The 57,671-nt window shown below is 38.9% G+C and carries 63 protein-coding genes and 2 pseudogenes (1 of these 65 only partly in view); 38 read left to right on the forward strand and 27 right to left on the reverse strand.

Annotated features, from left to right (window positions below):
• The 9 genes from F777_RS15220 to F777_RS0101010 all read right to left on the reverse strand — a co-directional run.
• On the reverse strand, positions 1-313 hold a 313-nt coding region (locus tag F777_RS15220), incomplete at its 3' end, for a DUF4369 domain-containing protein (RefSeq protein WP_037368994.1).
• Positions 314-480: 167 nt separating this feature from the next.
• Positions 481-687, reverse strand: a complete 207-nt coding sequence (locus tag F777_RS0100980) for a hypothetical protein (RefSeq protein ID WP_026750409.1) — start codon at positions 685-687, stop codon at positions 481-483.
• 79 nt (positions 688-766) lie between these two features.
• Entirely contained in the window at positions 767-1,585 is an 819-nt protein-coding gene (locus F777_RS0100985) for a vitamin K epoxide reductase family protein (RefSeq protein ID WP_026750410.1), read from the reverse strand.
• Between the two features lie 65 nt (positions 1,586-1,650).
• Positions 1,651-1,932, reverse strand: coding sequence for a vitamin K epoxide reductase family protein (locus F777_RS18545; RefSeq protein WP_161631462.1), 282 nt, complete (start codon positions 1,930-1,932; stop codon positions 1,651-1,653).
• Positions 1,933-1,946: 14 nt separating this feature from the next.
• Complete coding sequence (locus F777_RS0100990; protein ID WP_026750411.1) at positions 1,947-2,387, reverse strand: cysteine peptidase family C39 domain-containing protein; 441 nt, start codon at positions 2,385-2,387, stop codon at positions 1,947-1,949.
• Between the two features lie 265 nt (positions 2,388-2,652).
• Positions 2,653-3,510, reverse strand: coding sequence for a cysteine peptidase family C39 domain-containing protein (locus F777_RS0100995; RefSeq protein WP_071790291.1), 858 nt, complete (start codon positions 3,508-3,510; stop codon positions 2,653-2,655).
• 186 nt (positions 3,511-3,696) lie between these two features.
• A complete protein-coding gene (locus tag F777_RS0101000; RefSeq protein ID WP_026750413.1) occupies positions 3,697-4,764 on the reverse strand; it encodes a TlpA disulfide reductase family protein in 1,068 nt (355 codons plus the stop codon).
• 83 nt (positions 4,765-4,847) lie between these two features.
• The gene (locus F777_RS0101005) at positions 4,848-5,027 is read right to left on the reverse strand and encodes a hypothetical protein (RefSeq protein WP_026750414.1); all 180 of its coding nucleotides are present in this window, start codon (positions 5,025-5,027) and stop codon (positions 4,848-4,850) included.
• 173 nt (positions 5,028-5,200) lie between these two features.
• Positions 5,201-6,805 (reverse strand): vitamin K epoxide reductase family protein, encoded by a 1,605-nt coding sequence (locus F777_RS0101010; protein WP_026750415.1) that lies wholly within the window; start codon positions 6,803-6,805, stop codon positions 5,201-5,203.
• A 266-nt stretch (positions 6,806-7,071) separates the two neighbouring features.
• Between F777_RS0101010 and F777_RS0101015 the strand changes: the two genes are divergently transcribed.
• Positions 7,072-7,707, forward strand: a complete 636-nt coding sequence (locus F777_RS0101015) for a response regulator transcription factor (RefSeq protein ID WP_081720433.1) — start codon at positions 7,072-7,074, stop codon at positions 7,705-7,707.
• 1 nt (position 7,708) lies between these two features.
• Here F777_RS0101015 and F777_RS0101020 read toward each other — a convergent pair whose 3' ends face one another.
• A complete protein-coding gene (locus tag F777_RS0101020) occupies positions 7,709-8,455 on the reverse strand; it encodes an LOG family protein (RefSeq protein ID WP_037368998.1) in 747 nt (248 codons plus the stop codon).
• A gap of 74 nt (positions 8,456-8,529) precedes the next feature.
• On the opposite strand from F777_RS0101020, the gene F777_RS0101025 reads away from it, so the two are divergent.
• The 5 genes from F777_RS0101025 (at position 8,530) to F777_RS17525 (ending at position 11,735) form a co-directional block, all read left to right on the forward strand.
• Positions 8,530-9,870, forward strand: coding sequence for a hypothetical protein (locus F777_RS0101025; protein WP_026750418.1), 1,341 nt, complete (start codon positions 8,530-8,532; stop codon positions 9,868-9,870).
• Positions 9,871-9,876: 6 nt separating this feature from the next.
• Positions 9,877-10,644, forward strand: a complete 768-nt coding sequence (locus F777_RS0101030; protein WP_026750419.1) for an exodeoxyribonuclease III — start codon at positions 9,877-9,879, stop codon at positions 10,642-10,644.
• Positions 10,645-10,646: 2 nt separating this feature from the next.
• Complete coding sequence (locus tag F777_RS0101035; RefSeq protein ID WP_026750420.1) at positions 10,647-10,952, forward strand: DUF4286 family protein; 306 nt, start codon at positions 10,647-10,649, stop codon at positions 10,950-10,952.
• A 195-nt stretch (positions 10,953-11,147) separates the two neighbouring features.
• The gene (locus F777_RS0101045; RefSeq protein WP_161631464.1) at positions 11,148-11,519 is read left to right on the forward strand and encodes an HU family DNA-binding protein; all 372 of its coding nucleotides are present in this window, start codon (positions 11,148-11,150) and stop codon (positions 11,517-11,519) included.
• An 81-nt stretch (positions 11,520-11,600) separates the two neighbouring features.
• Complete coding sequence (locus tag F777_RS17525; RefSeq protein ID WP_255326562.1) at positions 11,601-11,735, forward strand: 30S ribosomal protein THX; 135 nt, start codon at positions 11,601-11,603, stop codon at positions 11,733-11,735.
• A gap of 54 nt (positions 11,736-11,789) precedes the next feature.
• Here the strand turns inward: F777_RS17525 and F777_RS0101055 are convergent, their stop codons facing one another.
• Positions 11,790-13,082: an aminotransferase class V-fold PLP-dependent enzyme gene (locus F777_RS0101055; protein WP_026750422.1), complete on the reverse strand. Its 1,293-nt coding sequence runs from the start codon at positions 13,080-13,082 to the stop codon at positions 11,790-11,792.
• Between the two features lie 74 nt (positions 13,083-13,156).
• Between F777_RS0101055 and F777_RS0101060 the strand changes: the two genes are divergently transcribed.
• Positions 13,157-13,402, forward strand: a complete 246-nt coding sequence (locus F777_RS0101060; RefSeq protein ID WP_026750423.1) for a hypothetical protein — start codon at positions 13,157-13,159, stop codon at positions 13,400-13,402.
• Here F777_RS0101060 and F777_RS0101065 read toward each other — a convergent pair whose 3' ends face one another.
• Genes F777_RS0101065 through F777_RS17065 form a run of 3 tightly spaced genes read right to left on the reverse strand, consistent with a single transcriptional unit; the run spans position 13,403 to position 16,416 of the window.
• Complete coding sequence (locus tag F777_RS0101065; protein ID WP_026750424.1) at positions 13,403-14,683, reverse strand: TlpA family protein disulfide reductase; 1,281 nt, start codon at positions 14,681-14,683, stop codon at positions 13,403-13,405. It lies immediately after the preceding gene.
• A 51-nt stretch (positions 14,684-14,734) separates the two neighbouring features.
• Positions 14,735-15,475, reverse strand: a complete 741-nt coding sequence (locus F777_RS0101070; protein WP_026750425.1) for an FkbM family methyltransferase — start codon at positions 15,473-15,475, stop codon at positions 14,735-14,737.
• A 29-nt stretch (positions 15,476-15,504) separates the two neighbouring features.
• Positions 15,505-16,416 (reverse strand): glycosyltransferase, encoded by a 912-nt coding sequence (locus F777_RS17065; RefSeq protein ID WP_051408340.1) that lies wholly within the window; start codon positions 16,414-16,416, stop codon positions 15,505-15,507.
• 64 nt (positions 16,417-16,480) lie between these two features.
• On the opposite strand from F777_RS17065, the gene F777_RS15235 reads away from it, so the two are divergent.
• Complete coding sequence (locus F777_RS15235; protein WP_051408341.1) at positions 16,481-17,419, forward strand: glycosyltransferase family 2 protein; 939 nt, start codon at positions 16,481-16,483, stop codon at positions 17,417-17,419.
• Here the strand turns inward: F777_RS15235 and F777_RS0101085 are convergent.
• Together F777_RS0101085 and meaB are read right to left on the reverse strand one after the other, a co-directional pair.
• A complete protein-coding gene (locus F777_RS0101085; RefSeq protein ID WP_026750426.1) occupies positions 17,416-18,480 on the reverse strand; it encodes a glycosyltransferase family 4 protein in 1,065 nt (354 codons plus the stop codon). The two genes, F777_RS15235 and F777_RS0101085, sit on opposite strands and share 4 nt — an antisense overlap.
• Before the next feature lie 6 nt (positions 18,481-18,486).
• Complete coding sequence (gene meaB / locus F777_RS0101090; RefSeq protein WP_037369000.1) at positions 18,487-19,398, reverse strand: methylmalonyl Co-A mutase-associated GTPase MeaB; 912 nt, start codon at positions 19,396-19,398, stop codon at positions 18,487-18,489.
• 34 nt (positions 19,399-19,432) lie between these two features.
• Between meaB and F777_RS0101095 the strand changes: the two genes are divergently transcribed.
• Complete coding sequence (locus F777_RS0101095) at positions 19,433-20,605, forward strand: O-antigen ligase family protein (RefSeq protein ID WP_026750428.1); 1,173 nt, start codon at positions 19,433-19,435, stop codon at positions 20,603-20,605.
• Here the strand turns inward: F777_RS0101095 and F777_RS0101100 are convergent.
• Complete coding sequence (locus F777_RS0101100) at positions 20,587-21,459, reverse strand: glycosyltransferase family protein (protein ID WP_026750429.1); 873 nt, start codon at positions 21,457-21,459, stop codon at positions 20,587-20,589. The genes F777_RS0101095 and F777_RS0101100 overlap by 19 nt on opposite strands.
• Before the next feature lie 57 nt (positions 21,460-21,516).
• Between F777_RS0101100 and F777_RS0101105 the strand changes: the two genes are divergently transcribed.
• The 12 genes from F777_RS0101105 to F777_RS0101160 all read left to right on the forward strand — a co-directional run bounded on the left by F777_RS0101105 (position 21,517) and on the right by F777_RS0101160 (position 32,977).
• Positions 21,517-22,155: an LON peptidase substrate-binding domain-containing protein gene (locus tag F777_RS0101105; protein WP_026750430.1), complete on the forward strand. Its 639-nt coding sequence runs from the start codon at positions 21,517-21,519 to the stop codon at positions 22,153-22,155.
• A 4-nt stretch (positions 22,156-22,159) separates the two neighbouring features.
• Positions 22,160-22,888 carry a type III pantothenate kinase gene (locus F777_RS0101110; RefSeq protein WP_051408342.1) on the forward strand — a complete coding sequence of 243 codons (729 nt, stop codon included), beginning with the start codon at positions 22,160-22,162 and terminating at the stop codon, positions 22,886-22,888.
• Entirely contained in the window at positions 22,860-24,236 is a 1,377-nt protein-coding gene (locus F777_RS0101115) for a hypothetical protein (protein WP_026750432.1), read from the forward strand. The genes F777_RS0101110 and F777_RS0101115 overlap by 29 nt, the downstream gene beginning before the upstream one ends.
• Positions 24,229-24,816, forward strand: coding sequence for an LPS export ABC transporter periplasmic protein LptC (gene lptC, locus F777_RS0101120; protein WP_026750433.1), 588 nt, complete (start codon positions 24,229-24,231; stop codon positions 24,814-24,816). Before F777_RS0101115 ends, lptC begins: the two co-directional genes overlap by 8 nt.
• Positions 24,817-24,826: 10 nt before the next feature.
• Positions 24,827-25,816: a potassium channel beta subunit family protein gene (locus tag F777_RS0101125; protein ID WP_026750434.1), complete on the forward strand. Its 990-nt coding sequence runs from the start codon at positions 24,827-24,829 to the stop codon at positions 25,814-25,816.
• 63 nt (positions 25,817-25,879) lie between these two features.
• Positions 25,880-26,431 (forward strand): RNA polymerase sigma factor, encoded by a 552-nt coding sequence (locus F777_RS0101130; protein ID WP_026750435.1) that lies wholly within the window; start codon positions 25,880-25,882, stop codon positions 26,429-26,431.
• On the forward strand, positions 26,424-27,209 hold the full coding sequence (locus tag F777_RS0101135; protein ID WP_026750436.1) for a hypothetical protein: 786 nt from the start codon (positions 26,424-26,426) through the stop codon (positions 27,207-27,209). The genes F777_RS0101130 and F777_RS0101135 overlap by 8 nt, the downstream gene beginning before the upstream one ends.
• Before the next feature lie 24 nt (positions 27,210-27,233).
• Positions 27,234-28,712: a hypothetical protein gene (locus F777_RS0101140; protein WP_026750437.1), complete on the forward strand. Its 1,479-nt coding sequence runs from the start codon at positions 27,234-27,236 to the stop codon at positions 28,710-28,712.
• Between the two features lie 107 nt (positions 28,713-28,819).
• Positions 28,820-30,079, forward strand: a complete 1,260-nt coding sequence (locus F777_RS0101145) for a hemolysin family protein (RefSeq protein WP_026750438.1) — start codon at positions 28,820-28,822, stop codon at positions 30,077-30,079.
• A gap of 2 nt (positions 30,080-30,081) precedes the next feature.
• Positions 30,082-30,936 (forward strand): twin-arginine translocase subunit TatC, encoded by an 855-nt coding sequence (tatC, locus tag F777_RS0101150; protein WP_026750439.1) that lies wholly within the window; start codon positions 30,082-30,084, stop codon positions 30,934-30,936.
• Between the two features lie 24 nt (positions 30,937-30,960).
• Entirely contained in the window at positions 30,961-31,416 is a 456-nt protein-coding gene (rpiB, locus tag F777_RS0101155; protein ID WP_026750440.1) for a ribose 5-phosphate isomerase B, read from the forward strand.
• Between the two features lie 13 nt (positions 31,417-31,429).
• On the forward strand, positions 31,430-32,977 hold the full coding sequence (locus tag F777_RS0101160) for a M28 family peptidase (protein WP_026750441.1): 1,548 nt from the start codon (positions 31,430-31,432) through the stop codon (positions 32,975-32,977).
• A 115-nt stretch (positions 32,978-33,092) separates the two neighbouring features.
• Here the strand turns inward: F777_RS0101160 and F777_RS0101165 are convergent, their stop codons facing one another.
• The 3 genes from F777_RS0101165 to F777_RS0101175 form a co-directional block, all read right to left on the reverse strand.
• A complete protein-coding gene (locus F777_RS0101165; RefSeq protein ID WP_026750442.1) occupies positions 33,093-34,517 on the reverse strand; it encodes a SusD/RagB family nutrient-binding outer membrane lipoprotein in 1,425 nt (474 codons plus the stop codon).
• Between the two features lie 33 nt (positions 34,518-34,550).
• A complete protein-coding gene (locus F777_RS0101170; protein ID WP_026750443.1) occupies positions 34,551-37,763 on the reverse strand; it encodes a SusC/RagA family TonB-linked outer membrane protein in 3,213 nt (1,070 codons plus the stop codon).
• Between the two features lie 276 nt (positions 37,764-38,039).
• Positions 38,040-39,014 carry a deoxyhypusine synthase family protein gene (locus F777_RS0101175; protein WP_026750444.1) on the reverse strand — a complete coding sequence of 325 codons (975 nt, stop codon included), beginning with the start codon at positions 39,012-39,014 and terminating at the stop codon, positions 38,040-38,042.
• 101 nt (positions 39,015-39,115) lie between these two features.
• On the opposite strand from F777_RS0101175, the gene F777_RS0101180 reads away from it, so the two are divergent.
• The 14 genes and pseudogenes from F777_RS0101180 to F777_RS15255 all read left to right on the forward strand — a co-directional run bounded on the left by F777_RS0101180 (position 39,116) and on the right by F777_RS15255 (position 49,693).
• Positions 39,116-39,877, forward strand: a complete 762-nt coding sequence (locus F777_RS0101180) for a class I SAM-dependent methyltransferase (protein WP_026750445.1) — start codon at positions 39,116-39,118, stop codon at positions 39,875-39,877.
• Positions 39,878-40,306 (forward strand): annotated as a pseudogene (locus F777_RS18470) (glycosyltransferase family 87 protein); the annotation flags it as partial.
• Positions 40,299-41,081 (forward strand): glycosyltransferase family 87 protein, encoded by a 783-nt coding sequence (locus tag F777_RS18285; protein WP_255326221.1) that lies wholly within the window; start codon positions 40,299-40,301, stop codon positions 41,079-41,081. The pseudogene F777_RS18470 and the gene F777_RS18285, both read left to right, overlap by 8 nt.
• Positions 41,078-42,010, forward strand: a complete 933-nt coding sequence (locus tag F777_RS0101190; protein ID WP_026750446.1) for a glycosyltransferase family 2 protein — start codon at positions 41,078-41,080, stop codon at positions 42,008-42,010. Before F777_RS18285 ends, F777_RS0101190 begins: the two co-directional genes overlap by 4 nt.
• Positions 42,003-42,773 carry a polysaccharide deacetylase family protein gene (locus F777_RS0101195; RefSeq protein ID WP_026750447.1) on the forward strand — a complete coding sequence of 257 codons (771 nt, stop codon included), beginning with the start codon at positions 42,003-42,005 and terminating at the stop codon, positions 42,771-42,773. The genes F777_RS0101190 and F777_RS0101195 overlap by 8 nt, the downstream gene beginning before the upstream one ends.
• Before the next feature lie 91 nt (positions 42,774-42,864).
• Positions 42,865-43,143, forward strand: coding sequence for an autorepressor SdpR family transcription factor (locus F777_RS0101200; RefSeq protein WP_304412552.1), 279 nt, complete (start codon positions 42,865-42,867; stop codon positions 43,141-43,143).
• 5 nt (positions 43,144-43,148) lie between these two features.
• Entirely contained in the window at positions 43,149-43,811 is a 663-nt protein-coding gene (locus F777_RS0101205) for an SdpI family protein (RefSeq protein ID WP_026750449.1), read from the forward strand.
• Positions 43,801-45,231, forward strand: coding sequence for an alpha/beta hydrolase family protein (locus F777_RS0101210; protein ID WP_026750450.1), 1,431 nt, complete (start codon positions 43,801-43,803; stop codon positions 45,229-45,231). Before F777_RS0101205 ends, F777_RS0101210 begins: the two co-directional genes overlap by 11 nt.
• The gene (locus F777_RS0101215) at positions 45,228-45,821 is read left to right on the forward strand and encodes an acyl carrier protein phosphodiesterase (protein ID WP_026750451.1); all 594 of its coding nucleotides are present in this window, start codon (positions 45,228-45,230) and stop codon (positions 45,819-45,821) included. Before F777_RS0101210 ends, F777_RS0101215 begins: the two co-directional genes overlap by 4 nt.
• Positions 45,822-45,850: 29 nt before the next feature.
• Positions 45,851-46,423 (forward strand): DUF2911 domain-containing protein, encoded by a 573-nt coding sequence (locus tag F777_RS15245; protein WP_051408345.1) that lies wholly within the window; start codon positions 45,851-45,853, stop codon positions 46,421-46,423.
• Between the two features lie 4 nt (positions 46,424-46,427).
• Entirely contained in the window at positions 46,428-47,567 is a 1,140-nt protein-coding gene (locus tag F777_RS0101225; RefSeq protein ID WP_026750452.1) for a cystathionine gamma-synthase, read from the forward strand.
• On the forward strand, positions 47,568-48,623 hold the full coding sequence (locus tag F777_RS0101230) for a serine hydrolase domain-containing protein (RefSeq protein WP_026750453.1): 1,056 nt from the start codon (positions 47,568-47,570) through the stop codon (positions 48,621-48,623).
• Positions 48,624-48,627: 4 nt separating this feature from the next.
• A pseudogene (locus F777_RS15250) lies at positions 48,628-49,400 on the forward strand (TIGR02757 family protein).
• Positions 49,401-49,408: 8 nt separating this feature from the next.
• Positions 49,409-49,693 carry a hypothetical protein gene (locus F777_RS15255; RefSeq protein WP_037369005.1) on the forward strand — a complete coding sequence of 95 codons (285 nt, stop codon included), beginning with the start codon at positions 49,409-49,411 and terminating at the stop codon, positions 49,691-49,693.
• A 5-nt stretch (positions 49,694-49,698) separates the two neighbouring features.
• Here the strand turns inward: F777_RS15255 and F777_RS0101245 are convergent, their stop codons facing one another.
• Positions 49,699-52,269 carry a glycoside hydrolase family 9 protein gene (locus tag F777_RS0101245; RefSeq protein WP_037369008.1) on the reverse strand — a complete coding sequence of 857 codons (2,571 nt, stop codon included), beginning with the start codon at positions 52,267-52,269 and terminating at the stop codon, positions 49,699-49,701.
• A 74-nt stretch (positions 52,270-52,343) separates the two neighbouring features.
• Here F777_RS0101245 and F777_RS0101250 point away from each other — a divergent pair, with 74 nt between their 5' ends.
• Together F777_RS0101250 and F777_RS0101255 are read left to right on the forward strand one after the other, a co-directional pair.
• Positions 52,344-53,351 carry a fumarylacetoacetate hydrolase family protein gene (locus F777_RS0101250; RefSeq protein WP_026750455.1) on the forward strand — a complete coding sequence of 336 codons (1,008 nt, stop codon included), beginning with the start codon at positions 52,344-52,346 and terminating at the stop codon, positions 53,349-53,351.
• Between the two features lie 9 nt (positions 53,352-53,360).
• Positions 53,361-54,251: a flavin reductase family protein gene (locus F777_RS0101255; protein WP_026750456.1), complete on the forward strand. Its 891-nt coding sequence runs from the start codon at positions 53,361-53,363 to the stop codon at positions 54,249-54,251.
• Between the two features lie 16 nt (positions 54,252-54,267).
• On the opposite strand, the gene F777_RS17740 is transcribed toward F777_RS0101255, so the two are convergent.
• The 4 genes from F777_RS17740 to F777_RS0101270 form a co-directional block, all read right to left on the reverse strand.
• Complete coding sequence (locus F777_RS17740; protein WP_051408346.1) at positions 54,268-54,657, reverse strand: helix-turn-helix domain-containing protein; 390 nt, start codon at positions 54,655-54,657, stop codon at positions 54,268-54,270.
• On the reverse strand, positions 54,624-55,112 hold the full coding sequence (locus tag F777_RS17745) for a DUF6597 domain-containing transcriptional factor (RefSeq protein ID WP_051408347.1): 489 nt from the start codon (positions 55,110-55,112) through the stop codon (positions 54,624-54,626). The genes F777_RS17740 and F777_RS17745 overlap by 34 nt, the downstream gene beginning before the upstream one ends.
• A 22-nt stretch (positions 55,113-55,134) precedes the next feature.
• Entirely contained in the window at positions 55,135-55,692 is a 558-nt protein-coding gene (locus tag F777_RS0101265; RefSeq protein WP_026750457.1) for a cupin domain-containing protein, read from the reverse strand.
• A gap of 64 nt (positions 55,693-55,756) precedes the next feature.
• Positions 55,757-56,455, reverse strand: a complete 699-nt coding sequence (locus tag F777_RS0101270; protein ID WP_026750458.1) for an SDR family oxidoreductase — start codon at positions 56,453-56,455, stop codon at positions 55,757-55,759.
• 25 nt (positions 56,456-56,480) lie between these two features.
• On the opposite strand from F777_RS0101270, the gene F777_RS0101275 reads away from it, so the two are divergent.
• Positions 56,481-57,176: a YjjG family noncanonical pyrimidine nucleotidase gene (locus F777_RS0101275; protein WP_026750459.1), complete on the forward strand. Its 696-nt coding sequence runs from the start codon at positions 56,481-56,483 to the stop codon at positions 57,174-57,176.
• Positions 57,177-57,272: 96 nt separating this feature from the next.
• On the opposite strand, the gene F777_RS0101280 is transcribed toward F777_RS0101275, so the two are convergent.
• Complete coding sequence (locus F777_RS0101280) at positions 57,273-57,479, reverse strand: hypothetical protein (protein WP_026764736.1); 207 nt, start codon at positions 57,477-57,479, stop codon at positions 57,273-57,275.
• Positions 57,480-57,564: 85 nt separating this feature from the next.
• Positions 57,565-57,671 carry the end of a phosphatidylserine decarboxylase family protein gene (locus tag F777_RS0101285; protein WP_026750461.1) on the reverse strand. It continues 550 nt past the right edge of the window, so the window shows 107 of its 657 coding nt (coding positions 551-657); the start codon falls outside the window, past its right edge; its stop codon occupies positions 57,565-57,567.

Genomic DNA, 57,671 nt, shown 5'->3' on the forward strand with positions numbered 1-57,671 from the left:
GAAAAAAACTATCAATCTTTAATTCGATAGATTGTGTGTCAGGATCAATAAAGAAAAGGTCACTTCGTCTTTGCCCAATTAAATAAACATAAGCTGCAAATGGATATGGAGTTAACCCATTAAAAGTAAATTTTCCATTGTCTAAAATAACAGAATCTTCAAATACTTTAAAATTTGTATCATGCTGTGAATATAAGAGTTTAACAGACCCATTATTTAGCCCATGAATTACTCCATTTATTTTGAAAGGCTTTGTCTGTGATATAACTCTATTACACAAAAGAAAACAAAAAAAGTATAAAGCAATTTTCATAAATGATAGATTAAAAGGGAATATTAACTCTTTATTATTTTGATTAAAATAAATTGAGTCTACTATTCGTAATGAGTTTAAAAACTTATACTAGAAAATAAATTACTCGGTAAAAAATAATAGCTATTGAATCATTTCTGATACAATAGCCATATCATTATGTACTTTTAGCAAAGTGGGTGAGAGCAATCACTACAAAAATTGGCAGTACCTCCTTTTTCGCATTTACAATAACCTGTACCACAAGTATCCCCCACAGTAGTACAAACTGCTAAACTACAACCTCCTTCTTCTACACTACCCCCTTTTAATTTAAGCATTTGTTCTTTGCTAAGACTTTGGAAATTTTTTAAATTAATTTTACTTTGTTTCATTTTAAAAGTTTTATTTGATTTTAAATTTTACCTACTCTTTTAAAGGTTTTCGGTATTACCCTTCTTTGGCCAAAAGAAACTATAATATTTTTATTAAATCTTCGATAACATACCCTTCAGGGAGCCTATGCTGATTAAAGAAATAGGTCGGTGTATGCGTAACGTCAGCATCAATACACCAATTTTTCATTGCAATAATATTAGAATTTATAACCTCCAATGAATGTTCATTTCCCTGCAAATCATTTATTAATGGAAATTGGGCAATAAAATGTACAAGAGATTTTTTTGACATTCCATACCACACTCTTAATGCTTGTTCAGTTTTTAATTTATCACCTTCACTTGCGAGTGATAATAAATGAGTTATAATTGATCGTGATCTATCATCTGCATCATTAAACTTAAATAAAATTTTAACTTTTAAATTACTATTAGTTCTTAAAAGATTTTCAAGTTTATTGTGTGCTTTTGAACAGGGTCCGCAGTATGGGTTACAAACTTTAATAATCGTATTTGTCGCTTCTGAATTTCCCATTGTGATTCCAATATCTTGCCAATTATTAGGCACATTACTATTCTGCTTTAAAAGACTAAAAAAAACATCCTTATTAAAATGAATACGATTATATGCAGATTTATAAATGCCATAATTTTTCGAATTATATAAAATTGGTTTTAGTAAGCACCAAAAAAAGATTGAAAAAAGAATACAACTTAAAAATAAATTTATATCAGCTGAAGTTAAATTAGCAACTTGAAAATCACTCCAAAAATTAATTAAACCCCATATGAATTCCAAAATCAATACCAATTGAATCATTAAACATAAAGGGCACCATTGCCGAACAATTTTCCATTGATAATAAATACTAAAAACTGTATAAGGAACTACCATACTATTAAATATTGCTAAATATTGAATCTTTATATCAAAAGATATTTTTGGAAGAATTAAAAAAGCTAATGAAGAAAAAAATAAATTGCTCCAATTTCACTCCATGAGATACCAAATATTTTTGAGCCTTTACTATTTAAAACTGAATCACAATTAAATTGTTTTTCACCTAAACAAATATTTTTAATAAAATCATTGTTCTTATCTAAATCAAATAAGATAAGTAAGATTGAAACAAATAATCCTAGTGATTTTATTATAGCTATTGAACTAAATGAATAAATATTCTCAGTAGTAATTTGAAAAGAAAAAGATAATAACAACAATAAAAATCCTATTACTTGCAATAATCTTTTTCGATTTAATATTTTTTTTCTTCTTGTTTTTTTATTTCATAATTTATGTCTCCACTGTTACTATTTGGCCTTACAACTAAAATAATACCTAGATAATTCTGCAAAAACTCTTTCTGGGAGATAGTATAATTATTCTTGCTGTTATAAAAAATTGAAATCGCATCACTTGTTATTTTAGTAACTAAAACAAAATCCTTTCCGACTTTTGGTACTTTTACATAGGCTATAAATGGTGGATCTAATTCAGTAAACTTTTCTTTGGGTACCTCATAAGCATCATTCTCAATTTTAAGAGTTGAAAATGTATCACTTAAGCTGTATAAGGAGGGGAAATATGGATTATCTTGAATTGAATCAAAAAATGTGGTTTTTGTTACCTTTATGTTATACAATTCTATTAATTTAAATGCTACTTCTTTTAGTCTTGTATTGTATGATTGATACATATTTATTTTGTTTCAAAAATTAGTTTTAAATGACTTTCAAAGATTTTCTATTAATTGAGTATAACCTATTAAATATGAAAAGTCATTATAAACATCCCTATAAAATTTAACCTATCCAATTAATACCGGGGGGTAATTTTACCCCCCGCGCATTATTGAAAGCTATTTTCATACGTAAAAATCAACCAAGGGGGTAAAAATACCCCCCAGATCTATTGAATTATTTTCTTACAAAGTCATTACATACAATGGAAACGTATAAATCTTACCCACTAAAAGAAGGACTTCGTATTAATATAATGACATACAATTGTTGATTTTCAAAAGTTGATGTTTTTTTGCTATCAAAATAAGCCAATGGCAACTTCATCAGCTTTATCAAAAAACCCGTAAGAATAGAGATATTGATCCGACTACTGATATGGTATAGAATCCAACTGCGAATAAATTCTACACCCAAACGCCCAATAAACAAAGCCAGTTGAGCTAATAAAACAATATATACAAATTGAATATTTTGAGTGTTGATACCTACATCAACAACACTTTGTGTGAGAAAAGGAAATACCAATTGCAATAAACTACCCAGCATGACCCCTAAGAAAAGTTGGAATACCAGTTTTTTATGTGGCTTTATATAACCCCAAAGTTGGTTAGCATGGTTGTTTGTTAACTCTTTAAAATCATGCCCGTAATTGGCATTATAAAAGTTTTGACCAGGTTCTAGAATTAAGGCAATACCTGTAGAATCTCCATCCTCATTTTTATCACTTATCCATTTTTGTAAGAACAGCTCTTTGCTGATGGTAATAATCCCTTTTGCTGGATCAGCTATTGTGATGTTTTTTGGCTTTGAAAAAAAAGCCCTCTTTTGTGGTGGTAAAACAATGAAATGGTTTTGCCACCAATGCAGTATTGCGGGTTTTGGCGCTTCTTCAATTAATTTTTCAAAATTCAACTTTAACCCAGATGTTTGAAAACCAATCTTTTCAGCAGCATCACTAATACCTAATAAATTAACTCCCTCCTTACCTATCTCTGTTAACTCCCTTAACTTCTCTAAAGCAAATACACGACCATAGTACCTACTTATCATATACAAACAAGTAGGACCGCAGTCCATTTAGTCTTTTTGGAGTTGTAGAAGAAAAAGGGAGCGCAATAGTAATATGATTTAAAAAAAATTCAGCCTGATTAATACTAAATGAATTGACTAAGAAGGGAGAAATAAATGTGTCATTTAACCTAAGTATTAACCAAAAACTCTAGATTCTAACCAGAAGGACTTTGTTATTAATATTACTTCCTATTATTTAAGATTATTATCAATGATTTTTTTGATTTCCTTATATGTTAAATCAAAGCCCAAAATTTTCCCATCCCTATTAATAAGGATGTTTGATGGCACTGCAGTTATATCATAATAGGAAGAAAGCGTACCATTTTTATATTTCGTGTCAATTAACTGTAACCATTTTATCTTATCCTTTACTACAGCTGCTCTCCAATATTCTAGATTATCATCAAAGGAAATACCAATAATATCAAATTGAGATCTTTTATAAGAATTAAATAATTTGACCACTTCTGGATGCTTTTCCCTACATGGAGCGCACCAGGAAGCCCAGAAATTTATTAAAACAATTTTACCAGCATATATTGAAGTTTCAATCTTTTTTCCAAATTTATCTGGAAGACTAACATGGTGAAATTGCTCTCCTATCAATCTATTTTTTAAGCGCAATAGCGATATTATTGATCGATTTAGCTTTTGTCCTTCATAAGATGATAAAAGACTAGTATCAAAATTTGATTTTAGAAGGTTAATTTGATTTAAAGAAAGAATTTTATTTGTTGCCAAAAAGTATAGTGCAAGTTTGTTTTTAGGATTTTTTGTGATAAAACTATCTAATAAATTATAATGCAAATTTCTTTTTTCTATAGTAGAAATATTAAGTGTTTCTACTTTCGCTAAGGATTTTTCGAATAACTGCCTATTGACTTCGATAACTGATCCCTTAATACTGTCAAGTTCAAAATATGTACGTTTTGTTTTATTCTCACTATTGGTTTCAATTTTACTATTCAAGTAAATTAATGTAGTTGGATTATCGATATAAAATTCAACTATATTAGTATTTTCGCTAAAATGTAACCTACATAATATTGGAAGTTTTGTTTTTAGATTAAACTGGAAGTGCCCATTAGCAATTACTGAACTTAGACTATCTTTAGCATTTATATTTCCATCAAAAAATAAAAATATTTTATCAGGGTATGTGCCATTAATTTTACCACTTATCGAAATATCTGTGGTTTGTGAGTACAATGAAAAATTGGTAAACAAAACTATTAAAAAAGCAATAATGAAATTCATGAAATTTTATTTAAAATCAAAAATGATATAAGTATTCTTCACTTATATCATTTTTGATTATGAAAATTCTTATAAATCAACCCCTAACACTTCTCGCATTTACAATCAGACCTCAATGGACTAGGGCAACCGAATCCCCATTCTTTTGCTCCTGCAGTACATTCATAGCATTGTGTTGTTTCATCTTCAATATTCCCACCTAAAATTTTCTTCTGAGCATTCTTAGGTAAAAGGAAGCCTAAATTTTCGACTTTCTGTTTCATAAATTAAATTTTATGCTATTTTTATTTTATAAATAGCGGTTACATAAAGAGTTTCTGCAGCTTTAAGCATCAGCAGATTATTGGCTTGCCAAACCACTCATTCGCGATTAAGTGTAGTACCATTTGGCTTTTCTTTTCGGGTACTAATCGAAAAGAAATATGTTTATTCTTTCTCATGAAAGAAAATAATTAATGTCCTTTATTTGATATCCTTTTGGTAATAAAAAACCATCAATAAAAATAGTTGGAGTGTATTCAATTTTCACTTTTTCACACCAATCTTTCATTTGATTGATTTTGTCTGTCTGTTTATCTAGTTCTCCATTCATTGGGTATTTGTTGGCAAAAACATCATAATTCTTTTCTTTAGCCAAATACCAATCGTCAAGTGCTGTTTTAGTAAGATTTTCATCTCCTTTTTCAGATATAGCTAATAAATGTTTAACAGGTTTTGTACCTCTATCATTCTCCTGGTTAGTTGCTATAAAAATAATTCTTGCCTTTACATCTGAGTTATGTTCAATGATTTTCTCTATCTCGGGATGAGCTGTTGAACAAGGGCCACAATAAGGGTTGCAAACTTTGATAATCGTATGTTTTGCATTGGGGTTACCAATTGTTATACCTAATTCACTCGTAGAATGTTCTAAAATAGATGGCTGAGTTTTAAGCAACGACCAAAATACTTTATCGTTATACTTTAGCATTGAGTAACTTCTCTTTTCGTACTTTGCTAACTGCAAACTTTTCAACAAAGGCTTTAATAAAAACCAAGATATTGAAGGAATTAACAAAGAGTAGAATGCAAAAATGAGATTGTTTGCAAATACTGCTGTTGTTTCAGAAAAGGATAAACTATTATTTGCTATAACCAATATTCCTTCAGCCAATAAAACCGCCTGCACTATTAAGCAGAGTACACACCACTGCTTGGCTACATTCCATTGGTAATAAATAGAGAAAATGATATAGGGTAGGGCTAATAAGGAGAATAGACTTAAAACAGGCAATGCCGTATTAATATCAGCGGGCACTGAGAATAGTAATGACCCTGCAAAATATACAAAGCCAACTTCACTCCAGGTTACCTTGCCTCCTAGCGTTGCAGCTTTGGTATTTAAGACAGCACTACAATTGGCTTTCTGTATGCCTGAACAGATTTGTTTCAATAAAGGGTTGCCTTTATCTATATCATACCATAGTAATAAAACAGATGCAATTAATCCAATTAACTTAACTAATAAATATAACGTGGGTATAAGGGTTATCGAACCATACAAGTATGGAATGAATAAAGAAGCCAGAATTCCTATTGGTATTAAACCATAAATGGCTATTTTGATTTTAGCCTCTTTAATGTTTTTATGGTAATTGATCTCTCCAGATAATTCATTTGCTTCAGCTACTAAGATGTTTTCAGTCCACTGTGCCAAAAATACACTTGTTGCTATTGTTTCTTTTTTACCATGCTGATTAACAATAAGTAGCTCATTTTCTGCAACTTCAAATACAACTACAAAAACACCTTGTTTAAAGCTTGTAATAAATGGTGTTGGGATCTCTGTTAACTTTTCAGCTGAAGTTTGTATAACTAGGTTTTCAACCTTCCAATTATTCAATGAATCAGAAATGGATAGAAAACTTGGATAGTCGGGATGAGATTGTAATGATTCATTAATTGTTTGCATACTAACCTTTACTTTCATTTGCTTTAGTAAAGCAGCAACTATTAATGGTTGATTTTCAAATAAACTATTGAACAAAGTACCGAACAACATAATCTCTAATTATCCGGTAAACTTCAAGTATAATTTTCAAACTAAAAAAAATCACCGGGGGGTATTTTTACCCCTCGACAAGAACCAAAAGCTATTTTCAAATAGCAAAAAACAACTAGAATGTATATCATACCCCCCCCCCCATATAAAGTAAATTTAACATACTATTTTTTATTTATATTTCACTTTACTCTATCTTCATACCCCCAATTGTTTCACTATATGCTGACGTAACAAAACATGACATGAAGAAACAAAAAAGATAAATGAATAAAATAATGATGTGTGATGACCATGTTATGGTCATGGATACAATTGGGGATTTATTGAGAAAAGAGAATTTTGAAGTTATTGCTACTACATTATCAGGTGAAGCTTGTATCAAAGCCATTGATAGTGGACTAATTCCAGATGTATTAATTCTGGACATCAACATGCCAGAAATGCCGGGCTATAAAGTGGCACAACATTTTAAGAAACATTATCCAAATGTTAAGATATTGGTCTTTTCAATGATAACAGATGAAAATGCTGTTAAAGCAATGATTCGCATTGGAGTGAATGGTTTTGCCTTTAAAAACCTAACTGCTAGCGAACTTGCCGAAATTATTCGCAAAATTATAAGCGGTCAAGAATACTATCCACCTGAATTTATTTTTAGCACTGAAGAAATAGCATCCATCAAGCAACAAAAATTTCCCTGGGCTGAACAATTAACGAAAAAGGAAATTCAAGCTGCACAGTTACTCGCTAATGATTTATCAAGAAAACAAGTGGCATCTGATATGGGCATTTCCGCCTCTTCCATTAATAAAAAATTGGAGCGCATCTTTAAAAAAACCAACCAGAATACTACTATTGGTATTATTCGCTTTTTAAGAAAAGTGGGTATAATTAAATAACCTATCGTTTCTCAAAAAACCACCACAAACGCTTGCGGGGTTTTACTTTGTAATTCTTGCGAACATAGGTACTGATATGGTGACCTGCTTCGTGAACATCATCGGTTAGTAAAACCAGTTTCAAATCTTCTTTTGAAATAGTGCCTTGCTCTGCCATGTAGGCACAATAGTCCATCAAGGGCTGGTAATACTCCTTTCCAAATAGAACCATGGGGAAATCATTGATGGTTTTAGTTTGAATCAGGGTAAGGGCTTCAAAGTATTCATCCATGGTGCCAAAGCCACCAGGCATGCATACAAATGCATAGGAGTATTTTACCAACATTACTTTACGTACAAAAAAGTATTTCAAAGTGATAGACTTGTGTACATAGGGATTTTCATGTTGTTCAAACGGAAGTTTGATATTAATCCCAACCGACTGCCCACCGTTTTCAAATGCTCCTCTGTTGGCAGCTTCCATAATGCCCGGACCTCCCCCGGTTATGGTGGTAAATCCCAGTTCGGCAATATGTTTCCCAATATCCTGAGCGGCTTTATAATAAGGATGATCTTCTTTGAATCGGGCACTTCCAAAAACAGTTACACAGGGACCCAGAAAATGTAAGAATCGAAATGACTTAATAAACTCTGAAAATACGTCCCAGGCAAAGCGCAATTCATTGATCCTGGGTTTGGGCCCATCTAAATAAACGGGTTGTTCCGCCGGAATAATTCTCTTCAATGCCTCGCTCTTACTCTCCTTCATTTTTATTACATTTAAATTCCATTCAAATTAATACTTTCTGTTAAGTCTAGCCCGATATTTGTAACAACCTGATTATGATTAAATCCATTTTTAGCATTTTGCTAACCTGTTGTGCCTTCTTATCGCTTCAGGCACAAACCATGGCAAAGCCAGGCAACTTTCATTGCATTTCTATTGAAGGTCCCATGATGCAATATTGGAAAAACCCTATTGTTTTACAGCAATTCAAAGAAGCGCTGAATCAGCAATTAGGGGTACATAAAAATATGAGTCTGGGTAGTCAGAATTTTGAATTTACCCAATTGAACAATTTCAGGGAATTCACTAGCCAGCAAAACAGCCCAGCTACCGCTCCTGTGGTAAATTTTAAGATGGCAGAATATTCTGCCAAAGTGTTCTGGAACCAAATCAACAATAATCAACCCCTTGACTCAAATCTGTTTTCTATTCAATCTGTGGTGATGATGGAACTGAGCATACAACAGCCCGCTCCTGCACCCACTTACACCAAAAGTTTAGAAGTATATATCAAAAGAGCCAAAGCCAATGGCATTGGTGTCCCTTTTGGAAACCTGCATTTCAGTGCCAAAGGGTTCGCGGAGTTAATGAAGAAATCAGTTGAAATTCTGTTGGACAGCAGCATTGAAACAGAGCAGATTGAAATCAAAGCTTCCCCGCCTTTCATGGGAGATAATTTCATTATCGGCGCCATTGCCAATGCTCCAAAAATCAATATAGAAAGCAAAAATTTGTTTAGCAAATACCAGTTAAAAGGACAATCTGAACTGTTACGCTGGGATGAACAGCGTTTTCTGGAAATTATTCTTAAAGGAAAAAACAGAACCCAGTTATCAGCGGATATGGCCAAGGCGGTTGAGAATTCAGTACGGGAACATGGCAATGAAATTCATGTATTCTTGTTACAGGATGCCAGAAATATTATACTGAATAAAAATTATCAGTTAATTATTCCTGCCCGTGTATCATCCAATAATGCCATTGCTTCATCAGGAATGCCCCAGGTTGAACCGCTGGAGGGCTACAACAATTATTTGTTGAATGAAAAAGATACCATAGCCAAATTCAGTATCCTGATTGATAAAAAAGATTTTACCAAAAAGCTTTATCCGCATATTGCCACAAATGGTATTGACAGTAGTTCTGCAGTAGTAATTAGCGACAAGGAAACAGAAATGACTTATACCAGTAAGTATTCCATCACAGGAACTTTCCGTAACCAGCCCTTTGGAATTGAAATAGGACAGTATTTCAGAGAAGTCTTTTTAAATAATGAGCGAATCTTAATTATCAGCGGAACACAAGAACCAGAAAAAATGGTCGTGCTGAATCCGAGTATTCCCAGCGATTTACTGAATGAGCTAATTTTGCTGGGCTTTAATCGTTTCTTTCAATAATACCATATGCGCATTATTTCATACAACGTGAATGGCATCAGAGCTGCCATCAAAAAAGGATTTGTAGAATGGATTCAGACCAATCCTGCCGATATTATCTGTTTACAGGAAACCAAGGCTAATCAGGAAGATATTGATACTGAAGCATTTGAAAAAGCAGGCTATCATAGCTACTGCTTTTCTGCCCAGAAAAAAGGATACAGTGGCGTGATGATTATGAGCAGGAAAAAACCAGATGCAGTGCATTATGGGAGCAATATGGAGCAGAGTGATTTTGAGGGCAGAGTCATTCGGGCAGACTATGGAGATATCACTGTAATCAATGCCTATTATCCATCAGGCACCAGTGGCGATGAAAGACAAGACTATAAATATGTATGGCTGAATGAGTTTCAGGAATTTCTGAACACATTAAAAAAGGAAAGACCCAAACTAATAGTGGTTGGCGATTACAATATTGCACACGAAGCCATTGATATCCACGATCCTAAAGGAAATAAAAAGTCTTCCGGATTCTTACCTGAAGAAAGAGAATGGATGACACAATTTTTGGCCAGCGGCTGGATTGACAGTTTCAGACATTTGCATCCGGAAACAACCGGAGCCTACAGTTGGTGGAGTCAGCGTTTCCCATCCGTTCGTTTAAACAACAAAGGCTGGAGAATTGATTATATCTGCGTAACCAAAGCACTGGAGAAACAAATTAAAAGTGCCGCTATCTATCCGGACGTAAAGCACAGTGATCATTGCCCTATTTATGTCGAAATAAAATAACCATGTATATATATAATGTAACTACCAAAGTTGCCCACGAAATTCATACCGACTGGTTTCACTGGATGAAACAGGAACATATTCCTGCTGTAATGCAAACCGGATGCTTTACCCATTTTCAGTTTGTACGCATATTGGAAACCGATGAAGAAGACGGAATCACCTACGCAGTGCAGTACCAGGCAGCAGCCAAGGCGGATTACAACCGCTACATAGAATTGCACGCCCCCGCGCTGCGCAACGATTCTATACAGAAATGGGGCAATCAAATGATTGCTTTTAGAACATTAATGCAGGTTGTGAATTGAGTGTGGATAGTTTTTGAAAACAAATTTGGAATTTGAAAATCTTCCTTATATTCCTTTGAAAGCCTTGCAGGGATTGAATTGTAGAAGAAAAAGCCTGAAACCCTTTACTGATAAGGATTTCATTGAATAGAGGTGTTGTTTTTACACGATAATTAAAAGAAGAAATTTCGCTCCAACCCTTTATTTATAAGGGTTTTGAGCCAAAAAAATCAAAAAAGAAAAAAGAATAAAAATTTTGTTGGTAATGAAAAGCCAATAAATTTGTCCCGTTATCAAAAATTATTAAAAATCACATCTATGAACAAAGCTGAATTAATCGCGCACCTTGCTGATGATGCAGGTATCACCAAAACACAAGCAAACGCTGCATTGGATTCTTTTATTGATGCAGTTACAAAAACCTTAAAGAAAGGTGATAAAGTAACCCTAGTAGGTTTCGGTACTTTCTCTGTATCTAAGCGTGCTGCACGTACTGGTCGTAACCCTCAAACTGGTGAGACTATCAAGATTAAAGCTAAGAAAGTTGCTCGCTTTAAAGCTGGTAAAGAATTAAGCGGTAAGTTATAATTCTGACCCCAAAAAAGAATTGAACCCCGCTTTCGCGGGGTTTTTCTATTTTTACACTTTATTAAACAACTTATTCAAATTATTACCATGGGTAGAGGTGACAAAAAAACAGCTAAAGGAAAACGTTTCCAAGGGTCTTTCGGTAAGTCCAGACCAGCTAATCCTGCAACAGCTAAGAAAGCAGCCGCTAAAAAAGCAGCTACCAAAGCTTCTTAATTACATTCAATAGCAAGTGGATCACTTCCTTTATTCAGGTTGCTGATCCACTTATTATTTTACCCCCGCCGCTATTTGCTGAATGGCTTTGACCAAAGTATCCAAATCGGATAAGCGCGTATACACATGGGGCGTAATTCTTACACAACTGATATTTTCCCAGACAATTCCTACCGTATGAATTTTATACTGATTGTATAATTGCTGATCCAATTGGGTAGGAGTTAATCCTTTTACACTTACCCCGCAAATAGCACAGGAATAGGCCGATTGCAAAGAAGTATGCAGCTGTACGCCCGGAATATCTTTTACCCTGCTGGCCCAGTAATTTTTCAGATAGCGTATGCGTTCTTCTTTTCTTTTTGCTCCTATGGCATTGTGAAAAGCCAATGCTTCCCCAATTCCCTGTTCAATAGGAAAGCTTCTGGTACCAAGGGTTTCAAACTTTCTGATATCGGGGCTTTGTGGTTTGTCGTTACAGACCAGTGTCCATACTTTTGAAATTTTTTCTTTCTTAATCCACAGCATCCCTGAACCAATCGGCGCACTTAAAAACTTGTGCAGACTGGTTCCAAAATAATCGCACTCCAGATCGGGTATGGCAAAATCAAGTAAACCAAATGAGTGTGCTCCATCCACAATCACTTCCAACCCACGCTGATGCGCCATTTGACAAATCTTTTTAACCGGCAATATCTGTCCAACCCAGTTAACAATATGGGTTACATGCAATATTTTGGTTTTAGGCGTAATGGCTTTTTCAAAAGCTTTCACAATGGTATCATCGTCTTCAATGGGAAAATCAAAACTGATTTGCTTGTACACAATACCATCTCTTAAAGCCCTTTGACGCCAGGCCTGTATCATATTGGGATAATCCTGTTTGGTGCCAATGACTTCATCACCCCTTTGTAAGTCCAGACCAAAAATGACACTGTTCAGCGCTTCGGTTGCATTGCGGTTTACCGCAATCTCATCCGGTGAACAACCGGCCAGCAATGCTAGATTTCTTCTTAATGGCTCTCTTCCCTGGTCTAAAATCCGCCACATGAAATAAGAAGGGCCCTGGTTAGAAAGTTGATTGTAGCGCTCTACTGCCTGCTGCACCACTATCGGAGAAGGACTCACGCCCCCATTATTCAGGTTGATAAAATTGGCAGGGACTGAATAGGCCTGTTGAATGATCTGCCAGTAATCTTCATCTGAGGCCGCTACAAAGGGATCTGCAGAGGTTTGGGCATTGGCAGCCGAAAATTGAGCCGCCTGCAATTGATTAAAAATGCCATATCCGGCAAAAACTCCTGCTAATGCACCTGCTTTTTTAATGAAATTCCTTCTGGGCTCCATGATTCAATTTTAACGCTTAAGTTAAACAATATCATGGTAAATCGGTTATATCTTTGTGCTTTAAATCAATGGGTATGAAGAAGAAAGGGCTTTATTTGTTTTTGGTGATTTTCTTAGTGTTGGCTGTGCAGTCTTTGAATGCCCAATGTTCTATCTGTACCAAAACCGCCTCTCAATTAGGGGAAGGCCCTGCCAAAGCCCTGAACTCTGCCATTGTTTACCTGGCATTTGCCCCCATCGCCATTATTGGTTTCATTGGTTTCCGCTGGTGGAAAAAAGAGCAAACCATTATTGCTGCAGAAGAAGGTCGCAATTCATAATCATTCCAGCGTTTTAACCAGCAACTCTTCCAATTCGCTGGCTTTGGGATCAATGGCTACAATCTTGCCCTGCTGGTCCACTACCACCATCATTCCTACTCCATTGTTGATACCGTATTTATTCCAGACATTTAATTTATCGTCTATATCAAATAGGTTTTGCCATACATAATTTTCAATGGCAATACGATTTTTTACTGCAGCTAAACTTTGAAACTCCCTGGCAATACCTACAATTACAAATCCTTTATTTTTAAATCTTTCATAAAGGGGTTTTACCAATCGCATTTTAGCAATACAAGGGCCGCACCAGGAACCCCAAAAATCAATCAATGTTATTTTACCAGTTATTACTTTTGACAATTGCATAGTGTCACCATTCAATGTAAATGCTTTTACATCTAGAAAGGAATTTCCAACAGCAACTTTCTGAAGCCCATTTAATTGTTGTTCAATTGACTTCGTATAAATATGTCCCGGAAATTTTTTCTTATAAACTGGAAATAATTCTCTGATATACTGGGCAACAATCCGATTGTCTTTTGCAATTCTCATTACATCAGTCCAAAGTGAATAGTAGCTAGAAAGAGAAATATGCTGAGTTAAGTATTGGTATTTCCAATGATACTCTTCCCGCATTAATGAATCAAAAGGGTTCACATATAGCTGCTTTGCTAAATCGGTATAGCGTGCCCCTGTTTTTTCCATTTCATCGCTTTTTTGATACAGCGGAACTCTTCCATCCTGGTCATCAGGCTTTAGCTGACGTAAGTCTTTAAAAATTTGCTGATAGGCCGCTGTTTCAAACGCATTTATACGAATTAGTGAATCTCTAGTTTGATATAAATTATTTTTTGCTGCTTGGAACTTACGTTGATTGTCCGACCTGAATGTTACATAACTTTTATTCAATATTCCGCCTTCAACCCGATTGTTAAGCCAATCTTTCTGCGGGTATAATTCGAATGAAACCCTTCCCAAATAAGGGAAAAAGTGAATGGGGCTCCAACTTCCCTTTTCTAATTCATCCTGAAAAATCAATTCGAAAGCCTCAGTTTCAGTAAAGGGAAGCTGATAAGTAAATGCACCGTTTTTAACAGGGATTTTAATTGGATTTTCTAAAAATGCACGTAAATCCTGTGTAGATTTTCGAATGTAGATAGTATCGCTTGTTCTGTTTTTTACTACTCCTTGTAGAATACAAACAGAATGGTTCTTTTGTGCAATCACAACCTGACCATATAGGAAAATGGTACACAGCAGAATACAATAATTACGCATTTCTGATTGAATTTATTATGGAGTTTTATTACTTCAATAAATTTACAAAAGCTAAACCAAATCCTGGTTGATAAACACCAGGTTCTCATCAGAAAAAGAAAAAGAGAAATTGTATTTACTGATAGCAGCAAAAACAGATTTGGAACAGCCTTTCTTCATTTGATCGTGCAACTCCAGATAAATGACTTTCGTCTTTGGCAACCAATATTCATAATTGGCTTCAAACACTTCTTTCTCCGAACCTTCAATATCAATTTTCAGTAAATCAATGGTATCCCAGTTTTCGCCTCGCATAATGGTTTCCACCGATTCTGCCGGAATGGCTTCGGGGTTGTCCGGACTGGTTTCGGTAAGCATAAAAGAACTACTTGGACCATCGGGATTTGTAATCAACAAGTAAACATCTTTGTTCCACAAGCCCATGCAATTGGCTTTGATATTCGGATGACCCGCAATGTTTTTCAGCAAGGCCTGAAAATTATCCCTGCTGGGTTCTACCGCAACAATTTTACTATTGGGGTATCGGTGCGAAAAGTATACAGCAGCCAATCCAATATTGGCTCCGGCATCAATGATTCTTTCGGGTGTAAATGGCAAATCCACATTGTACTGATCATCTAAAAAAACCTGTTTAAACGTGTACTTATCCGTTGTCTTGCTTCTTAAATGAAAAGTAGTATTGTATCGGGAAGAAGTAAAAGAGCCGTATTTCTTAAACAAGAGATGTATATAAAACTTCAGTCCGTCTACGGGGCCAAAGGCTTTGATCAATGGTTTAAACCGGGATGCCATACGTGATGCGATTGAAAACCGAAAATAACCTAATCCCACCTAAAACAAAACAAAAAGCTCACTTTAAAGGCCGAGATAACAGGGATTCGCCTGACTTTGTAAAAAAATAGTTTTCGGTGATGGCGCAACAGGAAACAAAACAAGCGCAGATTCCATTTATGTTGCAATGAGCGCTGCCATAGTTGTTGAAACTGCAGAAAAAAAGCCCTGTTGGCCTCGCTTAAAAATGGAATTTGTGCAAATTCTTCCAAATGACGACTCAGCATTTCCCTGTAGCGTCTGCGATGTTCGCGCTCCGATAATCCCGCTTGTATGGTAATATTCTGATTGTGCATTCGCTGATACACACCAATGAAAGGAAGAAACTGAATTCCACCCGATATGGTTGCATTGATGGCCAACCACCAGTCGTAGTATACTTTTTCAGGGAAGGGCAATACTGACTTTACAAATGAAGTTTTGGCAATACTGGCATGCCCGCTGACCGTATTGAACATGGCAAAGAACTCGGGATCTTTGCCTTCAATCCTTCTGTTCTTTTTGTTGGGCATAGGATTCTCGGGAAGAGTATTAGAAAACCTTACGGAATCGCAATAGATCAGTGCAGTGTCTGGTTGAAGCGCGTCCATCATTTTACTGATTTTCTCCGGCTCCCAGATATCATCCTGGTCGGCAATGGCAATGTAATCAGCACTCGCCATTCGAATGCCTTTTTCAAAATTGGCATTGTAGCCTATATTTTTTTCATTCCGATGGAGCTGTATTCTCGCATCCAACACGCCTAAGTCTTGCAACAATGCATAGGTATTATCCGTTGAAGCATCATCCAGAATAATGATCTCATGCAAAGGATAGGTCTGTGCCAGAATAGACTGCACCTGTGCTGCTACATAAGCTTCTCCCTGATAGGTACACATCACTATGGACACCGATGCCTGCATATTTGTTTGCTTTAACGCGAAGTTGTAAATATAATATTTAATTTAGTCGCCTCAGATCCTTCGCATGCATACGCAACAAGACTCTTTTCCGCTTATTTCAGTTGTAATAGCCACGTATAATGGAGCAAAATTTCTTGCAACCCAGTTAGACTCTGTATTGGCACAGGATTACCCGAATCTGGAAATCATTATCAGTGATGATAACAGCAAAGATGAAACCCTTGCTATTTTGGAAAACTATCAGCCACAATATCCTGCTATTCGGATTATCCGCAGCGAACAAAACCAGGGCTATATTAAAAACTTTGAACAGGGCTGCAAACAGGCAAAGGGAGTATTCGTTGCACTTTGTGATCAGGACGACCGCTGGCATCCGGAAAAAGTGAGCAAACTCTATGCGGCCATCGGAGACAAAGCATTGGTCTATGCCGACTCAGTGCTTTGCAATGAAAATATGGAACCGATTGGCGTTAATATTTCGGACCGCGTTACCTGCAAAGACTTCAGCAGTCCATTGGAGCAAGCGATTTTCTGCAGAATCTATGGTCATGCCATGCTGATCAGAAACGAATTTCTTCAGCAGATTTTTCCATTCCCTTCCATCATTCCGCACGACTGGTGGATTTCGTATACGGCTACATTGCATGGTGGAATCAAATACATTCCGGATGCATTGGCCTGGTATCGTCAGCACAGCAACAATGTATTTGGTGCCGTTGGAGGAAAAAGAAACAAAACACAAAAATCTCAGATAGCGCAGCAAGAAAAAAGAATTGCCATTGAACGCATGCAATTGTTTTATGCGCAATGCCCCGAGAATAGAACAAAAGAAAAACAGGTATTAAAATCCTTATTGGAAACCTATCAGGGTGCCGGCATTTTCAATGGCATTCGCAGAATGATTATCTTCTTCCAATACAATGAATTATTACTGGCATCCAAGAAAAGATCCAAAATCAGAAAATGGCTTTTCTGTTTTAAAATGCTGGTAAAGTTTGTTTAAAGCAAGCTTTTGTACAAGTCCCAATACGCTGCTGCGGCTGCCTCCCAGCTAAATATTGCTGCCCGTTTTTTTACCTGTTCACTTCGCTGATTCGTAGCAAAATGGGCCATGCCTGCTGCAAAATCTGCCTGCATTTGTGCCGGACTAAAGTCTTTGAAAATATAAGCAGCATCTCCGCCGATCTCGGGTAGCGAAGTAGCATTTGAAATAAAAACAGGTTTGCCAAAATGCATGGCTTCCACCAGCGGCAGTCCAAATCCCTCAGACAAAGAAGGAAATACAAATGCTTCACAATGGGCATAATACCATTGCTTATCATTATCTGAAACGGGTCCGGTAAAAATCAACCGATCGGCTACACCCAGTTCTTCTGCGCTTTTCTGAATTTTTCTCAAGTAATCGGGTTGCTGGGTTATACCTGCAATGACCAATTGATAGGAATTGTTCAACAGCAATGCAGGCAGTACATGAAAATTCTTTTTGAGCGCAATAGTGCCAATGGAGAAAATAAAAGGTGCAGTGGGTTGATACGCCGGATCAACAATGCGTTCCGTGTTTGAAATAGTACATCCGTTGTAAATGATTCTATAAGGTTTCCCTTTAAAATCAATATGCGCCTGCACATCTTTGGCTGTGTACTCCGAAATAAAAACCAATGCTGCACTGGCATCTACTTTTCTTTGCAAGGTTTGCAACCAGGCTTTTCTTTTGGCTAGCGGTTTTCTTTCATCATGATAATAATTTAAATCATGAATAGTAAAGACAATTGATTTTCTACAATGAAAAGGAAAATAGGCGCTGTCTTGACTGGTTGTATGCCATACATCAATAGATGCATCATTCGGTTTCCATAATTTATGCCAGAAACGAATGGGCTTGATGGCTGTCCCTTCGGGAAATTCACCGGAACAGGAAGCAGGCAATAAGAACTGTAATTCTGCCTGATGCTTTGAAGCACTGGCCAGTAAAGCATTCCCCAGCTGTTTACAGAAATAGTATAAACCCGTATGCGGATATTTCATCCGCTCTGCATCAAATAAAATGGTAGTAGGTTTATTCATGCCGCATCAGGCATTGCCTGTATTTGAAAAATCATGAACAAATGCAAACAGATTAAACTGTTCTGTTTGGGCCTTCTCCTGCAGTAGCTGATAAATCTTCTTTTTATCGTAGGGCTTCATGCGGTTCTTGGCAATCAACTGATAAACTCTTTCGGTAAGCAACCATATTTTTCTTTCTGTCAGTGAAATATGTTGCTGGTTTTGACCAATAGCAAGTGCCAATTCATCAATCCCCTCTTTTTTTGAAGCCACTGTTTTAATGACTTCAATGGGTTTATCCTGTTGAAAAGCAGGTGCCATCATCAATCGAAGATTCCGCACAAATGCATCGGCATCCGGGCGATCACTTTTATTCACCACAAATACATCTGCAATTTCCATGAGTCCTGCTTTCATGGTCTGCACTTCATCACCGGCTTCCGGCACCACCACCACAACGGTAGTATCTGCCAGTCCTGCAATTTCAATTTCACTTTGTCCAACCCCCACGGTTTCAATGATGATTTCATCGAATCCGCCGGCTTGCAGTATAGCAGTAATTTCTATGATATAAGGATGTAGTCCGCCCAGAGAGCCACGGGTTGCAAGGGATCGGATATACACACCCGGATGATTGTACCAATCACTCATTCTGATTCTGTCTCCTAACAAAGCCCCCATATTAAAAGGAGAAGAAGGATCCACGCATAGAACCGCCACTTTTTTTCCCTGCAATGTCCAGTAGCCAATCAATGCATCAGTCAAGGTGCTCTTACCAGCACCCGGAGGGCCGGTAATACCCGTTACAGGCGTATGACCATTGGGCAGGCTTTGTAAAAAAGCTTCGTGTCCTTCCACTTCATTTTCTACCAATGAAATGGCACGGGCGATTGCCTGAAAATTACCTGCCTGTATCCTTTCTAATAATTGATGCCACATATATGCTTACGGAATGTAAATTTATGCTATTGCCATGCAAGATATCAGAAAAAATATACCACTGCTGTTGATGATCATTAGCCTCGCAGGACTTTACTTTAGTCGTGCGGTATTGTCCATTGCAACTGGTTTGTGGTTGGTATTTGGTATCATTGAGTGGATCAGGCAAAAAGAAAAAATACACAAACAGCCCTTACTGCTCTGGTCATTTGCATTCCCCTTGCTCTGTCTCCTGGGTTCCTGGCAAAGTTCCTGGTCGCATCCTCAGAACCAGCAAATCTTACTGACTGCATTGGGGTATCCTGCCTGGGCTTTGGGATTGCTGGCCATCAAAGACAAACAGCAGTGGAAACGCATTCAAATTGCCTGGGTTATTACAGCCATTATTGGTTTATGCTACCCGCTCATTGCCTTCGTTGGCGATATGCAGGGAAATATTCAGGCACTGGGATCCGGTAAAGCCTTGCCTGTTTTTATGGATACAGACCATGTTCGCTTTGGTATTTTGTTGGTGAGTGCCGTTGCGGTGAATTGGATTTTATTGAAAGAAGATCCAGCGAATAAGTGGTTAAAAATATCCTTGTTCTTTTTAATCGCAGGTATTTTGTTTACCGCCATCAGAACTGCATGGGCCTTGTTGTTTATTCTTTTTATGGGATGGTTCCTACTGGAAACCAAGAAAAAAATGGTTGTGCTTTTTTTACTGATTGCAATGGGTGCAATAATCTATCAGATTCCAACGGTGAAAAATAAAATTCATTATACCCTCTACGATTTTGAGCAATACAATCAAAAAGGTTATGATCCGAATTATTCAGACGGCGTAAGAAGGGCCATCAACCAGGTGAGCTGGAAAGCCATACAGGAAAAGGGTTTCAGCAATATGGGATGGGCCGCTATTCCAGATCATTTAAAAGCGGAATTTAAAACCGTTACAAAGGGAAGTGAAACCAATTTTGGCTGGCCATTTAACCAATGGTTATTTTGGTGGATGGGTGTGGGATTCGGAGGAACGCTTTTATTCACGCTCTGGTTGTGCTATCCCATACTTTATGCCTGGCGAAAAACAAATGCTTCCATTGCCATCTGGACTTTAGCCATTGCAGCATCCTGCTTGGTAGAATGTACCATCAATTATCAGTACGGAACCTTGTTGCATATTGTTCCGCTTTTCTTGTTGCGGAAAAATTATTTGACCAGTACGTAGTTGCGAAATTCAAACAATCGGATTCCGGTTGCTTTTTCAAACTGGTATAATAGCTTGTCTTTAAGGCTGAATTTTTTCCGGGTGGGATCAAAACTAACTTTCCAGTTGGCTCTTGCTACTCTTTCCTGCATCACTTTGGGATGCGTACCGGTAAAGGGAACCAGCGAATCGAATTGACTATAATCAAAAAAATCAGGTTGCTCCATCATGGGCTTTAATGCTTCATCGGGATGCCAGAGCTTGCTAAACTCTTTCTGCTTCTTCATCATCTGTACCGGAGACTTTACCCAGCCATAGTGATATACATAAGCATCAATGGGCTTCACTTTAATTTTATTTCCCTGCTTTCTGAATCCCTGTGCGTCTTTATAGGCCTGAATGGACTTGTCGTTTCTAATCACCCTTACTTCATTTCTGTACCAGGTTCTGCTATCACCTACATAATCGTATGTGCCATAAAAATGCAGGTATTTAAACAAGAGCCCTTCCACACGCTGATCATCCTTATATGCTTCACAACCTGCTCTGATGGCGGCATGGTATTGCTCGTGCACCACTTCATCACCCTGTATATAAAAAGCCCAGTCAAATTCAGCGGGAATGAGTAGCAGGGCTTTATTCGTCTCCACCGCCAGTACCGATCCCCCCGATCTTAATTGAGGATCCCATACGGAATGATGAATTTTTATTTTAGGGCTCTGTATAGATTCTATTAGCTCAATGGTTCCATCAGTGCAATCGCCAACTAAAACATACATTTCATCCACAACAGGCAAAATAGATTGAATGGCTTCCACAATTGGATAATCATTTAACACTGCATTTTTAATAATTGTGAAGCCCGCAATTTTCATTTTAGCTAAATTGTGCTGTAAAGAACTGAAATATTTTGCAGGGGCAAGCCTAAGTGTATGATAAATTTTATCCCGATTTTCCCGTTGGAATTAGTTGTGTATCCTGGTGAAGAATTAAACTTACACATATTTGAACCCAGATATAAAGAGCTGATTACCGAATGTTTTGCAGAAGCTAAGCCCTTTGGTATTCCAACCGTGTTGGGCGACAGAGTGGCTGAAACCGGTACTATGGTTGAGATTACAGAGATTGTACAGGTATATGATGACGGGAGAATGGATATTAAAACAAAGGGTACCAAAGTTTTCCAGGTACTCGAAATGATTGAAGAGATTCCGGATAAATTGTATAGCGGTGCCATTGTGAGCTATCCCAACAATGATACCCATGCAAAGCCTTTTCTTTCTTTTAAAATTCTGGATTCGGTGTACATTCTTCATCGTTTACTGAATGTTACCAAAAAGTTTACAAAGAAAGTGGCTGAAATGCTAAGCTACGATATGGCGCATCATGCCGGACTCTCCATTAAAGAAGAATATGAATTGCTTTGTTTGTTGCAGGAAGACCAGCGATTGGAATATTTAAGAAGACACCTGGAAAAAGTAATACCAGTAATAGAGGGGATGGAGCAATTAAAAGAAAGAATTGCCATCAACGGATCCTTTAAAAAAATAACAGGCTATAACCTTAATTAATACCATGGGCATATCATTGTGTTTAGACTTCGGGAATACCAGACAAAAAGTAGGGGTATTTAAAGGCCGTGATTTTCTGAAAGAAATCAATTTGCCCGATACTTCCTTGCAAAGCATCGAGGCTTTACTGAATGAATGGAGTCCTGAAAAGATTATTCTTTCTTCTGTTATTAATCACGACCCGGCCATTGAAACCTTTATGGTGGAAAAAACCAGGTTTCATCGCCTGAACCATACCAGCCAGTTGCCTTTGACCACTCCAGTGGGCAAACCGGAGACCATTGGTGCCGACCGGCTTGCGCTTGTGGCTGCCGCGGTGGATTTGTTCCCGGGGAGCCATAACCTGGTGATTGGCCTGGGCACTTGTATAACTTATAATTTCATCAATAACCATCACGAGTTTCTGGGAGGAAGCATTTCTCCTGGGATGAATATGCGATTCAGGGCCATGCACGAGCAAACAGCCCTGTTGCCCTATATCAAGGCAGAAACCCAGTTTCCCCTGATTGGCTACGACACCAAGACCAACCTGCTTAGCGGGGTAATCTGGGGAATGTCTAAGGAAATTGACGGAATAATTGACGAATATGCCCTGAAATACAGCAACTTTAACGTGCTATTAACCGGGGGGGATATGCCTTTTTTTGTACCGCACCTAAAAAACAAGATATTTGCCGACCCAAACCTAATTTTTAAAGGCTTATATGCAATCAGTGAATTCAACAACAGGTAGGCTGGCTTTTGTGGTTAGTTTCCTTTTTTTATACGCTATCCAATCAACTGCTCAGGTTAATTCACCTTTTTCCCGTTATGGATTGGGCAATTTAGTAGGTTCCCAACATGCCATCAGTCGTTCGATGGGCGGTATTTCTGCAGCTTATGCCGATGGCAATAGCTACAATGTGGGGCAATCTGTCAATTTCAACAATCCGGCCACTTACGGTGCCAATTACATGGTGACTTACGATTTAGGCCTGTCTCTTGACTCCAGAAAACTAAAAAGCCAGAATCCAAATGGCGCTTTCAGTTCTATTTACCTGATTCCAAGTTATTTATCGGTAGGTATTCCTGTGAAGAAAGCGAAGGGATTGGGAATGGCTTTTGGATTAAGACCGATCACACGGATCAATTATGGCGTAGAATCCAGAGCCAGAGTGGCTGGTGATAGCGTGGGCTCAATCTATGAAGGGTCTGGCGGTACTTATCAGGCTTTTGTGGGTTTGGGAAAAAAATGGAAAAATTTAAGTGCCGGATTCAACACGGGTTACACTTTCGGCAGACAGGAGTTGAGCACAACCAAAACTTTTTACAACGATACCCTGCAATATTTTGAATCGAGAAGCGCTACACAAACCAATTTTGGTAAAATGTTTTTGCAGGCGGGTGTTCAATATGAGTTTACCCTTAACAAAAAAGAAAATGTTGCAGAGAAATCTTCCAGAAATCTCTTAATGCGAATTGGTGCTACTGCTAGTTTTCAGCAGAACATGAATGCAACACAAAGACTTACCAAACAAACTTATGTATTGACTGCCGCTGGTGGTTTAATTGAAGTTGACAGTATTGCCAAACAGGATAATATCAAGGGAACCATTGTAATGCCTGCTACTTACGAAGCAGGATTCATGTTGGTAAAAACTTTAAGCAACACAAGGGGTAATTTTCAATTGTGGACTGCGGGTATGGAATTCACAACCACCCAATGGACCAAATACAGATCTTATGGCCAGGCCGACATGCTAAACAATAGCTGGGCATTGAAATTTGGAGGTCAGATCAACCCAAGTGCAGAAGGTGCTACCAGCTATTTAAGCAGCGTGAACTATCGTTTCGGATTCCAGTTTGGGAAAGACTATATTAATGCAGACGGAAATGGATTAAAACACAGCTCATTCACCATTGGTGCTGGTTTCCCCATTAGAAAATGGAGAAACTATGAAACACAATACACCGTAGTGCAGGCTGCTGTTCAGTTTGGTAAAAGAGGTTCATCTGTAAACAATCTTACAGAAAGCTATACCCAACTTACCTTAGGATTCAGCTTAAGCGATGTTTGGTTTATTAAACGCAGATATGACTAATCGTTCTACAATATTTTCATTAGCAGCCTTTTTAACAGGCTGCTTTTTTATGCTCGCTTGCGAGAACGATGTAAATGAAGTAAAAAAGCTGGGCAAAAAAAATCCTGGTATTGAAGAAGGAAAAAATATCACCAGCTTTTTGAGCATGGGTGGCAAAATGAAAGCCAAACTAACGGCTCCTGTTTTGTTGCGCTACCAGGGAGACAGTGCTTTAAAATCTGAATTCCCAAAAACCCTTTTTGTTGAATTTTATAATGACAGCACCAAACTAGAAAGCACCCTTAGTGCCAAATATGGGCGCTACATGGAAAACGAAAATAAAATTTACCTGCGCGACAGTGTAGTGATTATCCGGATTAACGGAGACACATTGGAAACTTCTGAATTATACTGGGATCAAACCCTCGGTCGTTTTCATACCGACAAACCCGTTACCACCAGTCAGCGCAATCCGCGCCAGAAACTGTATGCCCGCAAAGGCTTCAGTTCCAATCAATCCTTAACAGATATTACTTATTACGAGTTAGATTTGGGATCCTTTTTAATTTTGCCGGATAGCAGTTCCAATCAAAAACAATAAAATCATTTTTATGGATTACAGAAGAATGGGGAGAACCGGGCTTCAGTTAAGTGTACTAAGTTTTGGTAGCTGGGTCTCTTTTCACAAGCAGATCAACGACAATAGTGCAGATGAGTTAATGGGCATTGCTTATGACCATGGTGTAAACTTTTTTGACAATGCAGAAGTATATGCACTGGGTGAGAGTGAGAAAATGATGGGACGCGTGTTGAAAGCAAAAAACTGGGATCGTACTTCCTATACCCTTTCTTCTAAAGCTTTCTTTGGCTGGAGAGGCAAAGACAACAAACCCAATCAAACCGGCCTTAGTAGAAAACATTTAACAGAAGCCTGTAATGAGGCCCTGCAAAGACTTCAGACCGATTACCTCGATTTATATTTCTGTCACAGACCCGATAAAAACACCCCTATTGAAGAAGTGGTACTTACCATGAATACCCTGATTCAGCAAGGAAAAATTTTATACTGGGGTACCAGTGAATGGAGCGGAGTTGAATTGATGGAAGCCAATCGGGTTGCCCGCGATTATCGCCTGATTGGGCCTGCTATGGAACAACCACAGTACAATTTATTTGAAAGAGAGAAATTAGAAAAAGACTATCTGGAAGTATTTAAAAATGTAGGCCTGGGCACTACCATCTGGAGCCCACTGGCATCTGGATTACTAACCGGCAAATACAACAACGGCATTCCGGAAGGAAGCAGACTGGCCATTGAAGGCTTCGACTGGCTGAAGGAACGCCTGATCATGGAAGAAAAAATAGAAAAAGTAAAACAACTACAGGAACTGGCCAATGAACTGGGCTGTAGTCTTCCTGCCTTAAGCATTGCCTGGTGCATTAAAAACCCGAATGTAACTACGGCAATTTTAGGCGCTACGAGAAAAGAACAACTGCTGGATAACTTAACCGCCTTACAAGCCGTTGAACTGCTCAACACGGAGGTTTTACAGAAAATAGAGTCGATAATGCAGAACAAACCCGTTTTAGCAGAATATTAAACGGAATTTTTACCACCCCTTTCCAACTTTTCATCAAATACCACTCTTACTCATGAAAACTGCTTGGAACAGGTAATAGACATACAAAAAGCTGCTGTAAAAAAGGCTTGCACCGGAGATGCAAAAGCCCAGGCTTGGTTATACGAGCAATACAGCAAAGCCATGTTTACTATCTGTACCAGGATGACGGGTAACACCTCAGACGCAGAAGACATACTACAAGACTGTTTTGTAATTGCATTTAAGAACCTGCATCAGCTAAAAGTAGCTGAGCAGTTTGGAGGATGGCTAAAAAGAATTGTAGTAAACGAATGCATTCGTTTTTGTAAAAAAAATATGCATTGGGAAACCTGGGACAACGAGAAGCAGGGGAACCTGGTGGAAGAAGAGACTGAATGGTGGAAGACCATTGATTTCAAAATCATTCACCGGACCATCAAAGAATTGCCCGAAGGATGCAGACAGGTTTTTACGCTGTATGTATTCGAAGACTATTCGCACAAACAAATTGCTGAAAGCATGGGCATTTCAGAATCAACCAGCAAAAGCCAGTACCAGCGGGCCAGGGCATTATTGCAACAAAGAATTCAAAAACAAATTCAGATTCATGGATGAGTTAAAAAAATATCTGAAGGAAAACCGATCTGCGCTGGATCTGGACGAACCTGGACCTCAGGGCTGGGAAAAAGTACAGGCCAGACTACAGCAAGAGCGCCCCGCTGCTAAAGTGGTGCCCATTAAAAAATATTTTCAATGGTCGGTGGCCGCCTGTGTATTTGTGCTGGCTGGAATTGGGTTATGGTCTTTATTGGAAACAAAACCTGAAAAACTTCAGCAACAGGTTCTTAGAACACCAAATGAAAGTGTGCCAAATAAAAATGCAATGGTGGGGGTAGAGAATAAATCAGAGAGCCCCGCAAATGTTGCTACTGAAAAGGATGGCTTGAAAAGCGATCGTAACATAGTAAACACGGCAAACCATTCATCTAACGGAATCAATAAACCCTTGGCCAACAAACAAAACAACAGCGGCTCACAAGGTTTGTCAAAAGATGTTCTTGCTTCTTTAGCCAGTGTAGAAAACGGATTCACACAGGTAATCAATTTGCAGAGAGGAAAAATCAGTACTACGCCTATGTATGCAGAATCGGCAGCATACTTTAATGAATTCAAAATGCAGATTCAGCAAATTGAAGCCGATGAAAGACAATTGAAAAAAGAAATCAGCAAGAAAGGACTTACTGCCAATCAGCTTGATCAACTGATTGACTTGTATCAATATAAATTAACTGTTCTGAAACAGCTGCAGCTGGAAATGAACAAAACAAACAATCGTTTTAAACAAAACCGAGGACCCGTAGATTCTACCCGCGCCTATTTTATCAATATCTAAAAATTTGATTGTAAAAACAGTATTATGAAAAATAAAATTCAACAATCGCTACTGGTAGCTGCCTGCTTACTGAGCTTTGCGTCTGCGTTTGCTCAAGAGAGTACTACTACTGAAAAACAAGCAGAAAAGGAAAAGCAGAAAGCCGAAAAAGAAATGCTAAAGGCTGATAAAGAAATAAAAAATGCCAGCAAAGAAATAAAAGCTGCGAATATTGAAGTTCGCAAAGCAGTAAAAGAAAGTATGGCAAAAGCCCTGGAACCTATTGTAGTAGAAGGTTTCCCTATGAGATCCCCAGGTGCCATTACCGTTACAGGATTCCCAATGGAACGATTTTTCCATGAAGAATATAGTTTCAAAGATTTAAAAGACGTAAAGTCCAAAGAAATCAGTCAGGAAATCAGTGTTGCTAAATCAGCTGAAATTTTCATTGACAATACTTCCAGGAATCTTCAAATAAAAACCTGGGACCAGTCAAAAGTGAAAGTGGTTACCACCGTATATTTTGAAGGCGAAGGAAAATTAAGTGATGAGGAATGGTTCGAAAAAATGAACCTGTCTTTGAAAACAGTTGGCAACATCGTTCGTATTAAATCGGGAACTATTTCTGGTGGAAGTTATACCATCAATGGGAATACTTTTGGATGGAGTGGTAATCCAGCGGTTGCCGTATTTAATGATAAAGGAGAAAATATTGGCAGCAAATCGAACATAAAAAGAGTGGTAACCATTTATTTGCCGGCAACTGCCAAACTGGATGTGGACACGAAATATGCCGATGTACAGGTTACGGGCAATATTGCAACAGCTACCATTAGTATTACCAACGGTAATGTGGAAGCAGAAAGCTTCTCCAAATTGTTTCTTCGTTCCAAATATTCCAATGTAAATATTGAAAACGCAGGAGTAGCGGAAATTGAATTCATGAATGGCCGCTTCAGCGCCAGAAGTATTTCAGATGCAGACCTGGATACCAAATATGCAACGGTAGAAATTGGCAGTACCAAAAAAGCAGTATTCAGAAGCACCAATGATGAATATGAAATTGATGAAGTCGACGAACTAAGAGGCAGAAAGAACTATGGCAATCTAAGAATAACCCAATTAAATGGTTCACTTGAAATGGATGGCACCAATGCTGATGTAAAAATCAGAAACGTAGGAGCCAATCTGAATCTGATCAAGATTGACAACAAATATGCTGATATCCGCATTCCGTTAAGAAGCATTAAGAACTATACAGTAAACTTCAACGGCGCCTACAGCACCGTTTACGGCAACTTTGAAAAGCAGCCGGTTGAGGTTGAAGAAACAAAAAAACCTGTTGCAAAAGAAAAGGAAAAAGAAACCGATGCTTTGTCCAGACAGTTGATCGAAATCAATCGTTCCATAACCAGGTATTCACAAGCAGGGGGCAATGAATCCCGCTTCATGGCAAAAGTTGGAGAAGGCAAAGGACTTAAAATTGATATGAGTTGTCAGAACTGCACAGTAGACTTTAAATAAAATAGCTATATAAACTTTACAGCACCGATTCTCATGTGTTAAATCGGTCACGTACCCCGTTTCTACGGGGTACTTTGTTTGGGTATATCCCTTAACTTTGGCTTATTATGGCGCATATCTATACCATTCTTAGTATAGTGGGTACTTTATTGTTTATCGGCTTCTTTGCCGGATATGAAATTGCGTTCGTTACCGCCAACAGACTTAGCATTGAGTTGAAGAAAAAACAGGGTAAAAGAAGCGGCATCATTCTGGCTCAATTCATTGAATCTCCTGCAAGATTTATTGGCACTTGTTTAATTGGGGTGAATTTATTCCTGGTAATTTATGGTTTGCTTTTCGATGAACTGTTGAAAGCAGGCATCTGGTTGCCGTTGAAGATTGAAAATGATTTTTTAAAACTGGCTTTTGACACATTGCTCTCTACAATAGTTGTGCTGGTGATTGGTAAGTTTTTGCCCAAAGCCATTTTCAGAGCCAAGAGCGATAGCCTGCTTTTTGTATTTGCCCCTGTTGCCAACTTTTTTCACAACTTATTTTTACCCCTGACCAATCTCTTTGTTAATATTTCTCAATGGATATTAAAGTACTTATTCAACGTTAGGGTAAAAGATAAAAACGAGGCATTTACCAAAATAGACCTGGAGCATTTTTTTCAGCAAACCAAAGACCAGGACGAAGAAAATCAGGAACTGAATACGGAGCTTTTTGAAAACGCATTGAGTTTGCCTACGGTTAAAATAAGACAGTGCCTGGTTCCCAGAACTGAAATTGTAGCATTGGAGGTAAACGACAGTATTGCAGAAGCAAGGGCATTGTTCATTCAGACCAAACTCAGCAAATTACTGGTGTACGAAAACAGCATTGACAATATTGTAGGATATATTCATCAGTTAGACTTGTTTAACCGACCCGAAAATATCAAAGCCATGCTACACCCGATTGTAGCGGTTCCTGAAAGCATGAGTGCCACTGACCTGATTAACAAGTTTACCAAAGAGAGAAAAAGCATTGCCTGGGTGGTTGATGAATTTGGTGGCACATCGGGTATTGTTACCATGGAAGATTTACTGGAAGAAATATTCGGCGAGATTCAGGACGAATACGACACAGAAGAATTTGTTGAGAAACAATTGGCAGAAGATGAATTTATTTTCAGCGGTAGATTGGAACTGGATTATTTGAATGAGAAATACAACCTTGATTTTCCTACCAGTGATTCAGAAACCCTTAGCGGATATATCATTAGCGAACACGAAACCATTCCCAAACAAAAAGAAACCATTATCATCAATAATTTCAAGTTTGATATTTTAACTGTATCTGAAAGAAGAATTGAAATGGTTAAGATGAAAGTACTTCAATAAACATGGCACTATTTAATAGAAAAGCGGCGGCAGATCAGGAAGAAATGTCTTTTATAGACCATCTGGAAGAATTAAGAGGGCATATCATTCGCTCGATTATTTCCATACTCGTAATGGCGATAGTCATTTTTATTTATCGCAACTGGATTTTCGACAATATCATTGTAGGGCCCATCAATAAAGACTTCGTTAGCTACAAAGCCCTTTGTGATTTTAGCCACTGGCTTAGAATAGGTGATGCACTTTGTATGCCGCCGGTTGAAGTAACCATGCAGAGTACCACTTTCGGAGGGCAGTTCCTAAGCACAATCAGCATGGCCATTGTTGGCGGTATCATTATGGCTTTCCCTTATATTTTCTGGGAGTTCTGGCGTTTTGTAAAACCGGCCTTAAAAGAAAAGGAAATTAAAAACACTCGTTTCATCATTTTCTGGGTTTCCTTTTTCTTCTTTTGTGGCGCAGCTTTTGGTTACTTTTTATTAGGCCCTTTTACCTTCAACTTCCTGGCAGGATTTCAATTGGGTACTGAAAATATGATTGTTACCCGACCCACTTTTTCTGATTATTTAGACAACCTGACCAATATTATTTTAGGATGCGGGCTGGCATTTGAACTGCCTGTTTTAGCGCATGTATTAACACAGATTGGGATTGTTACGCCGGGTTTCCTGAGAGCAACCCGTAAATACGCAGTGGTGATTATTCTGATTGTAGCTGCCTTTATTACACCAAGTCCGGACTGGATGAGTCAGTTGATTGTATTTATCCCATTATTCCTTTTATATGAATTAAGCATTTTAGTTTCTGCTAAAGTGTACAGAAAACTGGAGAAAGAAGAAGATAAGGAGTGGGATTAGTAAGCCTTAGTAAAAACCCTTAGTATGCCATATGTATTTGACGCTTCCAAACCCATATCTATTGGAAGCGACCACGCCGGATTTAGCTATAAATCTGCCTTGATTTCCTGGTTAACCGAAAAAGGTTACAAAGTTACCGACCATGGAACTTATTCCCTGGATTCAGTAGATTATCCCGACTTTGCACATCCCACAGCGAGTGCTGTAGAAAACGGAGAATCCAGTTTTGGTATTTTAATCTGTGGCAGTGCAAATGGTGTAGCCATTACAGCTAATAAACACCAGGGCATCCGAGCGGCTTTGTGCTGGCAGAATGATGTTGCAGAACTGTCCAGATTACACAACAATGCAAATATTATTTGTATTCCGGCCAGATTTGTAGCACTCCCTTTGGCAGAACAAATGATAGATCTTTTTATGAATACTCCTTTTGAAGGTGGAAGACACGCGAATAGAGTAAATAAAATAAGCTGTAACTAAAAAAATAAAAGCCATGATGAAACAAATCCTGTTCGGTGCAATGTTCCTTTCGAGTGGAATTGCATATGGACAAAAAGAAGATGCATCAGCAAAATTTGCTGCATTGATTACCCCCGCTTCCATGAAGCAGAAATTAACGATTCTCGCTGGTCCGGAAATGGAAGGCAGAGAAACTGCTATGCCAGGCGAAAGAAAAGCGGCAGCCTATATTGAATCTGAGTTTAAAAGAATGGGACTAAAGCCCGGCAATGGCAATAGTTATCAGCAATACTTTAATGTTTACCAGGACGAACTGGCCAGTATTGAATTAAGAGTTAATGGTAAATTATACAACTGGGACAAAGACTATATGATGTCTTTACAATCCATCGCCAACGGAGCTACCAGTTCTAAGGAATTGGTATTTGTGGGATACGGTCTTGTAGACAAAGCAGCTGGCATAGACGATTATGCAGGTTTGGATGTAAAAGGTAAAATAGTAATGATGCTGGATGGTGCACCCGCCGGATACAAAGCTCCGACTCCTGCCCCAGGTACCAGAACGCCAAGTCCAATTTCAGGTGCTGCCAAAGCTACAGCTGCCAGAACAGCTGGCGCAACAGGCATCATTTTAGTGTCCAAGGATTTCCCTCGTAAAAACCCAACTCCTACCAAGGGAAATATGTACATGAACAAGCCTGCTGGTGCTCCTTTTATGATGGTAACTGTTTCTGAAGAAATTGCTTCTGCATTAGCAGGAAGAACAGCAAAGTTGAGCAGTGAAGCATTGGCCAGCCTAAACAAAGGCAAGTACACAGCAGAACTAAGTATCAATGCCGATAAAAAATCAATAGCATTGGAAACCAGCAATGTTATTGGAATCATTGAAGGAACTGATAAAAAAGATGAGTACGTTTTCATGACCGGACACCATGATCACTTGGGTAAAAGAGGCGATGTAATTTATTACGGAGCTGATGACGACGGATCAGGCACGGTTGGTGTAATGCAAATGGCTGAAGCTTTTGCAGCAGCTGCAAAAAAAGGAAACAAGCCTCGCAGAACGCTGGTATTTATGACTGTAAGCGGTGAAGAGAAAGGCCTTTGGGGTTCTCAGTACTATTCAGACAATCCCATTTTCCCAATGGAAAAAACCACAGTTGATTTAAATACCGATATGATTGGTCGTGTGGATACAGAAAGAAAAACAGCGGATACTTTAAATTATATTTATGTAATTGGTCATGATAAGTTAAGCTCTGATTTGGCAAAAATTAATGAAGGCGTTAATGCCAAATACTTAAACATGACTTTGGATTATAAATACGATGATCCAAAAGACGTGAACAGAATTTATTACAGAAGCGACCACTACAATTTTGCACGCAAGGGTGTTCCGATTTTATTCTTCTACGATGGTATGTTGAAAGCAGAATATCACCAACCAGGCGATACCGTTGACAAAATCAACTTCGAATTAATGGAAAAAAGAGCGAAGCTGGTATTTCATACCGCATGGGAAATGGCCAACAGAGATGAAATGCTAAAGCGTGATATTCCATTGACTATGCCAGCCAGATAAAACAGACAAGAGATTTAAAAGTCTCCTGAATAAATACTTCAATTAAAAAGCCCCGGTCTCAGATGAGGCGGGGCTTTTTGTTGGCAGCAATCCTTAAACTTAAACTATCGAGAACTTATTTTACCAACCACATCAAACCATAGTTCTCATCTTTTCCTCCCAATGCAGTTACTGCAGCTGCATAGTTAACTGGATTTAAAGATGCTTCGGTTGGTGAATAACCTAAACGCATTGGAATTCCTCTTGAATCAACTGCATCTACTGCAGGAGTTAATACAGGGAAACCTGTTCTACGCCAGTCTTTCCAGGCTTCATAGCTGGCCAAATAATTGTGCACCCACTTCTCAGTCATGATTTTCTTATGACCATCTACAGAACTGTATGCAACTTCAGGTAGTGCCACATAGGTATCATACTTTGCCTGATTAAATACACCATACATTTCCCATGATGCTTTGATAGCAGCCTTATATTTGGCTTCTGCTTCAACATCACCGCCCGCAACATAGCCTAGCTTAGCAGCTTCAGCCTGCATAAACAATACCTGTGCATAGTTGTGTAAAGTAAGCGGAGAATCCTGGCTTCTGAAAGCAGTACCAATTCTGCTGTATGCAGCAGGAATATTAACTGCTACGTTTCTTCCGTAAGGCAATCCTTTGATTACACCACCTGCTAATGTTTCAGCAAAAACTGGCAACCTTGGATCTGCTTTAGGATCCATATAGTCTGTCATGGTTTTACTGATAGCATAATCGTTTCTGTTACTGATGGTATAGTTGTTATACCAGGGATTGTAGTTATTGGGATCACCTGCAATATACTTGTAGTTGATATTCTGTGCATTGCTGGTAATTACACCTGCAGCTAGCGCAGCAGCATATTCGGTTTTACCTTTTGCAAGATCAGCCTTAGAAATTCTCAATGCCATTACCATACGGGTAGTATTGGCAAAACGCTTCCATGCAGCCATATTACCATTCAAAAGAATATCACCCACAACTGCGGCTTCTGATTCATTAATCTGGGCAACTGCTTCAGTAAGCTCTTTAAATAAGGCAGTATAGATATCCTGCTGCTTATCGTATTTAGGTGAATAGTTCTTATCTCCCTGCAATGCTTCCGTATAAGGAATATCACCCCAGATATCGGTCATTTGCAAGAAATAATAGGCTTTTAGAATACGGGCAACTGCAATCTGGTTATTCTTGGAACCATTTCCATTTGCAGAAGAAGAACCAGCATTATTATAATTGATGATGGTTTGTAAGTCATACAAAGGACCCGTATACCATCCTGCAAAACTTGAGTTTCTGTCACTGTACAAGGAAGAACCCGGATAAGGACCTTCAGATATATGCTGCACGTACATGGAACCCAATCTGGCACTGGTAACATAGGTGCTCAAAGCCTGCTGGGCATTGGTTAAAAGCGCTTTGGTAGAAGCCGTTGTTAGCTGCGCTGGTGAAATATTGGTATCACCAAACTTGTTACAACTCTGTAACGTAGCCAGCAAACCAAAAAATATTAAAATCTTTTTCATAAAATGTCTTTTTGTTTTTACTGAATTCGTTTACTAAAATGAAGCCCTTAAGTTGAAACCAAATTGTCTGGTAGAAGATAGCTGACCACCTTCACGATAAAACAATTCCAACTCGGAAGGATCAACACCCCATTTCTTGGTTGTAGCCCAGATTAACCATGCATTCTGAACCATGAATCCGATATTGGCAGACTTAACAAAAGGTACCGCCTTTAAAAGAGAAGCGGGTAGTGTGTAACCGAATCTGATCTCTCTTAATTTGATATAAGAGGCATCTAACAATACATTGCTTGCATCTCTCTGACGAGCAGTATACCAGTAGGCTCTTGCAGAAATGTAACGATTGTTTTCTTTTCCTGCCAAAGCGCCGTTGGCAAAAATGCCCGGAATTCTGATACCACCATTACCGGTATTACCGCCTGCAGTAGTATATGAACCTGGATAATCTCTCCAATCATATCCCTTGTCGTTTTTACCAACTGTTTCCTGAGAAAGACCAGCACCTGTATTAAAGTTTCTGGTTTCAGAGTAGAATAAACCACCGCTTTGGAAATCAATTCCGAAAGTAAGATCAAAAGACTTATACTTTAAAGAGTTAAACATACCTCCGGTAAACTTCGGTAGTACATTCCCGATTGGCACGTTAATATCATACAAAGGCTGACCTGTTGCATCAATTAAAGTTTGACCAGTTGTTGGATCTGTTCTCCATTTTCTTCCATAATATGTACCCCATTCGCCACCAACTCTATGCTCTAAACGAGTATCATAACGGTTGGTTGCATACAGGTAAGTATTGATGCCAGGAGCCAGTTCCTTAATACTGTTCTGATTCTTAGCCCAGTTAAGGGTAACATCCCAGCTAAAGTTTCTGGTTTCAATGGGCTTACCGCTAAGGGTAATTTCAATACCCTTACTTTGAATATTACCTGCATTAATTTGAGCAGTAGAGAAACCGCTGGCAGGTGTTACATCAATACCTAAGATCTGATCGGTATTGTTGTTCTGGTAGTAAGTAACATCTAAGCCAATTTTCTTGAATAAACGCAATTCAACACCAAACTCATAGGCCTTGGTTAAAGCAGGACGAATGCCGCCGCCTTTAAACTGATTGCCAATGGTTGCTGAAGGATTGGTTCCGTAAAAAGATCCGTTGCCAATAGCCAAATTCAGTGCATGAGCACCTAAGTCTGAACCTACACTGGCATAAGAAGCTCTTAGTTTACCATAAGTAAGCCAGCTAGACTTCAATAATTCTGTGAAGATGAAACTGGTGCTTAAAGATGGATATAAATAAGAGTTGCTTTGTGTTGGTAATGCAGAAGACCAGTCATTGCGCAATGTTCCTTCTACAAACAACATGTCTCTCCAACCTACTGAAGCTTTACCTAAAACAGAATTCACTGTTTTCTTTTCATAAGAACGGCTAACGCTTGGTCTGGAAATAGAAGCAGCAATATCAAAATAGTTAGGAGAACTTAATCCACCCTGAGTACTCATGGATAAAGCACTGTAGCTGTTCTTACGAACGTTACCACCCACCATTGCATCTACAGAAAAATCACCGAATTTATTCTTGTACATGATATTGGTTTCGTAGTTCATTTCAGAATAACGATCCTGTGAAATATCAAAGTAATCCAATGTTAAAGCACCCGTTGGCATTCTGCCTGTATTTTCATTATTGTAAGTATTTGCTCTTACATAAGAAACGATGTTCAGGTGTTTGTTGATTTTAATATTCATTCCAATATTACCAATCAATCTGTTTTGCGCCTGAGTAGAGAAAGCTTCGTTAGCTATAAAATACGGGTTATCCCAGTATTGTGGTCTTCCGTAAACTTTAATATCTGCACTCGCATTCGGGTCTCCGATATTCCAGGAGTTCAAACTACCATCTGGTTCTCTGTAATTAACCATGCGCTTCATGTCTAACTGACGCTGAAACCATTGGTTAAAGTTTTGTGTGATATTCAAACCATCTAAACGATATCCTTCAGCAGGCTTACCTTTTGTACTATTGGTTGTGTAAGTAAGATCAGTAGAGATAGTGATATATTTACCAATATCAAATGAACCATTCAAAGCCAGCTGATGTTGATCTCTGTTGGCATTTGGAATCATTAAGCTTCTGTTCTGATTGGCATAAGTCATTCTGAAATTATATCCTTCACCACCAGAAGAAAATGCAATAGAGTTATTTTTATTAACTCCTGTTTTAAAGAAATCTCTAACGTTATTAGGTTGTGCAACCAACGGTGTTAACTGACCAAATTCAGCACCAGGATACCAGCTCCAGTATGCACGGTAATTGTCTCCGTTCATTTTAGGACCCCAGCTTTCATCGGCACCATACTCCAACATTCTTTGACCATTGAATGCTGCCCAAGATGCAGGATGGATAGCAGGATTGTATTTAAACAAATAAAAACCCTGTGCATCAAATGCAGTTCCGGCAGAAGTTAGAGAAGAGGAATAACCACCTGCATATTCATTTTGATATGGAGGCAATAAAGCCAGCTTTTCAAAAGTTAAACCCAGGTTTACATCTACACTGGTGTATTTTTTACGAGAACCTTTTTTCGTAGTGATTACAACCGCTCCATTGGCAGCACGCTGACCATATAAAGCAGTTGAAGCAGGTCCTTTCAACACTGAAACAGTTTCAATATTGTCCAGAATCACTGCGGATTGATTCGTAATAGTTCCATCTACCACAAAAATGGGTGCTTGAGGTCCAAGACCAGTAACACCACGTATTAAGATATCGGCATTGTCAAATGAAGAACTAGGTGAACCTACCAATTGAACACCGGCTACCTTACCTGCTAATGAGGTACTGATGTCCAGTGATTTGGCAACGGTTAGGTTTTCACCCTTAACCTCCTGCACCGCATAACCCAATGCTTTCTTTTCTCTTTTAACACCCAGTGCCGTTACCACAACTTCACTCAGGTTATCTACTGCTTCTTTCATTCTAACCGAAGAAGCTTTGTCGGCCGGTAATTCTACCATTCCAAAACCTGTGGCAGTAAACTGCAGCACAGCGTTGGGAGATACAGAAATGGTAAAATTGCCTTCCCCATCAGCACTTACTGCATTTTTAGTGCCCTTTTCTTTAACAGTTGCAGAAGGTACACCCACTCCATTGGTGTCTGTAACCTTTCCTTTCACTGTTGTTTTTTGTGCATAGGTAGTATTCATAAAAAGAATAAAACCCAGCATTAACAACAAAATTTTTCTCATTTGTTTAGGTTTTTGTGATAGAAATTAGGCTTTCAATGTACATAATTTCACTTAATTGTTAAAGAAATCTTAATAGTTTAAACATTAATCCGATTAGATTATACTTAATGAATGAATTTTATAGCTATAAACTATATATATGAGAAATTATAGCTTTATACATGAGGAATAGTGCACAAAAAAGCCCCAATTCAATGAATCAGGGCCACATATTAAATTTTTAATTTATATACTTGCTTATTACAGGTTATTACAATTCAGCAACCTGCCAGCATTTTACCAACCCAATAAATAAGCAAAAATCAACGGAGCAACAATAGTTGCATCACTTTCAACAATGTATTTGGGGGTATGAATATCCAGCTTACCCCAGGTGATTTTTTCATTGGGAACTGCTCCGGAATAAGAACCATAAGAGGTAGTAGAATCACTGATCTGACAGAAATAGCTCCAGAATGGAACATCATGCCACTCTAAATCCTGGTACATCATAGGAACCACACAAATTGGGAAGTCCCCGGCAATACCACCACCAATCTGGAAGAAGCCAACCCCCTTACCACCACTGTTGGCGCGGTACCACTCTGTTAGCCATACCATGTATTCAATACCACTCTTCATGGTAGAAGCTTTCAATTCCTGCTTAATTACATAAGAAGCGAAAATATTACCCATGGTACTGTCTTCCCATCCCGGAACTACTATCGGAAGATTCTTTTCAGCAGCAGCCAACATCCAACTATTCTTTGGATCAATTTCATAATACTGCTGTAAATCGCCACTCAACAACATTTTATACATGAACTCATGCGGGAAATAGCGTTCGCCAGCATTGTCAGCGTCTTTCCAAACCTTATAAATATGTTTTTGTAAACGACGGAAAGCTTCTTCTTCAGGAATACAGGTATCTGTTACACGATTGTAATGGTTTTCCAGTAAATCCCACTCTTCCTGCGGACTCAAATCACGGTAATTAGGCACACGCTTATAATGACTATGTGCTACCAGATTCATGATATCTTCTTCCAGGTTTGCTCCTGTACAGCTAATGATGGCCACTTTATCCAGACGGATCATTTCGGCTAAGCTAATGCCTAATTCTGCAGTACTCATGGCACCTGCCAGACTCACCAGCATTTTACCTCCCTCCAGCAAATGGGTTTCATATCCTTTTGCCGCATCCACCAATGCAGCTGCATTAAAATGTCTGTAATGGTGTTCTATAAACTGAGAAACAGGTCCTTTGCTCATATTATTCATTTTTAAGAGGGCAAAAGTAAATTTTTTAACTGGTATGCCTCTCCTAAATTGTTCTCAAATTTTCGTTACTTGCAGTCCCCCTCTAAAACATCATGGACCAACAATACTTTAAAGAATATTATCATCTGGAAAGAGTAAACTGGTGGTTTACGGTTAGAAGGAAGATATTGAGGGAGCGAATCTGCCGCTTTTTGGGAAATCCTCGGGGAATTCAGTCGCTGAATATAGGCGCAGCCACAGGAACTACTTCAGAAATGCTGGAGGAATTCGGGTCGGTCATGTCGGTTGAATACGATGAAACCTGTTGCAATTTTGCCAAAACCCTGCTGAAAAGCCCCATTATACAGGGTTCCATCACAGAACTTCCTTTTGAAGAAAATTCTTATGATCTGGTCTGTGCTTTTGATGTCATTGAACATGTAGAAGATCATCAAAAGGCAGTGGAAGAAATGTGGAGGGTCTGTAAACCTGGCGGACATCTCTTTATTACCGTGCCTGCTTATATGTTTTTATGGGGAGACCACGATGTAATTAACCAGCACGTTAGAAGATATACCCTTCCGGAATTACTGAAGCTGGTACAGTCGCAAAAAGGGCAAGTGATTTACAAGAGTTATTTTAACTCCATTCTTTTTGCTCCGATTGCTGCTTTCAGACTGATGGCCAATGCCATTCAGAAAATAAAAGGGAAGAAAAAAGAAAGTGTAGAATCGGACCATGCCGTTTTTGGAACGGATGGCTTTTTTAATAAACTATTAGGGAGTGTTTTCTCCATTGATTATTACTTGCTTAAATTAGGATTTCGATTTCCGGCAGGCGTATCCATCATGGTGATCTTTAAAAAAGAAGCATAAATGAATCAGATACAAAACTTACTCTATAAAAAATGGGAAACCAGGTGGGCAGGCAATGTCTATCTGATTCATATCATCTGGTTTTTACTGGCAGCCATTGCCGTAAGCGCAGAAATCAGTCGTGGCTTAACCGGTATAGATAATTACCTGATTTTTGAAGGCGTATTCAGACATGTGGTGCAGGAAAAATATCTTTTCAGTTATTATCCTGATGAATATGTTTCCTTCAATAATTATGGACCTGCATTTTCATTGGTCATTGCTCCCTTTGCATTGCTTCCCACTTATCTTGGTTGCTTTCTTTGGGCAATGGCAAATGCTGCGGCTTTATTTTATGCCTTGAAATTAATCCCCATTGAAGAGAAGCAAAGAATTCTTGTTTACTGGATTGTATTGATTGAAATGATGACATCTATTCATAGTGTCCAGTTCAATCCCATGTTCACTGCTTTTTTATTTTTCTTATGTATTTACGATACGAGGAAAAGACTGGCTGGCTACTTTATTTATAGCATTGGGATTTCTGACCAAATTATATGGCATTGCAGGTCTTGCCTTTTTCTTTTTTTCCAGAAACAAGTTACAGTTTGCACTTTCCTTTATTGCCTGGATGGCCATTATTGTAGTGGCGCCCATTGTATATTCAAGTGCAGATTATATTATGCAGAGCTATGAAGACTGGTATTATCAAATCATCAGACGCAACCAACAGAATATAGACAACTCCAGAACTGCAGGCATGCAGGACATTTCAGTGCCGGGCATGATCAGAAGAATCTTTCATTATTATGGCCCTATAGATCTTCCGATTATTGCCGTTGCTGGAACATTGTTTGGCATTCCTTTATTAAAAAAGCAAAATCAACAACAGGCAAAATTTGGTTTGTCCTATCTGGCATTGGTATTAATTTCCGTCGTGATATTTAGCTCTGCTGCCGAAAGCCCCACTTTCGTGATTGCGGTAACGGGTGCCGCAATATGGTTTATACTTCAGGAAAAGCCCATCAGCAATTATGTAAAAATCCTATTGGCAATATTATTTATTTTAACCATTCTATCCCCGACTGACCTGATTCCCCCTTACATAAGAATTAATATTATTCTTGCATATTCACTGAAAGCTTTACCTTGTTTTATCATCTGGTGCTGGTTAATCATCAGTTGCTGGAAAATTCATTTACCCAAAATCCATTCCGGGCAATGAGTAGATTAATCAGTTTTGTTATTCCGGCTTGCAACGAAGAAAAGAATATTCCTGTTATTGTAAAGGAGATTTCCGCAATTATGACAGGCTCGCCTTACAACTATCGATTTCTGTTTGTGGATGATGGAAGCAGCGACCAAACACTTTCTGTTTTACAACAGCTTTCCAAAGAAAACAATCATGTTCACTACCTGAGCCTTTCCAGAAATTTCGGCCACCAGAATGCCCTGAAAGCAGGTCTGGACCATGCAGAAGGAGATGCTGTTATCATGATGGACGCCGACCTACAACATCCGCCAGCTTTAATCCCCCTGTTACTGGAAAAATGGGAAGAAGGAACAGATATGGTTTATACCATCCGAAAAGAACAGGAAGATTTGTCTTTGCTGAAAAGGAAAACATCTGCTCTATTTTATGACGTAATCAACAATATGTCTGACATTGAACTGGAACAGGGCACTGCGGATTTTCGTTTGATGGATAAAAAAGTAGTAGATGCGTTCAGACAATTGAGAGAACATGAATTGTTTATCAGAGGACTGGTAAAATGGATGGGATTCAGTCAGGCAGGTATTGCCTATGTACCAGCAGCCCGTTTTTCCGGCGCTTCCAAATACACCATTAAAAAAATGGTGCGCTTTGCACTGCAGGGTATTACTTCTTTCAGCACAAAGCCTCTGTATATGGCGGCCTATCTGGGTTTTAGTTTTGCGTTTTTATCGGTCTTATATATACCCTATATCGTTTATAGCTTTTATCAGGGCCATACCGTTTCAGGCTGGGCTTCCATTGTTGCTGCCATTGCTTTTTTTGGGGGATTACAACTGATGATTCTTGGAATCATCGGACTGTATCTGGGCAAGCTGTTCATGCAAAGTAAAAACAGGCCGCACTACTTTATCAAAGAAAGAAGCTGGGAGAATGAATAAAAAAGTTTTTCTGAGTTTTGATGTAGAAGAATTTGACATGCCGCTGGAATACCAGCATGCCATATCTGTTGCTGATCAGATGCAGGTGGGTATCAATGGGCTTGATGCCATTCAACCTGTCTTGGAAAGAGCACCCTCGACCTTGTTTACGACAGCTAATTTTGCCAATCATTTTCCGGAACGCATCCGGATGCTTGCAGAAAAACATGAAATAGCTTCACATACTTTTTATCATACGGATTATGAAACAGCAGACTTATTAAAGTCAAGAATCAGGCTGGAAGAAATAATCGGAAAAAAAGTAACTGGTCTGCGAATGCCACGCATGCGTCCGGTATTAATGAAAGATGTATTGGAAGCCGGATATCAATACGACTCTTCTATCAATCCAACCTGGTTGCCCGGCAGATACAATAATTTTCATTTACCCAGAACCGCATACAAGGAAGAAGGCATTGTCAGAATACCAGCATCTGTTAGTCCCGGTATCCGCATACCCCTATTCTGGTTGAGTTTCAAGAATATGCCCTATACTGTATATAAGCAACTTTGCCTGCAGACCCTGGCAAAAGATGGGTATCTCTGCTTGTATTTTCATCCCTGGGAATTTACGCCAATTGAACCCTATGGTTTACCAGCCTATACCCGCCGCTGGTGTGGTCCTTTACTTGTTGAAAGACTGATGCAGCTGGTGAAGGATTTATCTAAAGAGGCATCTTTTGATACGATGAATCAGTTTGGATTTCCCGTTATGATGAAGTAGTTACTTAAAAAAGGATTTCCCATTTTACAGATTCAACTACAGTTTGATTTCTCACTGTAAAATTTGCAATTCTGAAATATTATTTAGACATTTGTCTAAATATCTAAGAGTGAATATCGTTTTTAAGGCACTAAATGACGCAACAAGAAGAGAAATACTGGAACTATTGAAGGATAGGGATATGACTGCCGGAGAAATTGCTGAACAATTCAATATTTCCAAGCCCAGTATTTCGCATCACCTTGACTTGCTTAAACAGGCAGGGCTGGTGATTGCCAACAAAGACGGACAGTTTATTCATTATTCCATTAATACAACAGTAATGGATGAAATGCTGAAATGGATGCTACAGTTTAAAAGAAAAAAATAAATCGCATGAAGACATTTAACTGGAGAGAATGGCTCATCATTGTAATCTGCATTGGTTTACCTATTGCATATCTGGCCAGTATTTACGGGTCATTGCCCGATATTGTACCCACCCATTTCAATCACAAGGGAGAAGTAGATGGAAGGGGTGAAAAATCAACCCTGCTTGTGATGACACTATTCATGACAGGGATATCACTATTCACTTATTTTCTGGTTAAATATGCCAACAAAATAGATCCGAAAAAATCCGGTCAGTCGCCTGAGTTGTTGCAAAAAATTGCCTACATGCTGCTCGTTTTTCTGAGTGCCATACAAATGGTGATTATTCATTCAACTCAAACCGGCAGCCTGGAAGGAAACAAATATTTGTTGCCGCTGATTGGCTTGTTATTTGCCGGATTAGGCAATTTTATGCACAGCATTAAACCCAACTACTTTATAGGAATGCGTCTGCCCTGGACTTTGGAAGACCCTGAGAACTGGAGAAAAACACATCAGATTGGCAGCAAGCTCTGGATGGCAGGGGGAATTGCAATTGCCTTTATTACTCCTTTTTTTAACGGTGCTCCTGGATTCACAATGACCATGGCAATACTGGCAGTTATTGTTATTTATCCTATGATTTACTCCTATCGATTCTATAAAAAACAGCAACATGAGAAATAAATGGATACACTTTTTTTTGGTCACTGTACTGATTGGAAAGAATAGTATTGCTCAGGATATTACGGGTATATGGAAAGGCGGCTTAAGCATCAATGGAAATGCTTTGCCCCTGGTTTTTACCATTACAAAATCGGGCACGCAATTAGCTTCCACTTTTGATAGCCCTGCACAAAATGCATTTGGCATTAGTACTGGCTCTACAGAGCTGAAGAACGATAGTCTGGTCATTAGAATACCATTAATTAACGGGAGTTATACAGGGAAATGGAATGGAGCAGATAGTATTTACGGAACTTTTCAACAGGGAAATTTCAAAGCTCCGATGGTGCTTTTAAAATCAAAAGAGGGTAAAGCAAGCAAGCCTGAAATAAAAAGGCCACAGACGCCTCAGCCGCCTTTTGACTATTCCATTGAAGAAGTAAATTACAGCAATCAGGAAGGTACAGTTCAGTTTGGAGGAACACTCACCCTTCCGAAAAACAAAAAAGATTTCCCTACCGTAATACTTATCTCCGGCAGTGGTTCACAGGACAGAGACGGATCTATGTTTGATCATAAAATTTATTGGGTACTGGCAGATTATTTAACCAAAGCAGGAATTGGGGTTTTAAGAGTTGACGACAGAGGGGTGGGAAAAACAAGTCTGGGGCCTAATCCAACCCAACTCACCAGTGAAAGTTTTGCCAAAGATGTTGAAGCAGGATTGAGTTATTTAAAAAGCAGAAAAGAGATTAATGCTAAAAAACTGGGATTGATCGGGCATAGCGAAGGAGGCATGATTGCCCCAATGGTTGCTGTCCGTAACAAGAACGTATCCTTTATTGCTTTGCTTGCAGGACCGGGTGTTCCGGGATATGAAATCTGGAACGGACAAATGCGTCGGAACTTTATTAAACCTAACCTGAACGCAGAAGATTATAATAAAGCAGCCAACTTGGTGAACAAAATGAATTCACCCTTCCGTTTCAGCACTTCAGCCGATACCATTAAGAAAAAAATGGAAGCTGTATATGCAGATTGGAAAGCAACAAACTCAACTATTGATGAAAACAAATTATTCCTGGCTACCGGAATCAATCCATACAAAACGCTGGTAAATCAATTTGCTTCGGGTCTTGTATGGTTACAATATTTTTTAAACTATGAACCTTTCGAGAATCTATCCAAAGTAAAATTGCCTGTTCTGGCCATCAATGGATCCTATGATATTCAGGTCTTGGCCAATGAAAATATCAATGGGATAGAAAAAGCCTTAAAAAAAGCAGGCAACAAACAATACGAAGTAAAAATAATACCCTCATTAAACCATTTGTTTCAAACGGCCCAAAGCCCTGAGCAATCTTACGGAAGCATAGAAGAAAGCTTTGCGCCGGTTGCTTTAGAAAAAATAAGCAACTGGATCTTATCGCTGCATAAATGAATTATTTAGCCCACGCATACTTTTCCTTTGATCATCCAGAAATTCTGGCAGGTAATATGATCAGTGATTTCGTTAAAGGGAAAAAACAGTTTGATTATCCAATAGGAATTCAAAAAGGGATTCGTTTGCACCGGGCTATTGATATGTACACCGATGATCATTCGATAACCAAAGAAATCAAAAAGGTCTTCTCCCCGGCCGTTCGTTTATACGCAGGTGCTTTTACAGATATAGTGTACGATCATTTTCTGGCCATCCACCCCAATGAATTTAGTGCAGAAGACTGGATGGATTTTACTAAAAAAACCTATGGATTACTAAAACAGCAGCGGGATTGGTTTCCGGAACCATTTTACAGCATGTTCCCTTATATGGAGCAACAGAACTGGCTGTTTAATTACCGTTACGAATGGGGCATCGAAAACAGTTTTAAAGGACTGGTAAGAAGGGCCACCTACCTGGAACATTCCAATAAGGCTTTTGACCTATTCTTAAGCAACTATACTCAGATACAGGAGCTATCCAATCTTTTTCTTACAGATGTTAAAAAATTTGCCATTGGTCAATTTGAAGAAGGGATAGCGAAATAGGCAAGTATATTTGTAAAAAATATACCCATATGCGAATCGGACTCCTATTGGCATTTGTATTTGCCTCATTTGCAGGATTTGCCCAACAAAAACCAACAGAATTAGACAAGTCACCCATGGACATGAGCTATTGGCCAGACAACTACCCCTTGCTTAAAATGAGTGGGAAAGCCAAAAATCTGCCCATTGCCAGAGTTATATATGGCCGTCCCTTGAAAAATGGGAGAACCATTTTCGGAGGTATCATAAAATACAATGAACTGTGGAGACTGGGTGCCAATGAAGCTACTGAACTGGAAATTTTCAGCCCTGTTAAATTGGCGAACAAGGTATTGCCCAAAGGCAGGTACACATTATTTTGTGTGCCCACAGAAAACAAATGGACCATCATTGTAAGTAAGGATAATTTTTGCTGGGGAAGTTTTACCTACGATACCAGAAAAGACATAGCAAGAGCTGAAATTAAACCTGAAACAACGGAGGAGATAGTGGAAACATTTACCATTTATTTTAAAGATTCAGCAGACAAAGCCAGTCTGGTATTTCTTTGGGATAACCAGAAAGCAGAATTACCCCTTTCATTAGTAAACGCAAAAAAATAACGATATGAAGATTGCTACCAAATACATTCACGCAGGTGCAGAACCAGATCCTTCTACCGGAGCCATCATGACTCCTATCTATCAAACTTCAACCTATGTTCAGGAAGCCCCGGGTGTAAATCAGGGATTTGAATATGCAAGAAGCCAGAATCCAACCAGAAAAGCATTGGAAGAAGCTTATGCACAAATTGAAAATGGAAAATTCGGACTGGCATTTGGCAGTGGTGTTGCCGCAACCGATGCAGTAATGAAACTATTGTCTCCTGGTGATGAAGTAATTGCAGCCAATGATATGTACGGTGGCACTTATCGTTTGTTTTCAAAAGTATACGAGCGATTTGGCATTGTATTTACCTATGTAGACACCACAGATATCCATAATATCAAGAATGCAGTAAGCCCCAAAACAAAACTTATCTGGATTGAAACACCTACCAATCCGTTAATGAATATCACAGATATTGAAGGCACTGCTACAATAGCAAAAGCAAACAATGTATTACTATGTGTAGACAATACTTTTGCTTCTCCCTACTTACAGAACCCACTGGATATGGGCGCAGATATTGTAATGCACTCTGCCACTAAGTACCTGGGTGGTCATAGCGATGTGATTCAGGGAGCATTGATGATGAACAGCGCAGAGCTAAGAGAGCAATTGTATTTTATTCAGAAGAGCTGTGGAGCAGTTCCCGGCCCAATGGATTGCTTCCTGGTATTAAGAGGAATCAAGACTTTGCACTTGCGCATGCAGAGACATTGCGAAAACGGAAGAACCATTGCTCATTGGTTAAGAAAACATCCTAAAGTTGGTAAAGTATACTGGTGTGGTTTTGAAGATAATCCCAACTATGCCATTGCCAGAAAACAGATGCGCGATTTTGGTGGCATGCTTTCCTTTGAATTAAAAGACGATAGCATAGAAGCAGCTAAAAAAGTTTTGTCTTCTACTAAATTATTTTCTTTGGCAGAAAGTCTGGGAGGCGTAGAAAGTTTAATCAATCATCCCGCCTCTATGACCCATGCTTCTATTCCAAGAGAAAAAAGAATTGCGAATGGATTAAGCGATACCTTAATTAGATTAAGCATTGGCGTGGAAGATGCGGATGATTTAATTCATGATTTAGACAATGCTTTAGCATAAATGAAAAGATTCAACGGTTGTTTAATTGGATTGTTCTGCTTGGCACAAGTAGTGCATGCACAGGACAATATTGCTTTGGCCATTCAGACGAAAGTAGACAGTGTTTTTAAATTAAATACAGTGCCGGGTATTTATATTGCCAGTTCTGTAAATGGGCAGCGCCAGTTTTTCAGTGCCGGAGTAGCAGATAAACAAACCAACCAGCCGTTTACTCCAAACACACAATTTGAAATAGGAAGTATCAGCAAAACATTTACTGCTTTTATACTTGAATCGGTATTACAAGCCAATGGCCTGGCCGATACCAGCTTAATGGTGCAATTCTTACCTGATAGTTTAAGAAACAATCCATTGATCTTACCCATTCAATTGGTGCATTTAATGAACCACACATCTGGTTTGCCCAGATTGCCAGAGAATATGGGCATTCCAAAAGATCGCTTACAACCTTATGCCGACTATGATCTTGAAAACCTCTATTTCTATTTGAGCAAAACAGAACCCAGAACATTTGGCAAAGTGGCTTATTCAAATTTAGGTGCAGGACTAGCAGGATTGATTGCTCAAAATATCAGTGGCAAAAGCTATGAGAAATTACTAAACCAGTACATTAATCAACCTTTTCAACTGAAGCATACAGGTTTGCAAGCAGCAAAAAAAATGCCCAAAGCAATCGGATTTTTTGGAAACGAACCAGCTGCTTACTGGGACATGAGTATATTAGCTGGGGCCGGTGGCATTAAATCGGACGCTACTGATTTGTTGCAATACCTTGAATTTATGGCCAGTAAGGCAACCCACCCGGTGGTTCAATCTGTGCTATCTAAAACCGCCAGGCTAAATGACCGGATAGCCATTGCCAAAGGCTGGCATACCCTTGAACAATCTGGCAAAACGCTGATGTATTGGCATAACGGCGGAACATATGGGTTCTCTACTTTTGCTGCATTTAATCCCAAAAATCAACATTGTATTGTGGTAGTGATTAATGCATTCAGCAAGAATGATATTGCAGACAAGCTGGGCATTGAAATCATGACCCACTTATTAAATTAGTGGAATGGAAGCCACGGAGAAATTACAGGCCTTTTTCAATAGAAAAGTAAAAGAGTACAATCAGCCTGGCTTTATTGCCGCTGATCCTGTTTGCATTCCCCACTTATTTACGAAGAAACAAGACATAGAAATAGCCGGATTTTTTGCGGCCATTTTTGCCTGGGGGAACAGAACCACCATTATTCAAAAATCCAGAGAACTGATGCAGCTGATGAATATGCAGCCACATCAGTTTTGTCTGGAAGCAGGCCCTGCTGAGCTAAAAAAACTCGAGGCCTTTAAACACCGCACTTTTAATGCAACCGACTTATTATACTGCGTTGAATTTTTCAGGGAACACTATCAGCAATTTGATTCCCTTGAAAATGCATTCATGCCCGGAAATAAGCCTCCTGATTCTGTAAAAGAGGCTCTTAGTTATTTTCATCATTATTTTTTTCTTTAGAAGATGCTCCGCTAAGAACCCGTAAACATATATCAACTCCCGAAAAAGGGTCTAGTTGTAAAAGGCTGAATATGTTTTTGAGATGGATGGTAAGAAAGGACAAGCAGGGTGTAGACTTTGGCATTTGGAATCAGATAAAACTCCACCAACTCATTTGCCCTATTGATGTTCATGTGGCCAGGGTGGCAAAAAGATTTCAGTTATTAGATCGTAAACAAACAGACTGGCAAGCTGCAGAAGAATTGACCAGCTATTTAAAAAAACTGGACCCTAAAGATCCCGCCAAATACGACTTTGCTCTCTTTGGCCTGGGAGTGATTGAGAAATATTAAATTTAACTATGGCTGAACCCATTCTAGATATTGCAACCATTGAACAGCTGAACAAAGCAGATTTAATCAAGGCCATTGACTGGCTTATCTCGAGGGATTTTGAAAAACTGGTTTTTATTCTTTATCGAATTGATGTAAGCGAAGCAAAAATCAAAATCCTTTTAGACCAGGCTAATACAACGGATGCTGCACCTGTGATTGCAGAAGCCATCATGCAGCGACTGGAAGAGAAAAAAGCCTCCCGCGAAAAATACAAACAAGATCCTACCGCTTCCGATGAAGAAAAGTGGTAGTGAAATCAATTGATTAACTCATCAATCCTTTTAATAGAATGCCCCTTGCTTCGCAGCAAACGAATAATAGCAGGCAGTTCATTGTAGAGTTTTTCTTTTCGTCTGGGATCAGTACCCACGTGTAACAATAAAATATTGCCATTCAATTTTCCGGGGGTTGCTGCCAAATCTTTTAGCTTATTCATCAACGCAGCATTGGATTGGTAACTATTTCCCATTTCGGGCCAGGTATAGTCTGCATTGGTATAAGTTCCCGGAGTAAAACTGAATAATCGAAGTCCGTTCCAATCGCACCAGTTGGCCACACTGTCATTCCACCATTCATATGGTGGAATAAATAATTTACTGTCTCGTGTATCAATTCCCAGGTCTTCCATGGCCTGAAAATTTTTCTTCAGGTCCGTATGAAAAGAATCATAGCTTACCAATAAATGATTCCGATTTGTCCAATCATTGTAAAGCAAATGATTGTTGCTATGTGCTCCCAGATAATGATTGTTTTTTTGCAAAGCTTTTATACCTTTTGTAAATGCAGGATTACGATAAAATCTTCCGGTGAAAAAGAAACCCGCTTTTACTTTTTCGCGGGCCAGAATCTGTTCAACCGTTGTTAATCCCTCCGCATATTCATCTCCTGTAAAAACCAATGCTACAGCAGGTTCTGCGGGATTCAACGATTTAACAACCGCACCCATTTGATAAATAGGAATAGCTGCTGGAGTTCCTGGTTTTGTATTGATATTACTCATGTTTATACTACTGTGCAGTTTTCTATCGCCATTTGTTGACTTTACAGGAGCTAGCCCTTCCTGCTCCTTAGCTGCGAGCAGATAAACCAAGCTGGCTGTTCCATCCATAGTTGGTTCATTGGTGCTATAATCGCCATAATCATCGTGATATACGGCCAAGTCACTTTGGAATTCGGCGTATTCATCCGGATCATTCAACTGAATGCCAATTAAATTTTTATAGATGCTGGTATAAACAGGCCCATCCACTAATCCTCCGTTGATTGGATAGTTCTTGATATGTGTAAAGGCAGAATGTGGATCTACGGGTGTATCGCCCCATTCAGGCAATCCGTATACCATGCTGGTACCCCAGGGATTGCAACCAAACAACCAATCGATATTGGCCTGTGCCAGTTCATCAAATTCTTTGCTACCCGTTAAGTTGCTATACCAAAGACATTGAATGGCAAACGAAACGGTTAAATTATTGCTACACCAGATAAAAGGGACTCCTCTGTAAAAAACGTTATGTTTTGCTTTGTTCCAAACACCCTCTATTCCCTTACGATAAAACTGAATAATGGTATCTCTTCTCTTGTCTTTCAATTGTTTGGCCAGTTCATAATGTCCCAGGTTAATGAAAGGATACCATTGATAATGACTGGCAGTGTCTTTGCCCAACCAGGGTGTAACCGGTTCCTGCAAAGCATATTGAAAAGCTTTATCAGCAGCAGTCTGATCTTTGGCAATCAGCATGGCAGAAGCCAGTTCCATATCATCTACCCAATTGTCTTCTGCATAAATATAGGGCGAGCGTACTGAAGCAGTTTGTGTAACTCCAGGCTTAATAAAAGCATATTCATAGGCAGATAAAGATTTGGTTGCATACAAATCTGCTTGCGGTGTGCCTTTAAAAAGTTGGGAAGCCAGTGAGAAAGCTGCACTGAACTTGGCAGCTGTAGAACTGGTACCCTTGGTATTATTTAAAAATTTACCCCGCTGTTGAGGTTCCCCATTAATAAAATAAACAGGGCGCTCAAATCCTCTTCCGTAATAAGCATCTTCTTTGGGAATGCGCATACTCATATGGTCTCTGTCGTCTGCCAATTGATTAAACATCCAATCTTTACGGGGATGCATTTTTACCAGCCAGTCCAGTCCCCATTTGGCTTCATCCAAAATATCTGCGCGATTATTCTTGCCTTTCAGACCGTTCCAGTCGTACTGATCAGCAAATACATTTTTGAAATCCCGGTATGCTGCCAGTAAATGAAAAGTGGCATTGGCCGTGGTAGTACTATATTGTAAATAATCACTGGCATCGTGCCATCCGCCACTGGCGTCAATAATGGTACTATCCGGCAATCCTGCAGCTGCCCCATACAAAGTATATCCATCATGCGTATGACAACTGTCTTTCAGAAATGGATTATACCCGCTTCTTTGCTGTCGCATGTATTGCAAACAAAAATCGGCTGTACCCTTGTACACATCATCGTCGATCCTGAATTCAGGAGACTTTACTCCTCCTGCCTTAATATAAAATTTACCCTTCCCTTTGAACGCACTGAAATTAAGGCGATACCCCATTGCAAAAGGACCATAGGCTCCAAAACGCTGGCCTGCGGTGGTCTTAAACACCACTTGCTTCGATGCTACACTAATTAATTCAAAATGCGTTATGGAATCTTGCTCCTTACTAACAAATACAGCCACTTTTGAGCCATTGGGCTGATAACCCAGCTGGTTAATCCGAATCCAGCTATTCTCTTTTGCAATAAGATTACCCGTAAAAAAAATTAGCAGTGCAGTAAAAAGCACCCGATTAAAATTCAATTTATTCATGGCAGCAATTATGCCTTAAAGATAAGTGCTAAGGCAGGCTTTTTAGCCTATTTTTGTGACCAAATTGAAAGTGCATGAAGCTTGTTTCTTATTTATCCAACGGACACGATCAACTGGCTTTTTTAGTTGATGGTTTGTTATTCGACTGTGATGCTATGCATCCGGAATTACCCAATAGCATGAATATGTTTCTGCATTACTGGGACGATATGTTTCCGATTGCACAGCAAACAGAAGCCGCTATTAAATCGGGCCGTTTAAGCAAAGACAGGGGTTTGCCGATTGAAGAAGCAATGTTGTTGGCCCCGGTACCTTTTCCTACTTCCTGCAGAGACGGTTATGCATTCAGACAACACGTTGCAGCTGCCAGAAGAAACAGAAAAGTAGACATGATTCCCGAGTTTGATCAATACCCTATTTTTTATTTTACCAATCACCATAGTATCCAGGGGCCCGGCGATATTGTTTGCATGCCGGATCATTTTGAAAAACTGGATTTTGAACTGGAAGCAGCCATTGTTATCTGCAGAAACGGAAGAAATATAAGAGCAGAGCATGCAGATCAATATATTGGTGGCTTGATGATCATGAACGATATGAGTGCCAGAAAACTGCAGATGGAAGAAATGCTTTTGAATCTGGGACCTGCCAAAGGAAAGGATTTTTCAACGGTTATTGGACCTTGTTTGGTTACCCTGGACGAATTGGAACAATTTGAAATTCCTGCTAAAGAAGGACATGTGGGCAAATGCTGGAATCTACCAATGAAATGCTGGGTGAATGGGGTGCAAGTGAGCGAAGGAAATGTGGGAGATATGGACTGGACTTTTGCAGAAATTATTGAACGTTGCTCTTATGGGGTTAATATACAGGCAGGCGATGTAATTGGAAGCGGCACTGTGGGTACCGGCTGCTTTCTGGAATTGAACGGAACAGGAAAATTAAATGATCCCAATTACGTTGAACAATGGTTGCAGCCAGGAGATATTGTGGAAATGGAGATAGCAGGACTGGAAAGATTAAGCAATACCATTGTGAAAGATGAAGATGGTTTTTCAATTTTAGCAAAGAAGAAAATTTAAATTAAGGGTATGAAAATTGAATTGGCTGAGTTACCCATTATGCAAAGACAGGCCTGGTTGCAGCATGCCATTGCCCCAAGACCTATTTGTTTTGCCAGTACAATCGACAGGCAGGGCAATGTGAATCTTAGTCCATTTAGTTTTTTCAATCTCTTTTCAACCAATCCTCCTATTGTTATATTTTCTCCTGCAAGAAGAGGCAGAAACAATACCACTAAACATACACTGGAAAATGTGCTGGAAGTACCTGAATGTGTAATAAACATTGTAGACTATAGCATGGTGCAGCAAATGAGTTTATCCAGCTGCGAGTTTCCGAAGGGCGTAGATGAATTTGTAAAAGCCGGCTTTGCTAAAGAACCTGCCAGCATGGTAAAGCCACCAATGGTAAAAGAAGCCAAAATAAAACTGGAGTGCAAAATCAACGAAGTAAAAAGTTTGGGGGAAGAAGGAGGAGCAGGACAATTGGTAATTGCCGAAGTACTATGCATGCATATTGACGATAGCATCTTAAATGAAGCAGGCAATATGATAGATCAGACCAAACTGGAACTGGTAGCCCGCTTGGGAGGAGACTGGTATTGCAAAGTGAGCACCGACAACCTTTTTAAAGTAGCCAAACCCAATACTGCACTAGGCATTGGAATTGATGCTTTACCCGACAGCATTAAGAACAGCAGTTTCTTAACAGGAAATCACTTGGGACAATTAGCGAATGTGCATGAATTGCCTTCGATTGATCCTGCTTTTTCAGATGACCGACTGAAAAATATTATTCAGTATTACGGCCTTACCCCTAATGAAATGGAACAGGAACTGCACAAGTATGCAGCTGAATTACTCAACCAGGAAAAAGTACAGGAAGCCTGGCAGATACTGCTTTCGGGCACTTTTGATTAGTATTACCGAAGCTACTTTATTCTCCTTTATAGAACCCCTCGTTTAAACCAAATATTCGCTCTGGCGCTTGTTCTTCTATCAGGTGAAATTGTGTGGGCGATAAGCCTGTAAAATCTTTGTAATCCTTTGCCAGATGCTGGTAATCATGATAGTCGCACTCTAAAGCAATGCGAAGCCATTCCATATCAGGACAGGAATTTTTCTGGCGAAATGCATGATCAAACCGAATAACGCGCATAAATAACTTTGGACTCACTCCTGTCCGTTCTTTAAACTTTCTTTCCAGTTGACGAATACTATAACAGGCTTGCCTTGCAATCCAGTCAATGGTAAAAGGATTCGCTCTATTCAAAAGTTGCAACCAAATAGCATCTATCGGCTGAATTGTTGCTTTTGATTTTGCCAAAAGGTTCTGATAAACTGATTTCCGATTGCAATCATTGCGGCATAATCAGGTGCTTCAAATAATTGTTCATTGATATGATGTACCTGATTCCCAAAAACAAGTGAAGCATCCAGATACTCATTCACCAATTCATTGGAAGGAATACCAGTCAGTTGATATATGGCACCGGGTAAAAAGACAATTTGAAAAACAAGAAACCGATGGCCAATCATCCGATTGGTAACTTCTGTAAACTGTCCATAGAAAACAACGGGCAAATTACTCACCGTTTTTCTGCTAGTTGCATAATGCACTGTCTCTCTGTCATAGGGATAGAATGCCAGACATTGTTCCGGTCTGGGAGGATAGGCTTTACAGGGTATTTCTTCTTCTCTGGAAAATTCCAAATGAACAATCCTGAAAAGTTGTACAAAAGACTGTACATCCGGTGCCGGAAGAAAATCCTTTAATATCATGCTTATTCAATTTACAACTAAATCATAAACTCAAAGGCGGACCAACTACTTTCATGCCATGTGCTTTATGAATGGCATCCATTTCTTCAGGTGTTGGTTTAGATTTCATATTATTCATCAGGCTAAAAAACTCTTCCATTTTACCTGCTGGCTGCAGCATGTAAATCATTCTGCCCAAGTCGGTTAGCTGAATCCAGGTATGCGGAATATTTCTGGGTAAAAAAATGGTCTGACCAGCAGTTAATACATGGGTTTCATCTCCTACCACAAAACGATAAGTTCCATCAATAACTGTAAAAATTTCATCCTGCTCCAGATGCACATGCAACATAGGACCTACTTTGGCCGTACCAACATAATCAAATACAGACAACTGTCCATTGGTGTCTTTAGAAGATATTTTTAAATCATTGGGATGAACACCCAAAAACTTCACTACTTCGCCAAACCTGGATTTTCCGGCATCAACAATAAATGGTTTGGGGTTTTTGCCAGAGGATTTCTGCGCTACAAGGTTTCCCATGATGGCAATAGAAGGAATTAATAAAGCAGACTTGGAAAAAAATTCATTGCGTTTCATACTTCAGATTTTCTCCAAAACTCCAACTCAACCCCTATGCATTAGTGGTAAAAAAACGACAATTTTATAAATCGCCCAACTGAGGGCGCATCACAATGTCTTCTATAACCGCCATCGGCGAAAGTTTTGATGCTGCATAAATCATTTCAGCTACATCATTTACTTCCATGATTCGCTTAGGGTCTATATCAAACCCATCCCAGCTGGCACTGAGTGTAGCTCCGGGCATTACTGCAGTAACTTTAATTCCCTTGGGTTTCAGCTCCTCCCGAAGATTTTTACTAAACCCTAATAGGGCAAATTTAGAAATGCTATAACTGCCCCCATTGGCATAAGCATGTAAAGAAGCAATGGAACAAATATTAAAAATATGTCCCGATGCGTGTTGAATCATCGCTGGCAAAATGGCTCTTGTTAAATGATAGGCACTGTACAAGTTGGTTTCAATCATTTGTTCAAGAATGCCATCTGCTTCGTCGTGAATACTGCCAGGTACAAACTGTCCTGCATTGTTTACCAGTATATCCGGTGTGCCCTGTTGCAGACACCAGGCTGCAAATTCGAGAACCGATTGTTTATTGGCCATATCACAGGCTTTCCCTTTAATAACACTACCGGGAAATTTCGTCTGCAGTTCGTTCACCGCATCGTACAAAGACTTCTCGCCTCTGCTGCAGATAAGAATGGTATTGCCTTCTGCTGCAAATTTTTCCGCAATGGCTCTGCCAATTCCTTTGGAAGCTCCTGTTACAATGATATTCATCTGCTAAAGTTACTAACTTTACCCCATGCAATACCAGCACTTGTTTTTCGATTTAGACCATACCCTTTGGGATTTTGACACCAATTCAAAAGAAGCTTTACAGGACCTTTATCAGATTCATCAGTTGAATGAAAAGGGCATTTCCGACTTTGATGTATTTTTTGAACGATACAGTTTTCACAACCATCTTTTATGGGAACGTTACGCAAAGGGTTTAATTAAACAGGATGAGTTAAGATGGAAAAGAATGTACCTGGCCATGCTGGATTTTAAACTGGCCAATGAAAAATTGGCACGCTCCATGGGCATTGACTTTCTGGATATTCTACCCAACAAAAACAAAGTATTTCCGTATACACATGAAATACTGGAATACTTAACCAATAAGGGATACGTCTTGCATCTTATCACCAATGGTTTCGAAAAAGTACAACAGCATAAATTAATACAAAGCAATATGGCTCATTACTTCAATGAAATGATTACTTCTGAAGTAAGTAATAGCCTGAAACCCCATAAAGAAATATTTGACTTTGCCCTTAATAAAACAGGAGCGCTTCCCAAACACAGCATCATGATTGGAGACAATTTGGATGCAGATATTCAGGGGGGGATTAATGCTGGCTTAGATACGGTATTCGTAAATCATCTCAATACCATGCCACATATTCAACCTACTTATACGGTGTATCATTTACAGGAGCTTGAGCAAATCTTCTAGCAATACGGAGATCCGTTTTGTACAAATTCAAAATCCTGGAAAAAAAAACCCGTACTGATATTATCAGGACGGGTACGTAACAATTGGGGGGATTGATTAAGCTTTCTTAGTTGCGGGTGCTGGTTTTTTTGCAGCATCTTTCTTGCAACAATCTTTCATTTCTTTGCCTTTCATATCGCATTTCATTTCTTTACCGTCTTTTGCACACTCCTTACCTTTTGCACATTTTTTTCCATCACCATGAGCCAAAGCAACACCAGTGAAAAGGGTAGCAGAAATTGCGAATAGGAATAATTTTTTCATATGATTTGTTTTTAATTGATGTATTAAAAATACTGCTTTTGTTGAATTTTTCTGCAGAAAACTTGTTAATTTCTTAACCTGTTGATTACCAGCTGGCAAGCACAGTAACACCGCCTTTTACCACCTGATTCAGTGCAACTTCAACTTTGGTACCTACTGGTAAAAGCACATCTACCCTGCTTCCGAACTTAA

It is taken from the genome of Sediminibacterium sp. C3 (genome assembly GCF_000508085.1).
In the GTDB taxonomy this organism is placed as follows: domain Bacteria; phylum Bacteroidota; class Bacteroidia; order Chitinophagales; family Chitinophagaceae; genus Sediminibacterium.

Excerpts from the sequence above, each read along its gene's own strand:
- F777_RS0100980 (WP_026750409.1), bottom strand. The coding sequence starts at position 687 with ATGAAACAAAGTAAAATTAATTTAAAAAATTTCCAAAGTCTTAGCAAA.
- F777_RS0100985 (WP_026750410.1), bottom strand. The coding sequence starts at position 1,585 with ATGGTAGTTCCTTATACAGTTTTTAGTATTTATTATCAATGGAAAATT.
- F777_RS0100990 (WP_026750411.1), bottom strand. The coding sequence starts at position 2,387 with ATGTATCAATCATACAATACAAGACTAAAAGAAGTAGCATTTAAATTA.
- F777_RS0100995 (WP_071790291.1), bottom strand. The coding sequence starts at position 3,510 with ATGGACTGCGGTCCTACTTGTTTGTATATGATAAGTAGGTACTATGGT.
- F777_RS0101000 (WP_026750413.1), bottom strand. The coding sequence starts at position 4,764 with ATGAATTTCATTATTGCTTTTTTAATAGTTTTGTTTACCAATTTTTCA.
- F777_RS0101005 (WP_026750414.1), bottom strand. The coding sequence starts at position 5,027 with ATGAAACAGAAAGTCGAAAATTTAGGCTTCCTTTTACCTAAGAATGCT.
- F777_RS0101010 (WP_026750415.1), bottom strand. The coding sequence starts at position 6,805 with ATGTTGTTCGGTACTTTGTTCAATAGTTTATTTGAAAATCAACCATTA.
- F777_RS0101015 (WP_081720433.1), top strand. The coding sequence starts at position 7,072 with ATGAATAAAATAATGATGTGTGATGACCATGTTATGGTCATGGATACA.
- F777_RS0101020 (WP_037368998.1), bottom strand. The coding sequence starts at position 8,455 with ATGAAGGAGAGTAAGAGCGAGGCATTGAAGAGAATTATTCCGGCGGAA.
- F777_RS0101025 (WP_026750418.1), top strand. The coding sequence starts at position 8,530 with ATGATTAAATCCATTTTTAGCATTTTGCTAACCTGTTGTGCCTTCTTA.
- F777_RS0101030 (WP_026750419.1), top strand. The coding sequence starts at position 9,877 with ATGCGCATTATTTCATACAACGTGAATGGCATCAGAGCTGCCATCAAA.
- F777_RS0101035 (WP_026750420.1), top strand. The coding sequence starts at position 10,647 with ATGTATATATATAATGTAACTACCAAAGTTGCCCACGAAATTCATACC.
- F777_RS0101055 (WP_026750422.1), bottom strand. The coding sequence starts at position 13,082 with ATGGAGCCCAGAAGGAATTTCATTAAAAAAGCAGGTGCATTAGCAGGA.
- F777_RS0101060 (WP_026750423.1), top strand. The coding sequence starts at position 13,157 with ATGAAGAAGAAAGGGCTTTATTTGTTTTTGGTGATTTTCTTAGTGTTG.
- F777_RS0101065 (WP_026750424.1), bottom strand. The coding sequence starts at position 14,683 with ATGCGTAATTATTGTATTCTGCTGTGTACCATTTTCCTATATGGTCAG.
- F777_RS0101070 (WP_026750425.1), bottom strand. The coding sequence starts at position 15,475 with ATGGCATCCCGGTTTAAACCATTGATCAAAGCCTTTGGCCCCGTAGAC.
- F777_RS17065 (WP_051408340.1), bottom strand. The coding sequence starts at position 16,416 with ATGCAGGCATCGGTGTCCATAGTGATGTGTACCTATCAGGGAGAAGCT.
- F777_RS15235 (WP_051408341.1), top strand. The coding sequence starts at position 16,481 with ATGCATACGCAACAAGACTCTTTTCCGCTTATTTCAGTTGTAATAGCC.
- F777_RS0101085 (WP_026750426.1), bottom strand. The coding sequence starts at position 18,480 with ATGAATAAACCTACTACCATTTTATTTGATGCAGAGCGGATGAAATAT.
- meaB (WP_037369000.1), bottom strand. The coding sequence starts at position 19,398 with ATGTGGCATCAATTATTAGAAAGGATACAGGCAGGTAATTTTCAGGCA.
- F777_RS0101095 (WP_026750428.1), top strand. The coding sequence starts at position 19,433 with ATGCAAGATATCAGAAAAAATATACCACTGCTGTTGATGATCATTAGC.
- F777_RS0101100 (WP_026750429.1), bottom strand. The coding sequence starts at position 21,459 with ATGAAAATTGCGGGCTTCACAATTATTAAAAATGCAGTGTTAAATGAT.
- F777_RS0101105 (WP_026750430.1), top strand. The coding sequence starts at position 21,517 with ATGATAAATTTTATCCCGATTTTCCCGTTGGAATTAGTTGTGTATCCT.
- F777_RS0101110 (WP_051408342.1), top strand. The coding sequence starts at position 22,160 with ATGGGCATATCATTGTGTTTAGACTTCGGGAATACCAGACAAAAAGTA.
- F777_RS0101115 (WP_026750432.1), top strand. The coding sequence starts at position 22,860 with ATGCAATCAGTGAATTCAACAACAGGTAGGCTGGCTTTTGTGGTTAGT.
- lptC (WP_026750433.1), top strand. The coding sequence starts at position 24,229 with ATGACTAATCGTTCTACAATATTTTCATTAGCAGCCTTTTTAACAGGC.
- F777_RS0101125 (WP_026750434.1), top strand. The coding sequence starts at position 24,827 with ATGGATTACAGAAGAATGGGGAGAACCGGGCTTCAGTTAAGTGTACTA.
- F777_RS0101135 (WP_026750436.1), top strand. The coding sequence starts at position 26,424 with ATGGATGAGTTAAAAAAATATCTGAAGGAAAACCGATCTGCGCTGGAT.
- F777_RS0101140 (WP_026750437.1), top strand. The coding sequence starts at position 27,234 with ATGAAAAATAAAATTCAACAATCGCTACTGGTAGCTGCCTGCTTACTG.
- F777_RS0101145 (WP_026750438.1), top strand. The coding sequence starts at position 28,820 with ATGGCGCATATCTATACCATTCTTAGTATAGTGGGTACTTTATTGTTT.
- tatC (WP_026750439.1), top strand. The coding sequence starts at position 30,082 with ATGGCACTATTTAATAGAAAAGCGGCGGCAGATCAGGAAGAAATGTCT.
- rpiB (WP_026750440.1), top strand. The coding sequence starts at position 30,961 with ATGCCATATGTATTTGACGCTTCCAAACCCATATCTATTGGAAGCGAC.
- F777_RS0101160 (WP_026750441.1), top strand. The coding sequence starts at position 31,430 with ATGATGAAACAAATCCTGTTCGGTGCAATGTTCCTTTCGAGTGGAATT.
- F777_RS0101165 (WP_026750442.1), bottom strand. The coding sequence starts at position 34,517 with ATGAAAAAGATTTTAATATTTTTTGGTTTGCTGGCTACGTTACAGAGT.
- F777_RS0101170 (WP_026750443.1), bottom strand. The coding sequence starts at position 37,763 with ATGAGAAAAATTTTGTTGTTAATGCTGGGTTTTATTCTTTTTATGAAT.
- F777_RS0101175 (WP_026750444.1), bottom strand. The coding sequence starts at position 39,014 with ATGAGCAAAGGACCTGTTTCTCAGTTTATAGAACACCATTACAGACAT.
- F777_RS0101180 (WP_026750445.1), top strand. The coding sequence starts at position 39,116 with ATGGACCAACAATACTTTAAAGAATATTATCATCTGGAAAGAGTAAAC.
- F777_RS0101190 (WP_026750446.1), top strand. The coding sequence starts at position 41,078 with ATGAGTAGATTAATCAGTTTTGTTATTCCGGCTTGCAACGAAGAAAAG.
- F777_RS0101195 (WP_026750447.1), top strand. The coding sequence starts at position 42,003 with ATGAATAAAAAAGTTTTTCTGAGTTTTGATGTAGAAGAATTTGACATG.
- F777_RS0101205 (WP_026750449.1), top strand. The coding sequence starts at position 43,149 with ATGAAGACATTTAACTGGAGAGAATGGCTCATCATTGTAATCTGCATT.
- F777_RS0101210 (WP_026750450.1), top strand. The coding sequence starts at position 43,801 with ATGAGAAATAAATGGATACACTTTTTTTTGGTCACTGTACTGATTGGA.
- F777_RS0101215 (WP_026750451.1), top strand. The coding sequence starts at position 45,228 with ATGAATTATTTAGCCCACGCATACTTTTCCTTTGATCATCCAGAAATT.
- F777_RS15245 (WP_051408345.1), top strand. The coding sequence starts at position 45,851 with ATGCGAATCGGACTCCTATTGGCATTTGTATTTGCCTCATTTGCAGGA.
- F777_RS0101225 (WP_026750452.1), top strand. The coding sequence starts at position 46,428 with ATGAAGATTGCTACCAAATACATTCACGCAGGTGCAGAACCAGATCCT.
- F777_RS0101230 (WP_026750453.1), top strand. The coding sequence starts at position 47,568 with ATGAAAAGATTCAACGGTTGTTTAATTGGATTGTTCTGCTTGGCACAA.
- F777_RS15255 (WP_037369005.1), top strand. The coding sequence starts at position 49,409 with ATGGCTGAACCCATTCTAGATATTGCAACCATTGAACAGCTGAACAAA.
- F777_RS0101245 (WP_037369008.1), bottom strand. The coding sequence starts at position 52,269 with ATGAATAAATTGAATTTTAATCGGGTGCTTTTTACTGCACTGCTAATT.
- F777_RS0101250 (WP_026750455.1), top strand. The coding sequence starts at position 52,344 with ATGAAGCTTGTTTCTTATTTATCCAACGGACACGATCAACTGGCTTTT.
- F777_RS0101255 (WP_026750456.1), top strand. The coding sequence starts at position 53,361 with ATGAAAATTGAATTGGCTGAGTTACCCATTATGCAAAGACAGGCCTGG.
- F777_RS17745 (WP_051408347.1), bottom strand. The coding sequence starts at position 55,112 with ATGATATTAAAGGATTTTCTTCCGGCACCGGATGTACAGTCTTTTGTA.
- F777_RS0101265 (WP_026750457.1), bottom strand. The coding sequence starts at position 55,692 with ATGAAACGCAATGAATTTTTTTCCAAGTCTGCTTTATTAATTCCTTCT.
- F777_RS0101270 (WP_026750458.1), bottom strand. The coding sequence starts at position 56,455 with ATGAATATCATTGTAACAGGAGCTTCCAAAGGAATTGGCAGAGCCATT.
- F777_RS0101275 (WP_026750459.1), top strand. The coding sequence starts at position 56,481 with ATGCAATACCAGCACTTGTTTTTCGATTTAGACCATACCCTTTGGGAT.
- F777_RS0101280 (WP_026764736.1), bottom strand. The coding sequence starts at position 57,479 with ATGAAAAAATTATTCCTATTCGCAATTTCTGCTACCCTTTTCACTGGT.